56 protein-coding genes and 1 tRNA gene (1 of these 57 cut by a window edge) are annotated in these 56293 nt (G+C 58.3%); 29 read left to right on the top strand and 28 right to left on the bottom strand.

Annotated elements, in window-relative coordinates:
• Positions 1–471, top strand: a 471-nt coding sequence (locus tag E2L05_RS10580; protein WP_279512636.1) for an exodeoxyribonuclease VII large subunit, incomplete at its 5' end; no start/stop codon positions are given.
• Between the two features lie 4 nt (positions 472–475).
• On the opposite strand, the gene E2L05_RS10585 is transcribed toward E2L05_RS10580, so the two are convergent.
• On the bottom strand, positions 476–877 hold the full coding sequence (locus E2L05_RS10585; protein ID WP_133342883.1) for a hypothetical protein: 402 nt from the start codon (positions 875–877) through the stop codon (positions 476–478).
• Positions 874–2190 (bottom strand): guanine deaminase, encoded by a 1317-nt coding sequence (gene guaD / locus E2L05_RS10590; RefSeq protein WP_133342884.1) that lies wholly within the window; start codon positions 2188–2190, stop codon positions 874–876. Before guaD ends, E2L05_RS10585 begins: the two co-directional genes overlap by 4 nt.
• A 167-nt stretch (positions 2191–2357) precedes the next feature.
• Here guaD and mgtE point away from each other — a divergent pair, with 167 nt between their 5' ends.
• From mgtE to E2L05_RS10610, 4 genes are all read left to right on the top strand, one after another.
• On the top strand, positions 2358–3734 hold the full coding sequence (gene mgtE, locus E2L05_RS10595; protein ID WP_133342885.1) for a magnesium transporter: 1377 nt from the start codon (positions 2358–2360) through the stop codon (positions 3732–3734).
• Positions 3731–4303, top strand: a complete 573-nt coding sequence (locus tag E2L05_RS10600) for a 5-formyltetrahydrofolate cyclo-ligase (protein ID WP_133342886.1) — start codon at positions 3731–3733, stop codon at positions 4301–4303. The genes mgtE and E2L05_RS10600 overlap by 4 nt, the downstream gene beginning before the upstream one ends.
• A 43-nt stretch (positions 4304–4346) precedes the next feature.
• The gene (locus E2L05_RS10605; RefSeq protein ID WP_133342887.1) at positions 4347–5159 is read left to right on the top strand and encodes a TIGR00282 family metallophosphoesterase; all 813 of its coding nucleotides are present in this window, start codon (positions 4347–4349) and stop codon (positions 5157–5159) included.
• A 74-nt stretch (positions 5160–5233) separates the two neighbouring features.
• Positions 5234–7027 (top strand): SLC13 family permease, encoded by a 1794-nt coding sequence (locus tag E2L05_RS10610; RefSeq protein ID WP_133342888.1) that lies wholly within the window; start codon positions 5234–5236, stop codon positions 7025–7027.
• A 96-nt stretch (positions 7028–7123) separates the two neighbouring features.
• Here E2L05_RS10610 and E2L05_RS10615 read toward each other — a convergent pair whose 3' ends face one another.
• Positions 7124–7675, bottom strand: a complete 552-nt coding sequence (locus tag E2L05_RS10615) for a VPLPA-CTERM sorting domain-containing protein (protein ID WP_133342889.1) — start codon at positions 7673–7675, stop codon at positions 7124–7126.
• A 184-nt stretch (positions 7676–7859) separates the two neighbouring features.
• A complete protein-coding gene (locus E2L05_RS10620) occupies positions 7860–8402 on the bottom strand; it encodes a hypothetical protein (protein ID WP_133342890.1) in 543 nt (180 codons plus the stop codon).
• Between the two features lie 448 nt (positions 8403–8850).
• On the opposite strand from E2L05_RS10620, the gene E2L05_RS10625 reads away from it, so the two are divergent.
• The 3 genes from E2L05_RS10625 to E2L05_RS10635 all read left to right on the top strand — a co-directional run bounded on the left by E2L05_RS10625 (position 8851) and on the right by E2L05_RS10635 (position 10882).
• Positions 8851–9591 carry a YebC/PmpR family DNA-binding transcriptional regulator gene (locus tag E2L05_RS10625; protein ID WP_133342891.1) on the top strand — a complete coding sequence of 247 codons (741 nt, stop codon included), beginning with the start codon at positions 8851–8853 and terminating at the stop codon, positions 9589–9591.
• A 52-nt stretch (positions 9592–9643) separates the two neighbouring features.
• A complete protein-coding gene (locus E2L05_RS10630; RefSeq protein ID WP_243721939.1) occupies positions 9644–10534 on the top strand; it encodes a DMT family transporter in 891 nt (296 codons plus the stop codon).
• Between the two features lie 96 nt (positions 10535–10630).
• A complete protein-coding gene (locus E2L05_RS10635; protein WP_133342892.1) occupies positions 10631–10882 on the top strand; it encodes a YdcH family protein in 252 nt (83 codons plus the stop codon).
• Between the two features lies 1 nt (position 10883).
• Here the strand turns inward: E2L05_RS10635 and E2L05_RS10640 are convergent, their stop codons facing one another.
• On the bottom strand, positions 10884–12287 hold the full coding sequence (locus E2L05_RS10640) for a helix-turn-helix domain-containing protein (RefSeq protein ID WP_133342893.1): 1404 nt from the start codon (positions 12285–12287) through the stop codon (positions 10884–10886).
• A gap of 59 nt (positions 12288–12346) precedes the next feature.
• The gene (locus E2L05_RS10645) at positions 12347–13573 is read right to left on the bottom strand and encodes a multidrug effflux MFS transporter (protein ID WP_133342894.1); all 1227 of its coding nucleotides are present in this window, start codon (positions 13571–13573) and stop codon (positions 12347–12349) included.
• A gap of 189 nt (positions 13574–13762) precedes the next feature.
• Here E2L05_RS10645 and E2L05_RS10650 point away from each other — a divergent pair, with 189 nt between their 5' ends.
• The 5 genes from E2L05_RS10650 (at position 13763) to E2L05_RS10670 (ending at position 18931) form a co-directional block, all read left to right on the top strand.
• Positions 13763–15295, top strand: a complete 1533-nt coding sequence (locus E2L05_RS10650) for an acyl-CoA carboxylase subunit beta (RefSeq protein ID WP_133342895.1) — start codon at positions 13763–13765, stop codon at positions 15293–15295.
• A 106-nt stretch (positions 15296–15401) separates the two neighbouring features.
• Positions 15402–15791 (top strand): RidA family protein, encoded by a 390-nt coding sequence (locus E2L05_RS10655; protein WP_133342896.1) that lies wholly within the window; start codon positions 15402–15404, stop codon positions 15789–15791.
• Entirely contained in the window at positions 15788–16129 is a 342-nt protein-coding gene (locus tag E2L05_RS10660; RefSeq protein WP_243721940.1) for a hypothetical protein, read from the top strand. Before E2L05_RS10655 ends, E2L05_RS10660 begins: the two co-directional genes overlap by 4 nt.
• On the top strand, positions 16126–16491 hold the full coding sequence (locus E2L05_RS10665) for a hypothetical protein (protein WP_133342897.1): 366 nt from the start codon (positions 16126–16128) through the stop codon (positions 16489–16491). The genes E2L05_RS10660 and E2L05_RS10665 overlap by 4 nt, the downstream gene beginning before the upstream one ends.
• 439 nt (positions 16492–16930) lie before the next feature.
• Entirely contained in the window at positions 16931–18931 is a 2001-nt protein-coding gene (locus E2L05_RS10670; RefSeq protein ID WP_133342898.1) for an acetyl-CoA carboxylase biotin carboxylase subunit, read from the top strand.
• Between the two features lie 69 nt (positions 18932–19000).
• Here E2L05_RS10670 and E2L05_RS10675 read toward each other — a convergent pair whose 3' ends face one another.
• Complete coding sequence (locus E2L05_RS10675; protein ID WP_133342899.1) at positions 19001–19459, bottom strand: DUF4174 domain-containing protein; 459 nt, start codon at positions 19457–19459, stop codon at positions 19001–19003.
• A 131-nt stretch (positions 19460–19590) separates the two neighbouring features.
• Here E2L05_RS10675 and scpA point away from each other — a divergent pair, with 131 nt between their 5' ends.
• Together scpA and E2L05_RS10685 are read left to right on the top strand one after the other, a co-directional pair.
• The gene (scpA, locus tag E2L05_RS10680) at positions 19591–21735 is read left to right on the top strand and encodes a methylmalonyl-CoA mutase (RefSeq protein WP_133342900.1); all 2145 of its coding nucleotides are present in this window, start codon (positions 19591–19593) and stop codon (positions 21733–21735) included.
• A gap of 238 nt (positions 21736–21973) precedes the next feature.
• Entirely contained in the window at positions 21974–22657 is a 684-nt protein-coding gene (locus tag E2L05_RS10685) for a molecular chaperone DjiA (protein ID WP_133342901.1), read from the top strand.
• A gap of 4 nt (positions 22658–22661) precedes the next feature.
• On the opposite strand, the gene E2L05_RS10690 is transcribed toward E2L05_RS10685, so the two are convergent.
• The 4 genes from E2L05_RS10690 to E2L05_RS10705 are packed head-to-tail and all read right to left on the bottom strand — an operon-like array spanning position 22662 to position 28301.
• Positions 22662–24221, bottom strand: a complete 1560-nt coding sequence (locus tag E2L05_RS10690; protein ID WP_133342902.1) for a Ppx/GppA family phosphatase — start codon at positions 24219–24221, stop codon at positions 22662–22664.
• Positions 24222–24269: 48 nt separating this feature from the next.
• Positions 24270–26504, bottom strand: a complete 2235-nt coding sequence (locus E2L05_RS10695; protein ID WP_133342903.1) for an RNA degradosome polyphosphate kinase — start codon at positions 26502–26504, stop codon at positions 24270–24272.
• A gap of 7 nt (positions 26505–26511) precedes the next feature.
• Complete coding sequence (locus E2L05_RS10700) at positions 26512–27186, bottom strand: hypothetical protein (protein ID WP_133342904.1); 675 nt, start codon at positions 27184–27186, stop codon at positions 26512–26514.
• Complete coding sequence (locus E2L05_RS10705) at positions 27183–28301, bottom strand: AI-2E family transporter (protein ID WP_133342905.1); 1119 nt, start codon at positions 28299–28301, stop codon at positions 27183–27185. Before E2L05_RS10705 ends, E2L05_RS10700 begins: the two co-directional genes overlap by 4 nt.
• A 138-nt stretch (positions 28302–28439) precedes the next feature.
• On the opposite strand from E2L05_RS10705, the gene proS reads away from it, so the two are divergent.
• The 5 genes from proS to E2L05_RS10730 all read left to right on the top strand — a co-directional run bounded on the left by proS (position 28440) and on the right by E2L05_RS10730 (position 33263).
• Positions 28440–29777: a proline--tRNA ligase gene (proS, locus tag E2L05_RS10710; RefSeq protein ID WP_133342906.1), complete on the top strand. Its 1338-nt coding sequence runs from the start codon at positions 28440–28442 to the stop codon at positions 29775–29777.
• Between the two features lie 96 nt (positions 29778–29873).
• Positions 29874–30620: a VPLPA-CTERM sorting domain-containing protein gene (locus E2L05_RS10715; RefSeq protein ID WP_133342907.1), complete on the top strand. Its 747-nt coding sequence runs from the start codon at positions 29874–29876 to the stop codon at positions 30618–30620.
• Between the two features lie 191 nt (positions 30621–30811).
• Complete coding sequence (locus E2L05_RS10720) at positions 30812–32092, top strand: ABC transporter permease (RefSeq protein WP_133342908.1); 1281 nt, start codon at positions 30812–30814, stop codon at positions 32090–32092.
• Positions 32085–32768, top strand: coding sequence for an ABC transporter ATP-binding protein (locus E2L05_RS10725; protein ID WP_133342909.1), 684 nt, complete (start codon positions 32085–32087; stop codon positions 32766–32768). The genes E2L05_RS10720 and E2L05_RS10725 overlap by 8 nt, the downstream gene beginning before the upstream one ends.
• Positions 32769–32852: 84 nt before the next feature.
• Positions 32853–33263: a c-type cytochrome gene (locus E2L05_RS10730; protein ID WP_133342910.1), complete on the top strand. Its 411-nt coding sequence runs from the start codon at positions 32853–32855 to the stop codon at positions 33261–33263.
• Between the two features lie 18 nt (positions 33264–33281).
• On the opposite strand, the gene E2L05_RS10735 is transcribed toward E2L05_RS10730, so the two are convergent.
• From E2L05_RS10735 to E2L05_RS10765, 7 genes are all read right to left on the bottom strand, one after another.
• Positions 33282–33752 (bottom strand): DUF302 domain-containing protein, encoded by a 471-nt coding sequence (locus E2L05_RS10735; RefSeq protein WP_133342911.1) that lies wholly within the window; start codon positions 33750–33752, stop codon positions 33282–33284.
• Positions 33753–34050: 298 nt separating this feature from the next.
• Positions 34051–34124: transfer RNA gene (locus E2L05_RS10740), tRNA-Gly, on the bottom strand.
• A gap of 34 nt (positions 34125–34158) precedes the next feature.
• Positions 34159–36213: an ASKHA domain-containing protein gene (locus E2L05_RS10745; protein WP_133342912.1), complete on the bottom strand. Its 2055-nt coding sequence runs from the start codon at positions 36211–36213 to the stop codon at positions 34159–34161.
• 352 nt (positions 36214–36565) lie between these two features.
• Positions 36566–37525, bottom strand: a complete 960-nt coding sequence (locus E2L05_RS10750) for a methyltetrahydrofolate cobalamin methyltransferase (protein ID WP_133342913.1) — start codon at positions 37523–37525, stop codon at positions 36566–36568.
• A 5-nt stretch (positions 37526–37530) separates the two neighbouring features.
• Positions 37531–38199: an HAD family hydrolase gene (locus E2L05_RS10755; RefSeq protein ID WP_133342914.1), complete on the bottom strand. Its 669-nt coding sequence runs from the start codon at positions 38197–38199 to the stop codon at positions 37531–37533.
• A complete protein-coding gene (locus E2L05_RS10760; protein ID WP_133342915.1) occupies positions 38196–39110 on the bottom strand; it encodes a methylenetetrahydrofolate reductase in 915 nt (304 codons plus the stop codon). Before E2L05_RS10760 ends, E2L05_RS10755 begins: the two co-directional genes overlap by 4 nt.
• A gap of 24 nt (positions 39111–39134) precedes the next feature.
• Positions 39135–39422, bottom strand: a complete 288-nt coding sequence (locus E2L05_RS10765) for a virulence factor (protein WP_133342916.1) — start codon at positions 39420–39422, stop codon at positions 39135–39137.
• A gap of 220 nt (positions 39423–39642) precedes the next feature.
• Here E2L05_RS10765 and E2L05_RS10770 point away from each other — a divergent pair, with 220 nt between their 5' ends.
• Both E2L05_RS10770 and E2L05_RS10775 read left to right on the top strand, forming a co-directional pair.
• Positions 39643–40776, top strand: coding sequence for a Ppx/GppA phosphatase family protein (locus tag E2L05_RS10770; RefSeq protein ID WP_243721941.1), 1134 nt, complete (start codon positions 39643–39645; stop codon positions 40774–40776).
• A 1-nt stretch (position 40777) separates the two neighbouring features.
• Positions 40778–41521: an RlmE family RNA methyltransferase gene (locus E2L05_RS10775; protein WP_133342918.1), complete on the top strand. Its 744-nt coding sequence runs from the start codon at positions 40778–40780 to the stop codon at positions 41519–41521.
• Positions 41522–41526: 5 nt separating this feature from the next.
• Here E2L05_RS10775 and E2L05_RS10780 read toward each other — a convergent pair whose 3' ends face one another.
• Positions 41527–42657, bottom strand: coding sequence for a HupE/UreJ family protein (locus tag E2L05_RS10780; RefSeq protein WP_133342919.1), 1131 nt, complete (start codon positions 42655–42657; stop codon positions 41527–41529).
• A gap of 104 nt (positions 42658–42761) precedes the next feature.
• Here E2L05_RS10780 and E2L05_RS10785 point away from each other — a divergent pair, with 104 nt between their 5' ends.
• The gene (locus tag E2L05_RS10785) at positions 42762–43568 is read left to right on the top strand and encodes a DUF4198 domain-containing protein (RefSeq protein ID WP_133342920.1); all 807 of its coding nucleotides are present in this window, start codon (positions 42762–42764) and stop codon (positions 43566–43568) included.
• Here the strand turns inward: E2L05_RS10785 and E2L05_RS10790 are convergent.
• The 6 genes from E2L05_RS10790 to E2L05_RS10815 form a co-directional block, all read right to left on the bottom strand.
• The gene (locus tag E2L05_RS10790) at positions 43565–44248 is read right to left on the bottom strand and encodes a class I SAM-dependent methyltransferase (protein WP_133342921.1); all 684 of its coding nucleotides are present in this window, start codon (positions 44246–44248) and stop codon (positions 43565–43567) included. The genes E2L05_RS10785 and E2L05_RS10790 overlap by 4 nt on opposite strands.
• Positions 44249–44251: 3 nt before the next feature.
• Entirely contained in the window at positions 44252–45478 is a 1227-nt protein-coding gene (locus tag E2L05_RS10795) for a DUF3419 family protein (protein ID WP_133342922.1), read from the bottom strand.
• Positions 45479–45500: 22 nt separating this feature from the next.
• Positions 45501–46358: a UDP-2,3-diacylglucosamine diphosphatase gene (locus E2L05_RS10800; RefSeq protein WP_133342943.1), complete on the bottom strand. Its 858-nt coding sequence runs from the start codon at positions 46356–46358 to the stop codon at positions 45501–45503.
• 75 nt (positions 46359–46433) lie between these two features.
• Positions 46434–48047, bottom strand: a complete 1614-nt coding sequence (locus E2L05_RS10805) for an ATP-binding protein (RefSeq protein ID WP_133342923.1) — start codon at positions 48045–48047, stop codon at positions 46434–46436.
• Positions 48048–48171: 124 nt separating this feature from the next.
• Positions 48172–49890 carry a methionine--tRNA ligase gene (gene metG / locus E2L05_RS10810; protein ID WP_133342924.1) on the bottom strand — a complete coding sequence of 573 codons (1719 nt, stop codon included), beginning with the start codon at positions 49888–49890 and terminating at the stop codon, positions 48172–48174.
• A 67-nt stretch (positions 49891–49957) separates the two neighbouring features.
• Positions 49958–50527 carry a YceI family protein gene (locus E2L05_RS10815; protein ID WP_133342925.1) on the bottom strand — a complete coding sequence of 190 codons (570 nt, stop codon included), beginning with the start codon at positions 50525–50527 and terminating at the stop codon, positions 49958–49960.
• A gap of 210 nt (positions 50528–50737) precedes the next feature.
• Between E2L05_RS10815 and E2L05_RS10820 the strand changes: the two genes are divergently transcribed.
• Positions 50738–51388 carry a VPLPA-CTERM sorting domain-containing protein gene (locus tag E2L05_RS10820; RefSeq protein WP_165971736.1) on the top strand — a complete coding sequence of 217 codons (651 nt, stop codon included), beginning with the start codon at positions 50738–50740 and terminating at the stop codon, positions 51386–51388.
• Between the two features lie 67 nt (positions 51389–51455).
• Here E2L05_RS10820 and E2L05_RS10825 read toward each other — a convergent pair whose 3' ends face one another.
• Positions 51456–52070, bottom strand: coding sequence for an ImuA family protein (locus E2L05_RS10825; RefSeq protein WP_133342927.1), 615 nt, complete (start codon positions 52068–52070; stop codon positions 51456–51458).
• Positions 52071–52176: 106 nt separating this feature from the next.
• Here E2L05_RS10825 and E2L05_RS10830 point away from each other — a divergent pair, with 106 nt between their 5' ends.
• A complete protein-coding gene (locus tag E2L05_RS10830) occupies positions 52177–53220 on the top strand; it encodes an aldo/keto reductase (protein ID WP_133342928.1) in 1044 nt (347 codons plus the stop codon).
• Between the two features lie 20 nt (positions 53221–53240).
• On the opposite strand, the gene E2L05_RS10835 is transcribed toward E2L05_RS10830, so the two are convergent.
• Both E2L05_RS10835 and E2L05_RS10840 read right to left on the bottom strand, forming a co-directional pair.
• On the bottom strand, positions 53241–53954 hold the full coding sequence (locus E2L05_RS10835) for an NUDIX domain-containing protein (protein ID WP_133342929.1): 714 nt from the start codon (positions 53952–53954) through the stop codon (positions 53241–53243).
• A gap of 5 nt (positions 53955–53959) precedes the next feature.
• Positions 53960–54349, bottom strand: coding sequence for a DUF983 domain-containing protein (locus tag E2L05_RS10840; protein ID WP_133342930.1), 390 nt, complete (start codon positions 54347–54349; stop codon positions 53960–53962).
• Between the two features lie 184 nt (positions 54350–54533).
• Between E2L05_RS10840 and E2L05_RS10845 the strand changes: the two genes are divergently transcribed.
• From E2L05_RS10845 to E2L05_RS10860, 4 genes are all read left to right on the top strand, one after another.
• Positions 54534–55004, top strand: a complete 471-nt coding sequence (locus E2L05_RS10845) for an EF-hand domain-containing protein (RefSeq protein WP_133342931.1) — start codon at positions 54534–54536, stop codon at positions 55002–55004.
• Between the two features lie 93 nt (positions 55005–55097).
• The gene (locus tag E2L05_RS10850) at positions 55098–55679 is read left to right on the top strand and encodes an RNA polymerase sigma factor (protein ID WP_133342932.1); all 582 of its coding nucleotides are present in this window, start codon (positions 55098–55100) and stop codon (positions 55677–55679) included.
• Positions 55669–56091, top strand: coding sequence for a hypothetical protein (locus tag E2L05_RS10855; protein WP_133342933.1), 423 nt, complete (start codon positions 55669–55671; stop codon positions 56089–56091). Before E2L05_RS10850 ends, E2L05_RS10855 begins: the two co-directional genes overlap by 11 nt.
• A 2-nt stretch (positions 56092–56093) precedes the next feature.
• Positions 56094–56293, top strand: the beginning of a protein-coding gene (locus E2L05_RS10860; protein WP_133342934.1) for a periplasmic heavy metal sensor. It continues 346 nt past the right edge of the window; only the first 200 of its 546 coding nucleotides appear in the window; the start codon lies at positions 56094–56096; its stop codon lies off the right edge, out of view.

Raw genomic sequence — 56293 nt, forward strand, 5'->3', positions numbered from 1 at the left:
GAACATCAGCGGCTTGATCGCACTGGCGGCGCGTTGGACACCGCTTTGTCCAAGGGCGTGGACAGACATCGTTTGCGCATGGCAACGCTTGCCGGTCGGCTTTCCTTGCGGCCAGCCCGGCAAACGATCGCGCGCGCGCCGAAAGATCTGGGCAAACTGACAGCTCGGTTGGTCGCGGCCAAGCGAAAGGGCCTTGCGCAGCGTCGCGAGGCGTTATCGTCTGCAGAGCGGTTGCTGGCCTCGCTCAGCTATACCGGCACATTGGCGCGTGGTTTTGCGGTGGTGCGCAGCGGCGGCGACGTTGTGACCAGCGCAGCCATGGCCCGCGATCACACCAGTCTGGAGCTTCAGTTCCATGACGGGCGGGTCACGGTGGGTGGAAGCGACGGTCCTTCAACTGCTCAGAAACCGCGCGGCAAAACGAAGGAACCGAAGCGGCCCCCAGAGCAAAAAAGCCTGTTCGGGGATTGACCTGCTAGACCCCGATCCGAGGGCCGAAACATTGCATGGGTCCATCGCTATCTTCGATGACGTAATGCGGCTGCGCGTCCGGTGCATCGATGGTGATGGCGGACAACTGGCCCCCCTCAAGGAAGAAGTGCCAACATTGCTCATCAAAGCGGCCGACATACGCAAAGCAAATCGCACCGTCTTGCGGGTACCAGATGCCTTCAATGCATTCTTCGTCCAGGAACGACCAACGAACCTGTCGCGATGACCCATATTCCTCAATGCCATAGGCGCCGGCAGCGGTGCCGTAAGTGAGTGTGCGGCCGGTGACGAATTGCTCAAACTCGTCGGCGGACATGGGCGTTTGGGCAAAGGTGGCGGACGTTTGCAACAGTGCCAGACCGAGAAAAGACACAAGGCGGGTCATTTTTGTGCTCGCACGCGTCCACCGACCCAGACGTCTCGCACCGCTCTGTCATCGCCCATCATGATCGTCGGAAAAACCGCCTCCCAGATGTCATTGGCCCGCGCACTGCGCTGCGCGATGGCCGGGGTGGAGCCAAGATCAAGCACGACCAGATCGGCCTCTGTTCCCGGTTGCAACGTCCCGATGTGATGGTCCATCCGCATCGCGCGGGCTGATCCTTCGGTTGCCAGCCAAAGAAGCTGCGCGGGATGCAATGGCGTGCCGCGCAACTGCCCCAACTCATACGCGGCAGCCATGGTGCGCAGCATTCCGAAATTTGACCCGCCGCCTGTATCGGTGGCCAATCCCACTCGTTGTCCCGCATGGCGTAAATCCATCACCGCCATGATGCCCGAGCCGATGAAACTGTTCGATGTGGGGCAATGGACAAGGCTTGAATCTGTCTCAAGCAATCGCGCCCGTTCCCGGTCTGTCAGATGGATCGCGTGACCGAACAACGCGCCTGGGCCGAGCAGGCCGTGCATTTCATAGGTATCAAGATAGTCGCGTGCTTGGGGGAAAAGCTCTGCCACCCAAGCCACTTCGTCTGTTTGCTCGGAAAGGTGCGTTTGCATCAAGCACTCTGGATGCTCTGCCCAAAGCGCCCCCATTGCGGACAGTTGTTCCGGGGTCGAGGTGGGGGAAAAGCGCGGCGTGATGGCATAAGATGCGCGCCCGCGCGCGTGCCATGCCTCAAGCAGGAGCTTGCTATCGTCATAGGCTGATTGCGGTGTGTCCCGAAGCCCGTCGGGCGCGTTGCGGTCCATGCAGGTCTTGCCGCCGGCCACGCGCATGCCGCGTGCCTCTGCTGCGGTAAAGAACGCGGTAACGCTTTCTGGGTGGATGGTACAGAAACTGCAAACTGTGGTGGTGCCGTGATCCAGAACAGTGTCGAGGTAGAGCGCCGCGATTTGCGCCGCATAGGCCGGATCACCGAATTTCATTTCTTCAGGGAAGGTATAACTGTTGAGCCAATCGATCAGACGCTTCCCCCAACTGGCGATAATCCCTGTTTGCGGATAGTGGGCATGGGCATCCACAAAGCCCGGCAAGATCAGGGCATCGCCATAATCGACCAGTTCAGCGCGAGGATAGGCCGCGCGCAAGGCATCTGCGCCGCCTGCTGCCAGAATCGTACCCCCTTTGATTGCGACGGCACCGCAACGTTCAAAGCTTGCTGCCGAACCTGGCCCGCTGCCCATGACGGCATCGGCGGCGAACGGATCGCCAGTGAATTGAAGAACCTGCCCTAGCAACAGCTTGGTTTCTGTCATCGTTCCCGCTATCCCCAATGCAAAACATAGTCGGCAATGTGGCGCAGCCGTTCGCCCGGCCCAAGCGGAAAGCGCAACGCGCGACCGCTTTTGCCGGAAAACGCGGTTTTGGTGTGGCATATCCGGAAAATTGAGCAAGAGCGCGCCATGCGCTGACAGGGGGCTTCATGCTCGACGAGATGGCGAATGAACTAGAGAACAATGATGTGCATCTCGACCCCAAGCGGGTCGGGCGGATTCTTGAGGCTGTCGAAAGTGGCGATGGGCAGCGGCTGGAAGATGTTCTGGACGGTCTTCACCCCGCCGACATTGCCGACTTTCTGGAGCAGATCGACGAGTCGGGTCGTGAAGCTTTCTTCTCGCTGTGGTCAGGCGATGCGGCGGGCGACGTTCTGTCCGAACTGGACGAAGGTCTGCGCGAAGAGGTTATCGGCTTTCTTGATCCCGCGCGACTTCACGCGGCGGTTCGCGACCTTGATACCGACGACGTTGTTGATCTGGTCGAAGATCTTGAAGGCGTTCAAAAAGAAGCGATTCTCGGCGCACTAGAGGATGTTGACCGCTTTGCCGTCGAAAAGGCGCTGACCTATCCCGAAGACACTGCTGGCCGTTTGATGCAGCGCCACGTGGTCACCGCCCCAGAAGACTGGTCCGTCGGGCAAATGATCGACTTCTTGCGGGATAATGAAGATCTGCCCGATCAGTTTTACCACGTTACTCTGGTTGATCCGCGCATGGCGCCGGTTGGTAACGTTACATTGGGCCGGATGCTGAGCGCGCGTCGGTCCGCCTTGCTGCGGGATTTAACAGAAGAAACGTTCATTCCGATTGAAGCGACAGAGACAGATGAAAACGTTGCCTATGCGTTCAACCAATACCACTTGATTTCGACCCCGGTCGTAGACGAGGGCGGGCGACTTGTTGGTGTGATTACGATTGATGACGCGATGATCGTGCTGAGCGACGAACACGAAGAAGATTTGTTGCGACTGGCCGGTGTGGGCGAAGGGTCCATGTCTGACAACGTGCTGGATACGGTCCGCGTGCGCCTGCCGTGGTTGGCGGTCAACCTCGGCACTGCGATCTTGGCCTCCATTGTCATTTCGCAATTCGCGGATGTTCTGGCCAGCGTTGTCGCGCTTGCGGTCTTGATGCCGATTGTAGCCTCCATGGGCGGCAATGCGGGCACCCAGGCTTTGACCGTTGCAGTGCGCGCTCTTGCGACGCGGGATTTGACGTCGTCGAACATGATGCGGGTTGTCCGCCGTGAAGTGCTTGTCGGGCTGGTCAACGGGGTCGCCTTTGCCATTGTAATGGGAGTGATCGGCTGGCTATGGTTTGGCAGCGCCGTGATCGGCGCCGTGCTTGGGGTCGCGATGATCGTGAACCTGCTGGTTGCTGGCCTTGCAGGTATTCTAATTCCCGTGGTTCTGGAGCGGCTCAAGTTCGACCCGGCGCTGGCATCGGGAACTTTTGTGACAACGGTCACGGACGTAATCGGGTTCTTTGCGTTCTTGGGCCTAGCAACCTATGTGCTGCTATGATCGAAAAATCTGAAGCCCGCAAACTTGCATTTGCGAGGCGCAAGGACGCATTCGGTTCGATTGATATGGCCCCTGCGCAAAATGCGCTGGCCGAGGTCTTGGATCACTATCCGGATGCGGTCGTTAGTGGCTATATGCCTATTCGGACAGAAATCGACCCGCTGCCGGTTATGCGAGACCGGGCAAAGCAAACCCGCGTCGGTGTTCCTGTGATTGACGGGCAAGATTTGCCGTTGCGGTTTCAAGACTGGACCCCGAAGACCGAGATGGTCACAGGGCCATTCGGGGCGCAAATTCCCAGATCCGGCGCGTTTCTTGTGCCAGAGGTTCTGATCGTCCCGCTCGTGGCGTTTGATGGCGCAGGGTCGCGCTTGGGGTATGGCGGTGGGTATTATGACCGCACGCTTGAAATTTTGCGCGGTCAGGGGCGGGCGATCGCAATCGGTTTTGCCTTCTCTGCGCAGCAGGCTGACCTGCTCCCGCGTGAAGCGACGGATCAAAGGCTGGATGCCATTGTGACTGAGGCAGGTGTGCAATGGTTCGGCACTGAGGGGCTTGGTATAGCATGAAAAACGCTTGCTCATGCGCGCGTTGCCCCATAGGCCCGGACACATGAAAATTCTATTCCTTGGCGATGTCATGGGGCGGAGCGGACGCACCGGCCTTACCGAAAACCTGAAATCCCTGCGCGAGAAACTGCGTGCAGATTTCGTCGTCGTGAACGGTGAGAATGCGACCTCTGGAGCTGGGCTGTCACCTGATCATGCAAAGCTGATCCTGGAGGCTGGCGCTGACTGCATCACGCTGGGCGATCACGCGTTCGATCAGCGTGATATGCTGAGTTATATTGAACGCGAGCCGCGTATCTTGCGCCCTTTGAACTTTGCCAAGGGCGCACCGGGTGTGGGGCACCGACTCTACTCTCTGCCAGACGGGCGCAAGGTTCTGGTCGCACAGGTGCTTGGGCAAGTGTTTATGAAGCGTCCCTTCGATGATCCGTTCGGCCATGTTGAGCGAGTCCTCAAGGCGCATCCTCTGGGGGGCTTGGCACAGGCGATTGTTCTGGATGTTCACGCGGAAGCCACGTCTGAAAAGATGGCGATGGGCCAGTTTTGTGCCGGGCGGGCATCACTTGTTGTTGGAACGCACACCCATGTGCCGACTGGGGATGCGCAAGTTCTTGACGGTGGCACCGGGTACTTGACTGATGCAGGCATGTGCGGGGATTACAATTCGGTCATTGGCATGGACCGTGTCGAACCCCTTCGCCGTTTTGTGACGGGCATGGGCAAAGGGCGGTTCCAGCCGGCCGGGGGCGAAGCCACGTTGTCAGGGGTGCTTGTCGAGACATCTGATCGTGATGGCAAAGCACAATCCGTGACGATGATCCGACAAGGTGGCCGTCTGCAAGCCAGCGCCCCTTGACAGTTGCGCGGCATCACAGCCCATTGGTGAGCAGACTACTCTGATCTGATGCGGACCAAAGCCCTTAAGAAAACATGACACAACTTAATCTCGCTGAATTGACTGGTCTGCCACAGGCGGATGCCATGGTGGCTCTGCTGATTGTTCTGCTGATGTTCGTTGGCTTCTTGCGCGAGTCCTTTCCAGCGGAAGTGGTCGCTCTTGGCGGTGTGTCCTGCATGTTGGTGCTTGGCGTGCTGCCCTATGATGCCGGATTGTCGGTGCTGTCCAATCCAGCGCCGTGGACCATAGCCGCGATGTTTGTTGTTATGGGGGCACTAGTGCGAACTGGGGCTTTGGATTGGTTTATCAGCCGTACAGAAGCCATGGCCATACGCCAACCGAAACGCGCAGTGGCCGTTCTGATCGGGTTCGTCGTGATTGCGTCAGCATTTGTCTCCAACACTCCGGTCGTTGTCGTTATGATCCCGGTTTTCACCCAGATCGCAAAGACGTTGGGTAAATCGCCGTCCAAGTTCCTCATACCGCTGTCCTATGCGGCGATTGTCGGGGGGACCCTGACTTTGATCGGGACATCGACCAACCTGCTGGTCGATGGCGTGGCGCGCGACAACGGATTGCGCGCCTTCACGATCTTTGAGGTGACGCCACTTGGCCTTGCTGTTGTGGCTTGGGGGATGCTGTATCTTGGCTTTATCGCGCCGCACTTGCTGCCGGATCGTGATAGCATGTCCAGCTTGCTTTCGGGTCGCAAGGGGATGAAGTTCTTTACAGAAGTCGCCGTTCCCGAAGATAGCCAACTGATCGGACAAAGTGTTGTCGAGGTTGATCTGTTCAAACGTGAAGGCGTGCGGCTGATCGATGTGTTGCGCGGCGACCAGTCCTTGCGCCGCGATATGGCCGCAGTTGAGTTGGAGGCAGGCGACCGCGTGGTTTTGCGTACGCAAATGGCCGAAGTGCTTGGCCTTCAGAAAAGCCGCGAAGTTCGTATGGTGGACAAATTGTCATCGGTCGAGACGACGACCGTTGAGGTGTTGATCACACCTGGATGCCGGATGGTAGGGCGGTCGCTTGGGTCTATGCGTTTGCGACGGCGCTATGGCGTCTATCCCATCGCCGCCCATAGATCGAACCAGAATATTGGTCGCAAGATGGACGAAATCGTTGTCCGGGTCGGCGACACCTTGCTGTTGGAGGGGGCGCCGGCAGATGTTCAGCGTCTGGCGGCTGACATGGATCTTGTGGATGTCGCGACGCCGTCTCAACGTGCCTTCCGACGTGACAAAGCACCGATTGCCATTGGGGCGTTGGCGTCAGTGGTGGTGTTGGCCGGGCTCGGTGCTGCGCCGATCCTGATGCTTGCCGTTATCGCCATCGCTGCGGTTCTTTTGACCCGCTGCATAGATGCCGAAGAGGCGTTTTCCTTCATAGACGGTCGATTGCTCGCGTTGATTTTCGGCATGCTTGCTATCGGTGCGGGGCTTGATGCGTCTGGTGCAGTCGAGCTTTTGGTAAAGGGGGTGGCGCCAGTTTTGGCAGAAGTCCCGCCGTTTCTGCTTATCTGGTCCATATACCTGCTGACGTCGGTCTTGACCGAAATGGTATCGAACAATGCGGTGGCGGTGGTTGTGACACCGATTGCCATAGGTTTGGCCGTGGCGCTTGGATTGGACCCGCGACCGCTTGTCATCGCAGTCATGATTGCCGCATCGGCCAGTTTCGCAACTCCCATAGGGTATCAGACAAATATGATGGTCTATGGTCCAGGCGGGTACCGGTTCAGCGACTATCTTAAGGTTGGTATTCCATTAAACCTCTCGACCGGGCTGTTGGTGTCGTTCCTCATTCCGATCATTTGGCCGCTCTGAACAGAGCTCTTCGGCATGATGTGTCAGCCCCGTCGCGTAAATGCAAACAGGGGTCCGAAGACCCCTGCTTAAGTTGATTGTCGAAAATAGAAACGGTTAGCTGCGCTTCTTGCGCGCAACTGCGCCAAGCAATGCAACGCCGCCGACGAGCAGCGGAAGAGCCGCGGGTACGGGAACAGCCGTTGTATTGAAGCTAGCTGTGATGCCAATCGGCGTACCTGCGGGCGCGACCAAATCCCAAAAGATTGTGAACGAGCTACCCAGATCGAGATTGAACGATGGAATGAAGCCACTTGCGCTTGCGGATTGTCCGTTGGGGACGATCAATGGGAACGGGGTGACCGGAGTGCCGTTCAGTGCGTAGCGGACTTTGGCAAGCTCTGTACCATTATTCGCGTCTGTTCCAGCCAGCGCGATTGTGCTGACGCGCAACCGTTCCAATGCTGTGAACGTAAATTCTGCGGTGTCGGTGCCCAACAACGTTTCGGTGACCGAGACGGCGTTACCGATAGAGATGTCGGCGGTCGAGACCTTGTTTGCGGAAACTGGGGTCGGCGTACCGGGCCCCACGATCACTGTTGACGCAGAGGCAGCAGAAGCAGCAATGAGCGCTGCCACAACCACGAAGGGTTTTATTAGATTTTTCATTACTTTGCACCTTTTAACTATACGGATGGTGAGTTGGTTCCATCTTTCTAGCTCAAAATGCGCGATTGTTGTGCAGCAAAGTGCAAAAACATGCCGACTTTTGAATAATATGATTAACGCGTTAATTTTGACAAAAAAAATGGGAGGCAAAGCCCCCCACTCAATTCTTACGACTTTAAGCGTTTCACGCTTTCTTGCGACGTGCCAATCCAAGCAATGCCAAGCCACCAGCCAGCATGGGCAGCGCCGCAGGCACTGGAACAGCTGTGGTGAAGAAGCTCGCGGTCAGACCAACAGGTGCGATGATGCCGTCTTCCCAGTAGATTGTGAACGAGTCGCCCGCGCCCAAAATGAAGCCGCCAAGCGTTGCAGATCCTGCTGCGGTGCCGCCGAAGTCGATGATCGTCGAGAACTGCTGCGTCGTTGCGGATGTGAAGCCGAATTCAACGTTTGCCAAGTCCGTGCCACCGTTGCTGCCGGTTCCGGACAGAGCGATGTTGCTAACTTTCAGCGCTTCCAGCGCAGTGAAAGTGAACTCTGCAGAGTCACCTGGAATCAGAACCTCGGTCACTGTGATGAAATCACCAGCGTTCATGTCCACGGTTGTGATCGATGTTGCAGGTGTCGGCGTGGTCGTGGTCGATGTGTAGACGACAACTGCTGCGGATGCAGCAGAGCCTGCTACCAATGTTGCAGCGACGAATGCTGCTTTGAGAATATTCTTCATAACGGTGCTACCCTTTGTTAACTCCTCCGACGTTTATCGCTTATCCATACCTTTGGGTCAAGCTCGCACTTCCTTTGAGCCAAAGGGCAGTAAAATGGGTAGTCGAGTGTTTCAAAATGGTCGCTCTGTGCTTAAGTAACGGAAATAAAAGCAAAAATGTACGGTTTATTAAGGGTCGTACGTGCGGAGTCTCTTGAGGGGTGGCGCGCTTTGTGTTTGTGCGGTGGGGTTCCACATCGGTTTTGGCGTCTGATTGCGCAATTTTTTTGCAGTAAGTGAAGTTCTTGCTGACCTTCGATTCCTCTTAAAGGATTGCGATTCGGTACATTTTGTTCGGATGAGACGAGATGTGCCGCCCCAAAGCGGCGCATGGCAGCTGACTTGCGGGACATGTCTGCACTCACTATTAGGTGGGCTCAGAAACGTAGAAAAAGAAGGACAGCAAAGCATGGCTGGTCACTCCAAATGGGCAAACATCCAGCACCGCAAAGGGCGCCAAGACGCCGCGCGTTCCAAGCTGTTTTCCAAACTTGCCAAGGAAATAACGGTTGCCGCCAAGATGGGCGACCCTGATCCGGAAAAAAACCCCCGCCTGCGCCTTTCGGTCAAAGAAGCCAAGTCGAACTCGGTTCCCAAGGATGTCATTGAACGCGCGATCAAAAAGGCCACCGGCGGTGATGCTGAAAACTATGACGAAATCCGGTATGAGGGATATGGCCCGGGCGGCGTGGCGGTGATGGTTGAGGCCATGACCGACAACCGAAATCGTACCGCGAGCAACGTTCGGTCAACATTTACGAAAAACGGCGGTAATCTGGGGGAAACCGGATCGGTGTCGTTCATGTTCGATCGGAAGGGCGAAATCATCTATCCGGCAAGCGTTGCGGACGTCGATACAATGATGGAAGCCGCGATCGAAGCGGGGGCCGAGGACGTTGAAAGTTCCGACGAAGGTCATGTAATCTATACTGCCGACACGGACCTGAACGAGGTGTCGACCGCGCTTGAGGCTGCGTTGGGTGAGAGCGAAAGCACCAAGTTAATCTGGCGCCCTCAGACCAGCACCGAGCTGGACCTTGAGACGGCGCAGAAGCTGTTCAAGTTGATCGACGCTTTGGAAGATGACGACGACGTTCAACATGTCACGGCCAATTTCGAAGTGAGCGACGAGGTGATGGCGGCGTTGTAGGCCCTTGACGCACAAAACTCCTCGTCGGGAAATTTCACCACAGGGCCCTGCGATGTCTGGGCCCTTGGTTGGGCTCGGTTGGATGATGTTGACGGGGCTTTGCTTCGTTGGGGTGCAAGCCACAGTCAAGGCTATCGGCGACGCGGTACCTCCGTCAGAGGCAGCGTTTTTGCGCTATGCGCTTGGGCTGATATTCGTACTGCCGATGCTTGGCAAACTGCGCGCTGCCTGTTTGACCCGGCGGGACTGGATGCTTTTTGGGGTGCGCGGGGCGATCCATGGGATCGGTGTGATATTCTGGTTCTATGCTATGACCCGCATCCCCATCGCAGAAGTGACGGCGATGAACTACCTTGCGCCGGTTGTTGTGACCGTCGGGGCCGCGCTGTTCCTTGGCGAAAGGTTGGCGTTCCGCCGTATTGCCGCCGTATTGGTTGCGTTGATCGGGGCTTTGATCATCCTGCGGCCGGGTGTTCGGCAGATTGATCCGGGGCATTTCGCGATGCTGGTGACAGCCGGATCTTTCGGGGCGTCGTATCTCATGGCAAAGTTCCTTTCCAACCGTTTCGGGGCAGAAGTCATCGTGGTGCTCTTGTCGCTTTTTGTGCCGATCGTCCTGTTGCCATTCGCCGTGTCGGTTTGGGTGACGCCCAGCCCAACAGCCTTGGCCGCGCTACTACTGGTTGCGGCGTTTGCCACTGCGGGACACTATACTATGACACTCGCGTTTCGCGCGGCACCGGTATCGGTAACCCAGCCAGCGGTGTTTTTGCAGCTTGTCTGGTCGGTTCTTGTCGGGGTTTTGCTGTTCGGCGAACCGGTCGATCCCTATGTTGTCACAGGCGGTGGGATCGTTGTCGCGGCGATCAGTTTCATCGCCTGGCGCGAAAGCCGATTGAAGCGTCGCACAATTACACCCAACCCACTTCAGACCAAGTCCTGATGTCTCTTCGCTGGATTTGATCCGGGTCAATGTTGCCAGCCGATGGACGCGGTAGCGTTTGTTTGAGAATAAAAAAGATATTCAGGAGAGAGCCAAATGTCTCATGTTCCCCACGAACTTTCCGAGGAATTCCCTCTGAACACCGCCGATCTACAAGAGTTGCGCCAGGGGAACGCCCATGCAGCGCGGCTGATGGATGAATACCATGAAGTGAACCGCACATTGCACCGGGTGGAAACAAACATCGAACCTATGTCCGACCAAGAAGCGTTGCGCTTGCGCAAAACACGCATCACCCTGAAGGACGAGTTGGCCCGCATTCTTCGCGAACACGCGGCGGCACACTAACCTATCTTTCGACTTCGTAGGGCAAAATCCCACGGCGGTTGGCGTCTATCGTCAGCCGCCTTGCGAGTGGGGGCACAGATCGCTGGTGGCAGTCTGGCCGCTCGCATATCCGGCAAGAGATGCCAATCGGTTCGAACGCGCGGGCATTGCTGGGGTCCATATCGTCGGCATAGACCAGCGCAGCGGCATGCCGCACTTCGCACCCAAGTCCGATGGCATAGCGGCGGACCGGGGCGTGAAAACTGCCCCCCGGTTTCGAGACGTCCCGCGCGAGGCACAAGTAGCGTACCCCGTCGGGTGTTTCCGCAAGTTGCCGCAGGAACCGACCGGGCGTTTCAAACGCCCGGTGCACGTTCCACAAGGGGCAGGCGCCGCCATATCGTGCGAATTGCAAAAGTGTTGCAGAGTGGCGTTTGGTGATAGTCCCGGCCTGATCCACCCTTACAAAAAAGAACGGGATACCCTTTGCGCCAGTGCGCTGGAGCGTGGAAAGACGGTGCGCGACCTGTTCTATGCTGGCCCCAAAATGATCGCTCATGCGTTCTAGGTCGTGACGCGTGTCTTGGGCGGCGGCCAGGAATTGCTCATAGGGGAGCAGCGCGGCGCCCGCGAAGTAGTTGGCCATTCCGATACGGGCGATGTCCCGGGCCTGCGCGGTTTGAAAGCGTGCCAGATCCAGCGTCGCTTCGATCAGATCGGTGTGGCACAGCAGGGCGACCTGATGAAGCAACTGGAAGGCCACTGTGGCTGGCGCGGCTCTGTTCGACAGTGTGAGTGTTCTACTCTCTGCGTCGTAGTGGCGAAGCCCTGCGCTTTCATCAAATCGCAAGCGCACACCGATCCTGTCCAGCGCTGCTTCGGCGCGTGCCCGCAAACTGATCGTGTCAGCGCCTGTGGAAAAGCGTTCCGCCGCGCGGTCGACGGCGTCAATGTAGTTGTTGCAGTAGTGAAAAAAATCCCTGACTTCTTCCCAAGGTGACGCAAGGCCGGGGCCTTGTCCGCCACGGCCCAATGCCTCGTCCAGCGATGCGAGCCGTTCATGCGTTTGCCGGTAGGCTCTGTGCAGTTCGAGAAACGCATGGGTCAGGGCAGGGGCGTTGGACGCGGCCAGCCGTAGATCTGCCAATGGCGGGGCTGCATCCCCGAACAACGGGTCGGCCAGAGCCTCCCGCATGTCGGAAACCAACCGCTCTGTTTCTCCAGTGGAAAGTTCGGTGACATCAATGCCGAATTCCTGGGCCAGACCAAGAACAACCCCGGCCGAAACAGGTCGGTTGTTATTTTCCATCTGGTTCAAGTATGGCAGGGAAACCCCTAATTTTGAAGCAAATTCCTTTTGAGAAAGGTCAAGTTTGCGGCGCATGTCGCGCAGCTTTGCACCGGCATAGAGTTTCTGTTTGGCCATCATCCGACTCCTGATGCGCGACTCTAGGCGCGCCGCATGCCCTGCTGCAAGGGGCCGCGTCAGTCGCCGTGACCAAGACCCAACTGGCGTTCACGCCAGAGCACGACGCATATGGCGCCTATGGCAAGGCAAGACGTGATGAACATCATCCACAGCAGTGGGAAAGCGCCTGCGCCCGGCACCAGCAATGCTGCGGCCAGGGCCGAAAGTGCCGCCCCGCCGCCGATCATCATCGCGCCGCCAAGCCCAGAGGCCGTGCCAGCCAGGCGCGGCCTGACCGACAGCATTCCGGCTGTCGCATTGGGAAGGACAAGCCCGTTCCCTAGGCCCACAAAGATCATAAACCCAAAGAAGACCCAGACAGTTTCAAGCCCGATAAGAAACAAGCTGAGCGACACAAGTAGCCCAAGACTGGAAAGACACGTCCCGGTCACAATCATCAGATTGATCCCGTACCGTACCGAGTAGGCTCCGGAAATGGCGTTGCCGACCATGTAACCCACCGCGGGCGCGCCAAAGAACAGGCCAAGCTGCGCGGGGGAGAGCCCGAACACCTCTGACCCGACATATGGGGCTCCACCGAGATAGGCGAAGAATGCGCCCGACGCGAAGGTGGCTGACATGTTGTAGCCCCAAAACCGCGGTGAAGTGAGCAGTTCGGGCGCTTCCCGCATCTGTTCGCCCAGTGTCTGATCCGGCGTGCGGGCGGTTTCCCCTAAATCGGTCCAAACCAGCCACATGACGGCACAGCCAAGCACGATCAAAAGAACGAAATTTGACTGCCATCCAAACGCTTCATCCAGAAGGCCCCCGATCACGGGCGAGATCATCGGCACAAGCGCCATTCCCATGGTCACGTAACCAATCATGGAGGCTGCTTGATCCTGCGGGACCATGTCGCGCACGATCGCCCGGCTTAGGACCATTCCCGCCACAACGGCCGATTGGCCCATCCGAAGAAGCAAGAAAATCTCTACGGTCGGGGCGAAAAGAATGCCGATTGTGAACAGAATGAACAGAGCAAAAGCGCCAAGCAAAACGGGGCGTCGCCCCAACCTGTCCGACAGGGGGCCGATAAAGATTTGCAAGATCGCGTTCACCGCCAGATACAAGGTCACAGACAATTGCAGGACCCTGTAGTCAGAGTCGAAATGCGTGGCCATGCTGGGCAGCGATGGCAGAAATATGTTCATGGTCGCTGCCGAAAGGCCTGCGAGCAGAACGAGTGTGACAATGTGTGGCGGGGTGGTCCGGTCGAGAAACCTGACAAGCGGCGGGTGTTGCATTCTCAATCGCTACGCCTCGGCCGCTGTTTTGTCTATGCACACAAGGTGTGCGGGCATCCATAAGGCGATTATTAGCAATTTTGCAATTTGCTAAAAGCACATGTCGGAGTTATTGCAAATATTCTCGAAAGCACTTCCCGTACGGGAATCCGGGCGCTAAGGTTCCGGCAAAACAAGGGAATCCAGCCAATGAAAGACATCCTCAACGAACTGGAAACGCGCCGCGCAGACGCGCATCTGGGGGGCGGTGAGCGCCGGATCGAAGCGCAGCATGCGAAGGGCAAGCTTACAGCACGAGAGCGGATCGACCTGTTGCTTGATGATGGGTCTTTCGAAGAATTCGACATGTACGTTGCCCACCGTTGTACTGATTTCGGCATGCAAGAGCAGCGCCCGCATGGTGATGGCGTGGTTACAGGCTGGGGCACGATCAACGGGCGCCAAGTATATGTGTTTTCGCAGGACTTCACGGTTCTTGGCGGGTCGGTTTCGGAAACGCATGCCAAGAAGATCTGCAAGATCATGGATATGGCGATGCAGAACGGTGCCCCAGTGATCGGGTTGAACGATTCAGGTGGTGCCCGCATTCAAGAAGGGGTGGATAGTCTTGCCGCTTATGGCGAGGTATTCCAGCGCAACATCATGGCCTCTGGCGTGATCCCGCAGATCAGTGTGATCATGGGGCCCTGCGCTGGTGGGGCTGTGTACAGCCCTGCAATGACGGATTTCATTTTCATGGTCCGGGACAGCTCCTATATGTTTGTGACGGGTCCTGACGTGGTCAAGACCGTGACAAACGAAGTGGTTACAGCCGAGGAGTTGGGGGGCGCGAGCACCCACACCCGTAAGTCATCTGTCGCGGATGGTGCTTTTGAAAACGACGTTGAAACACTGACAGAAGTGCGCCGTTTAGTTGATTTTCTGCCGCAGAACAACACATCCAAGCCTCCTGTGCGCCCGTTCTTTGATGAACCCGACCGGCTTGAAGCAAGCCTTGATACGCTGATCCCGGATAATCCGAATACGCCCTATGACATGAAAGAGCTGATCCTGAAGCTCGCGGATGAGGGGGACTTCTATGAAATCCAGCAGGATTTCGCGAAGAACATCATCACCGGGTTTGTTCGGATTGAAGGCCGCACCGTGGGTGTCGTTGCGAACCAGCCCATGGTTCTTGCAGGTTGTGTTGATATCGACAGTTCGCGTAAGGCGGCTCGCTTTGTGCGCTTTTGCGATTGCTTCGAAATCCCGATCCTGACGCTCGTGGATGTTCCGGGCTTCTTGCCCGGTACGGGGCAGGAATACGGCGGCGTTATCAAGCATGGCGCGAAACTCCTTTTTGCCTATGGCGAGGCAACTGTGCCCAAAGTCACCGTGATCACCCGCAAGGCGTATGGCGGGGCCTATGACGTGATGTCGTCCAAGCACCTGCGCGGCGACTTCAACTATGCCTGGCCCACTGCCGAAATTGCGGTGATGGGGGCGAAAGGCGCGACCGAAATCCTTTATCGTTCTGAACTGGGGGATCCCGAAAAGATCGCTGCACGCACCAAAGACTATGAACAGCGGTTCGCCAATCCGTTCGTCGCGGCCGAGCGCGGCTTTATTGATGAAGTGATCATGCCACATTCAACGCGCAAACGGGTCGCGCGTGCGTTTGCCAGCCTGCGCAACAAGTCGCTCAAGAACCCTTGGAAAAAGCACGACAACATTCCGCTGTAATCGGAAAATTTGCAGTCGCATTGCGGCTGGATCGTGTATGGCAGGCAGCGGCGTAGGACAAAGTCCACTGCGCCGTTGCCCCATATTTCCGAAGAGTTGAGGTCCGATGCCCGAGTTTCACTTTGTTCCCACTGCGCCCACGCCTGTTGGCCCCTTCTGTCACGCGGCTGAAGCGGACGGTTGGGTGACGCTGACTGGTCAGATGCCAACCTTTCCCGGCGCACCCGATGCGCCGTTGCCCGAAGGCGTCGAAGCGCAGGCAGAACGCGTGATGGAAAACCTGAAACTGGTTCTTGAAGGCTTGGGTTTGACCTTGGCGGATGTCGTTCAGTGCCGGTGCTATCTTTCCGAATTCAAACGCGACTTCGATGCGTTTAACGCTGTTTACATGCGGTATTTTCCCAAAGGCGCACGACCCGCGCGGACAACGATTGGCGTCACGGCTTTGGCCGTAGATGCCTTGGTCGAGGTTGATATGCTGGCGGTGCGACCATGAAAAAGAACGCATGGCACATCGTTCATGACAACAGCGTCATGACCTTGTCACGCAGATTGCCCGCACGGTTTGATCTGTGCGCTGAAACCACTCTGCCGCTGTTGCGCCGCAGGGCATTGGCGCATGAGGTCCGCAAGGATGTTTGGCGTCTACTCAAAGATTTGCGCGGCTTTGCACCGGCGGTTGAAGTTGCCCAAACAGCAGATGGTTTGCGCGTGCGGGCAGGCGGTGCAGTTGATGGGCCTGTCCCCTGCGTGGCGCGGACCCGTTTAACTGATCTGCTCGACAGTACGGCGCACCGGGCGCGCTGGTGTCGTCATGCGAGGGTCGCGTCATGATAAAACATCGGGGTTTTCCAGGCCGACTTCCGGGTACGGACTATCAGTTCACAATCCGCCGCGACAACAAAGGCGGCGTCACACCTTTGACGCGGCGCGAACGCTATGCGGATCGTAAGCCAGCGGATCGGCGCGCTGATACCGGTTTCATCGCGGCCCTTTGGATGTATTTCGGGGACCAACCGTTTGAGCGCGGCAATCTTGATGCTGGACGGCTCAGTTGGGTGTTTGGCCGCGAAGTGGTTCCGGCGGAAGACCCGTTTGACCCGGCAAGCTATGAGGCCTTGCTGCGGGTTGACGAAGCCGAGGCGCGCGCAAGTTTTCCAGCGGCCTTTGATAACCCGGACTGGGAGCAACGTTGATGAACGCGGCCCCAACACATGACTTGCGAACCGTACACGCCGATATATTGGCGGGTCAGGCTTGTATGGGGCATTTAGCCAACCTGAGTGCGAGCAATTGTGTTCGGAGTGAGCGGATTTTTGCCTATTTTATAGGCGCGCCAAGCCTAAGACTTGCGCCACGCCCGGATTCGGCCCCTATTGCGGCTGTGAACTTTCACACCTCGCGTGCGAAGGCAGTAACGAGTTTCGGAGTTCCCCGCTCCTGTTCGGGGACCATTTTCCGAAACAGCCTTTTGCCGCAGCAAGGCTTAACTCCTCTCAAAAGATACCGCTACCGACCGCGCAGTGCACGCCGTGCGCCTGCGTGTGCGTGCGGACATTTCCACAGCTCATATACACAGGCCGGAGCCGGGCACGTTGCCCGAATACCGTGCCGCGACCACGAAAGGGACAGGCCGTGTTCAAGAAGATTCTGATCGCCAACCGAGGTGAGATCGCTTGCCGAGTTATCAAATCGGCACGCAAGATGGGTATCAAGACCGTGGCGATCTATTCCGACGCGGATCGCAATGCGCTGCACGTTCGGATGGCTGACGAAGCGGTTCATATCGGTCCGGCGCCCGCGAACCAGTCCTATATCGTGATCGACAAGGTTATGGCGGCGATCAAGGAAACCGGCGCAGAGGCGGTGCATCCGGGTTACGGTTTTTTGTCGGAAAACAGTAAGTTCGCGGAAGCACTTGAAGCGGCCGGTGTTGCCTTTATCGGCCCGCCTGTGAAAGCCATCGAAGCGATGGGCGACAAGATCACGTCCAAAAAGCTGGCTCAGGAAGCCGGCGTCAGCACGGTTCCCGGCTATATGGGTCTGATTGCCGATGGCGACGAGGCGGTCAAAATCTCGGGCGAGATCGGCTATCCGGTGATGATTAAAGCCAGCGCAGGCGGCGGCGGCAAAGGGATGCGTATCGCCTGGAAAGAAGACGAGGTCCGCGAGGGCTTTGAAAGCTCCAAGAACGAAGCGGCCAACAGCTTCGGCGATGACCGCATCTTCATCGAAAAATTCGTGACCCAGCCGCGCCATATCGAAATTCAGGTGCTTGCTGATAGCCATGGCAACACGATCTATCTGGGCGAGCGGGAATGTTCGATCCAACGCCGGAACCAGAAGGTCATCGAAGAGGCGCCAAGCCCATTCCTTGATGAAGCGACCCGCAAGGCGATGGGCGAGCAAGCCTGTGCTCTGGCGGCTGCGGTTGGCTATACCAGCGCCGGAACTGTTGAGTTCATCGTCGATGGGGAACGAAATTTCTATTTCCTTGAGATGAACACCCGGCTTCAGGTGGAACATCCCGTGACCGAATTGATCACCGGTGTCGACCTGGTAGAACAGATGATCCGCGTTGCCTATGGCGAGAAGCTGGCGATGTCGCAAGATGACATCAAGCTGACTGGCTGGGCCATGGAAAGCCGCCTTTACGCCGAAGACCCGTATCGCAATTTCCTGCCGTCTATCGGGCGTCTCAGCCGCTATCGTCCGCCTGAAGAAACGGCAACTGCCGACGCGGCGGTGCGGAATGATACCGGCGTTTTCGAAGGCGGCGAAATAAGCATGTATTACGATCCGATGATCGCCAAGCTGTGTACTTGGGGTCCGGATCGCGCAACCGCCATCGAAGAGATGCGCGTTGCGCTAGATAGCTTCGAAGTTGAAGGGATCGGGCACAACCTGCCGTTTCTGTCAGCCGTCTATGATCACCCCAAGTTCATTTCCGGTGAGATGACAACCGCTTTCATCGCGGAAGAATACCCCGACGGATTCGAAGGCGTAACGTTGGAACAGGGCGACCTGCGCAAAGTCGCTGCTGCGGCCGCGGCGATGTACCGGCTCGCTGAAATCCGCCGTACCCGCGTGTCAGGCCGGATGGACAACCACGAACGCAAGGTCGGGGACGATTGGGTCGTGTCTGTTCAGGGCGACTCCTATCCCGTGACGCTGAAGGCTGATCGCGACGGGACAACGGTGGTGTTCGGTGACGGTGCCGAGATGCGGGTTTCCTCTGACTGGACGCCCGGAGACAGCCTTGCCCTGCTTCAGATAGACGGTGCGCCACTGGTCCTGAAGGTCAACAAGATCACTGGTGGGTTCCGTCTTCGAACACGCGGTGCAGACCTTGCCGTCAAGATCCGCACACCGCGTGGCGCGGAACTGGCCGCTTTGATGCCCGAAAAGTTGCCGCCTGACACATCCAAACTGCTTTTGTGCCCGATGCCGGGCCTGATCGTGAAAGTGAATGTCGCCGTCGGGGACGAAGTTCAGGAAGGCCAAGCCTTGTGCACGGTTGAAGCCATGAAAATGGAAAACATCCTTCGCGCAGAACGCAGCGGCAAGGTGTCCAAAGTCAATGCGGATGCTGGTGACAGTCTGGCTGTGGATGATGTCATCATGGAGTTTGAATAACCCCATGAAAGCCTGCGTCGGGACATATCAGGGGCAGGGCGGGACGAACCCGCCCTCTACTGTGTCGGGTCAGCCCGACCCGGCGCGGTTCTCGTCGCGGATTTCCTGCATGCGCAGCGGCATTTTATCGATGGCGCGGGTCAGTTCGCGCACATCCCAAGGGGCAGGTTTGCGCAATTCGATCTGCCCATCCTTTCCAACCAAAACAAGGCTGAACCCGCGCGGGCGCAACTGGCGACGCAGCTCTGATGGGTTCTTGGGGTCGGTATCGGCAATGACCACCACGTCGCGTTCGAACAACGCGTCTTTGCGAGCGTCGAGCAGATTGATTTGCTCGATAAAACGCGGATCATTGGTCGAGTCGGCAAAGACGATCACAGGGCGTGCCACCCATCTGAACGCATCAAGATTGTCCGCTTCCGTCAGGAGCGGTTGGTTTTCGGCGCTGAACGCGGCGTCTTGCGCTGCACCGGCGAATGGCGTTGCGGCGAGTACGATCACGGTAGCTAGTCGATTTAAGAATTTCATCGGGCCTCCTGTACAGGTCCATATAGGGGGCGGCGCGTCCGTGGCGAAGGCCATGTTACAGCTTTATCCTGCGCGGCCCGCCCCGGCCAGACACAATGGCGTGGATGCGCCAAATACGAAAGGCTGATCCCATGAGCGATAAGACCGACACCTGGAAAGAGATTGCCAAGGCCGAAATGAAGGGCCGTGATCCAGACACCCTGACGTGGGACACGCTCGAAGGCATCAAGGTCAAGCCGCTTTACACGGAAGAAGACCTGCAGGATCTGACGCATATTGGGTCGATCCCAGGCAAGGCCCCCTTCACGCGCGGCGTCAAGGCGACCATGTATGCCGGGCGGCCCTGGACGATCCGGCAGTATGCGGGCTTTTCCACCGCCGAGGAATCAAACAACTTTTACCGCAAGGCGCTTGCAGCCGGTCAGCAGGGCGTTTCGGTTGCTTTCGATTTGGCAACGCATCGTGGCTATGACAGCGATCATCCGCGCGTTGAAGGCGATGTTGGCAAGGCTGGCGTTGCGATTGACAGCGTTGAGGACATGAAGATCCTGTTCGACGGTATTCCGCTCGACAAGGTCAGTGTGTCGATGACCATGAATGGCGCTGTGATACCGATCCTTGCGAACTTCATCGTGACGGGCGAAGAGCAGGGGCATGACAAGGCCGTTTTGTCTGGCACAATTCAGAACGACATTCTGAAAGAGTTCATGGTCCGAAATACCTATATCTATCCGCCAGAACCTTCGATGCGGATGATCGCCGATATTATCGAATATACATCGAACCAGATGCCAAAGTTCAATTCCATTTCGATCTCTGGCTATCACATGCAAGAGGCCGGTGCGAACCTGGTGCAGGAACTTGCCTTCACGCTGGCGGATGGGCGCGAATATGTGCGTACGGCCATCGCGGCTGGCATGGACGTGGATAAATTCGCAGGCCGTTTGTCGTTCTTCTTTGCCATTGGAACGAACTTCTTCATGGAAGCGGCAAAGCTGCGGGCGGCCCGTCTGCTGTGGCATCGCATTATGGAAGAATTCGAACCGAAGAACCCCAAATCGATGATGCTGCGCACCCATTGCCAGACCAGCGGCGTGAGCCTTGCCGAGCAGGATCCGTACAACAACGTCATTCGCACCGCTTACGAGGCAATGTCAGCGGTTCTGGGGGGCACGCAAAGCCTGCATACCAATGCTTTGGACGAAGCTATCGCACTGCCAACAGAGTTTTCCGCCCGCATCGCGCGAAACACGCAGTTGATCTTGCAGGAAGAAACGGGTGTGACCAACGTGGTCGATCCGTTGGCAGGGTCTTACTACGTTGAAGCGCTGACCGCAGAAATGGCGGAAAAAGCTTGGGCGTTAATCGAAGAAGTCGAAGAAATGGGCGGCATGACCAAAGCGGTTGCCAGCGGGATGCCCAAACTGCGCATCGAAGAAACCGCGGCACGGCGCCAGGCCAATATTGACCGCGGGATCGAGGTCATCGTCGGCGTCAACAAGTATCGCAAGGACAAAGAAGATCCGATCGATATTCTTGATATCGACAATGACAAAGTGCGCGAAAGCCAAGTCGCGCGTTTGGAAACGATGCGCGCCAGCCGCGATCAAGCCGCCTGCGACGCAGCGCTGGCTGAACTGGAGCGTCGCTGCTCTGAGGGGGGCAACCTTTTGGACGCAGCGGTGGACGCCGCCCGCGCCCGCGCAAGTGTTGGGGAAATCAGCATGGCTATGGAAAAGGTATTCGGTCGTCACCGCGCCGAGGTAAAGACCCTCGCCGGTGTGTATGGCGCAGCCTATGAAGGCGATGATGGCTTTGCGGCGATCCAGAAGGACATTGAGCTCTTTGCCGAAGAAGAGGGCCGTCGCCCACGTATGCTTGTGGTCAAGATGGGGCAGGACGGGCACGATCGCGGTGCCAAGGTGATTGCAACAGCCTTTGCCGATATCGGGTTCGATGTCGATGTTGGCCCGCTGTTCCAAACCCCCGCGGAAGCCGCACAGGATGCCATCGACAACGACGTGCATGTCGTCGGGATTTCCAGCCAGGCAGCCGGGCACAAGACGCTCGCACCGAAATTGATCGAAGAGTTGCGCGCGCAAGGCGCGGGCGACATCCTTGTGATTTGCGGCGGGGTCATTCCGCAGCAGGATTACGAGTTTCTGAAAAAGGCGGGTGTCAAAGCAATATTTGGACCCGGCACCAACATTCCTGATGCGGCTAAGAACATCCTTGATCTGATCCGGGTGGCCCGCAGTTCACAAGCGGCCGAGTAAACCCGCTTTCGAGATGGCCAATGCGGTTGAGGGGCCGCGTTGACCTGCCCGAACGCGCCTGTCCGAGAGGGGGGCAAGCGCGTTCGGGACCCAAGGTGACGATCAGCGCTGGACGACAGTCATGCAGGCACCGCCGGGTCGTCGCTCACCGTTCAGTGTCCATTCACGTGTCGGCATCTGGCGTGCAAAGGGCGGTTTCACTCTGTCGCTCTGTCGATCCGATTGATAGTCTGCGCCTATGTCGATTTGGACCCGTATATCCCAAGCAATCAGTGCGCTGCGCGAAGGGCAGCCGCTGTCCGCCGTATTTGACCGGCTGCGCACGCCGCCCGAACGGTCGGTGGCATTTACCATTGCGATCATCGCGCTTGGGGCGAAAATGGCCAAGGCAGACGGTCAGGTAACCCGCTCGGAAGTGGCCGCATTTCGTGAAGTTTTCAGTATTCCTGCCAGCGAAGAGGAAAACGCAGCCCGCGTTTTCAATCTTGCGCGGCAGGATGTGGCGGGCTTCGATGCATATGCGCGGCGGATTGCGGGTATGTTCGGGGTTGGAAATGCTGCCTTGGCGGATCTGCTGGAGGGCCTTTTTTACATTGCCGTGGCCGATGGGTCTTACCACGATGATGAAGATGCGTTCTTGCGGGATGTCGCGGACATCTTCGGTGTGGACGAAATGTGTTTTCGCCGTATTCGGACGCGGTTCGTCAAAGACGCGCGCCCAGATCCATTTGCCGTTCTAGGTGTGTCAGCAGATGCTTCGGTGGACAAAGTGCGCGCGGCTTGGAAAGCACAGGTGCGTGAATGCCACCCCGACAGACTTGCCGCGCGCGGCGTACCAAGCGAGGCGGTAAAACTGGCCGAGCAACGGCTCGTGGCAATCAACCAAGCGTGGGAAGAAATTCAGGCCTTGCGCCCATCGTGACAGTTTATTCGGTGACCGCTCTACGCAGCGCGACCACTTCGGTTTCTGCACCGAGGGCTTTGGCCAACGATGCAAACCGCGACTGCGCAACCTCCCCGTAAAGGGCCATGGCCTGTGGTCCAATCGACAGAACAAGTCGTTTCTTATTGGGATGCCAGCGCAAGGTGCCCATATTGTCGGCCTTTTGCGCGGTGAACATCGCCCCAAATCGCAAAGCGCGGCCAAGGATCTGCGCCTGCTGAACATCTTCGGGGTCCATCAGGTCGATCAAAGCGTCAAACCTGCCTCGGCTACGGTTGCTTTTGTATCGATGCATCATCGACAGGCCAAGAAACAGACGTTCCTGATGGCTCAGCCCGCCGAAATTGGCGCGGGTCGCGTAGTCAAAGCACACATCGCCGCGATAATCGGGATGGCTCCGCCAGCTCACGTCATGCAACAGGCATGCGGCTTGGACCAATCTGAGGCGATTTTCACCAGCCCGCGAATAGATCGGACGGATGAATCGATAAAGAACCTTACCGAAACCGGGCACGCGCGCGTCTTTGATCTCGGCGAAACGGCACGCTTCGATAAGCGGATCACGGTCGCGCAACATCTGGGGCATCTGCTCGTACAAAAGACCTTCGCGCAGGCCGTAGCTTGAAATCGCGATCTCGCGAGGCTTCAGTGTTTTAAGCACGCCGGACAGTACTTCGGCAGCATAGGGCACCAAAGACAAACGGGTTCCCGACACGCCACTCATGGCCTTTATGGCGGACAGGTCGGTGTCGCCGATCCACTTGAGCGTTGTGCGCAGTTCTGCAGGTCGCATCAGATATTCGTGCAGTACCTTCAGCGGGTAATTGCGTCGCGCCATATCAATTTTTGCGATGGCGCGCCACGAACCGCCCACCAGAAACAATCGGTCGGGCATGTCGCCCATTCGATCCTTGAGGGTCGTCAATTCGGCATCGATATAGGCGCGCATGGCTTTGCGGCCGCCCTTCACATCGCGCAGTTTCAGCGGCCCGAGTGCAGATGTTTCACGCCGACCCACTTTGCCTTCGGACAGAACGGCCAACTCCATGGAAGATCCGCCAATATCGCAAACCAGACCATCCGCCTTGGGCCAGCCCAGCAACACCCCTTGGGCGGAAAGGCGGGCCTCTTCCGGGCCATCAATTACGAAAAGGCGCAGGCCCGTTTCGCGCATGACCTCGTCTTGGAACTCTTGCCCGTCTTCGGCCTCGCGCATCGCGGCCGTCGCCACTGCGCTGAGCGGGGCAAGTCCCATACCATTTGCCAAGGTCTGAAACCGTCGGATCGCATCCAGTGCCCTGACTTTGCCTTCGGGATTGAGGCGACCGGTTTCGGACATGCCTTCGCCCAAGCAGCACATCACTTTTTCGTTGTAGAAATACGCAGGACTGCGCGCCGCGCCGTCGAAAATCACAAGACGAACAGAGTTGGATCCAACATCAACAACCCCTATTCGAGACAATCGACGGACGGCTGGATCGTCGAACAGGGGGCGGCCAAAAGGGCCCCAGTCGTCTGTCGAGCTTTGTGCGGCGACGTTCATGGAACCTCCGTCTCGTGGGCCGAGGATTGCCCAAACGATTGATTGGCGTCAACCTTCACGTTGAGACCGTTGTTTAGCCAGTCGTGGCACATCATCGGCCCCAGCAGATCCGCGCCCGGAAAGCGACGGATTTTTCATGAAGAACTGGTGGCAATTGAAGCCCGTTTCTGACGCGGCCTTGTCGCGCCGGAATTGGCCATTTGGGTCAAGCACCCAGCTTTGCGCTTCGTCGCACAAGTTCGCAGCCATGATCTGGCTCACAATCTGCTCTTTGACGGTGGCGTTGTGGCATTCAACCAGCGTTTCAACACGGCGGTTCAGGTTGCGGCCCATCCAATCTGCGGAGGAAAAGAACACACGGGCTTCTGCCGATGGCAGCCCGTGCCCGTTCCCGAAGCACACGATCCGCGAATGTTCTAAGAACCGCCCGACAATGGATTTGACCCGGATATTTTCGCTTAGCCCCTTGATGCCGGGGCGCAAACCGCAAATGCCCCGGATCACGCACATGATCTGCACACCCGCATTGCTGGCGGCGTAAAGCGCGTCTATCACGTTTGGTTCGATCAAGGCGTTCATCTTGATCCAGACATGGGCTGGGCGGCCGGCACGGGCATGCTCGGCTTCGCGTTCCAACATCCTGATGATGTCAGCCTTCATGTCGCTGGGACTGATTGAGAGGTTTTCCAATTCCTTGGGCGGAGCATAGCCAGACAAGTAGTTGAAAACCTTGGTCGCATCGCGCCCCAAAGAGTCATCGCAGGTGAAGAAGCTCAGGTCGGTATAAATCCGCGCCGTGATCGGGTGATAGTTCCCGGTGCCATAGTGGGAATACGTGACCAATTTGTCGCCTTCACGGCGGACCACGCTGCTGATTTTTGCGTGTGTTTTGTAATTCACGAACCCATAGACCACATGCGCGCCAGAGCGCTCAAGCGTCCGCGACTGACGAATGTTCGCGGCCTCGTCAAAGCGGGCTTTCAACTCAACGAGCGCCGTCACTGATTTTCCGTCTTCCGCAGCTTCGCACAGGGCGGCAACAATCGGGCTGTTATAAGATGTGCGGTACAGCGTTTGTTTTATCGCCAGCACGTTGGGATCACGGGCGGCTTGCTGCAAGAAACGCACGACCATGTCGAACGTTTCATAGGGGTGGTGTAGCAACATGTCCTTTTGTGCGATCGACGAGAACATATCGCCGTCATGGTCCTGAACCCGTTCTGGCACGCGCGGTGTGTAGGACGGCCATAAAAGGTCTGGCCGTTCGTCCAAAACCAACTCTTTCAGATCAACAATGCCGATCATCCCGCGGATTTCGATGATCTCGTCTTCTGCCACGCGCAGCTCACGGCTGATGACAGCCCGCAGGTCTTCTGGTGCGCCGCCGGAAATCTTCAGACGGACGACTTCGCCGCGCCGTCGCCGTTTCAGCGCGGTTTCGAATTCACGCACGAGGTCTTCGGCCTCTTCTTCGACCTCAAGATCACTGTCACGCAGAACGCGGAACTGGCAGTCACCGGTCAGTTTGTAACCCGGAAACAGGCTGCCGATATGCAGCAGCAAGACGTCTTCCAGCGGCAAGAATCGCTGCTCGCCAGATTTGGACGGCAGACGGACAAAGCGGTTGATCTGCTGCGGGATTGGCAGCAGCGCGCGAAGCTCTTTGCCGTCTGACTTGCGTTCCAGCTTGAGAGCCTGAACCAGACCCGTATTTGGAATGAAGGGAAACGGGTGCGCCGGATCGATCGCAAGCGGCGAGAGAACTGGAAAAACCTGGGTCAGGAACACCTGTTCCAGGTATTTCTTGTCTGCACGGTTCAGCTTGCGCGGCCCCACGATATGGATACCGGCCGCGTCAAGTTCGTGCTTGAGCGCCGCGAAGGCACGCTGCTGGGATTGCATCAGCGCGCGGGCATCCTTGTCGATCAACACAAGCTGCTGTGCCGGGGTCAGACCATCGGAAGCTGGAGTAAGATTTCCTTCGCGCGCCAACTCGCGCAGGCCGGCAACCCGCACGGTATAGAATTCATCCAGATTGTTGGCCGAAATTGACACGAACCGCAGCCTTTCTAGCAGCGGCACGGCCGGGTTTTCGGCCTCTTCCAGAACCCGCCAATTAAACGCCAGCCAAGACAGTTCTCGGTTGAAGAAGCGATACGGGCTATCGGGCGTCACCCCGTCGATGGACACGGGTTTCGGGCGCGAACTCGCCAGAAAGTTCACGTCACTGGCAGAGGCCGGAAGTGTCTCATCGGTCGGTAAAGGAATCGGGATCAGCGGCATAATGAGGTCACCGATGTTGTTGAAGGTTGGCCAGTACCTCTGCGGCCATGGTCCGGGACACACGTTTCTGACGAGAATACGCTTCATAGTCAAGCGCGTCCACGATCCGGTGCGCGAAGCTGACGGACCTGTCCATACGGGCCACGAGATAGTCAACGGTGCCGGGGTCCAGCATCAGTTGACGCTCTTCGCCGAGTTTGACCAACGACATGCACAGCAGTGTGTCGTCAGGGCGGTCCAGATGCGTAACGGCACAGGCCAGAAGGCGACTTTGCAGGTCGGGCAGGGCCATGCCCCATGTGCCCGGTGTATCGCGTGCCGTCATCAAGACGGGCGCCCCTTCGGCACGTGCCCGGTTCAGAAGATGAAACAGCGCCTCTTCGCGCCGGGGCTCGCCCGCCACGGCATCCGCATCGTCGATCGCATAAGCGGCGGCTTGTTCGGGCAGCTTCAAAGTCAGCCCAGACAGCGCGGCAGCGCGCGTTTCGGTTTGCCAGATAGCGGCCAAGTGACTGCGTCCTGACCCGCTAGGTCCGGCAAGGATCATCCGGCGTTCTGGCCAGTCCGGCCAAGAGTCCACGGCCTGAAGCGCTGCGGCGTTGCCTTCGGTCTGCATGAAATCTTCGCGCCCCATACGTGGGGCCGCACCAAGATCCAGCACAAGCTGTCGTCCGCCGTTCATGGCTTGGCCGGGTCATCCCCGCCCTGCACGTCATCTCCCTGCAGGGCCGGATCGCGCTCCAGCGCCTTAATCCCCAAGTAAAGACGCCCGCTTCGGTATTCCGAAATCAAGAAGCGGACAATCACACCGATTGAGGCAGAGACGGGTACAGCGACCAGCATGCCGACAAACCCGAACAGAGAGCCAAAGATGGACAGGGCAAGCAGTAACCAGACCGGGTGAAGACCAACAGAGCCGCCAACCAGTTTGGGTGTGAGAATATTCCCTTCGACCAATTGGCCAAACAGGAAGATACCCCCCACAAGGGCGATCATCACCGGATCATTCCAGAACTGGAAAATCGCAAGCCCGATAGCCAGGGCGCCGCCCACAAGTGCGCCCACATAAGGAATAAACGAAATCAGTCCGGCGACAGCGCCGACAACAAGGCCAAAGTTCAAGCCCGCCAGCATCAGCGCCACGGAATAGAATGTACCTTGTATCAAGCACACCAACCCTTGGCCGCGGATGAAAGACGCCAACGTTTTGTCGATCTGCGAGGCGAGCTTTCGCACCACTGGCGCGTGGTCCAGCGGGATCAGGTCGTCCACCCGGGCAACCATATTATCCCAGTCGATCAGCATGTAAAATGAAACGACCGGCACGATGAAAATTAGAACAACGATATTTACGAGGCTCATGGCCGAGGTCAGAACGCTGTTCAGAACTGCCACGCCTTTTTCGCGAATGGTGTCCCCGAGACCTGGAATCGTTTCGCTGAGCGTTGCGCTGTGCTCCATCAACCTTGGGAACCTGGCCTGAAAGAACGCCAACAGGTTCCGTGCCAATTCTGGTGCGGTTTCCGCCAGATCTATGGCTTGGCGGATCAACGTCGGGACGACCAACAGAAGCAGAAGTATGCCCACAAGCAGAATGAATACCGTAATGACCACCGTGGATAGTACGCGCGACAGTCCTGCCCGCTCAAGCCGATCTGCAAGGGGATCCAGCAAGTATGCGATTGCACTTCCAAGAATGAAAGGCAAAAGAACATCGCCCAGCAGCCAAAGGGTGACGAGCAGTAGTCCTGCCGCCAATCCCCAGAATTTCGCCTGTTGCCGCGCGGGAAGTGCCATTTCGCCCCTTTCAAATGATACCCCACACATCGCCCATGCGGGACTTTCTTGCAAGTCGCGAAGCGCGCGGGTGTCTTGTGCGGCGGGTTCATTTGGCCTAGTGGCAAGCCAAGTTTAACTTGCTCCAAAGGGGTCCTCATGCGCTTGTCTCGTTATTTCCTGCCCGTGCTCAAGGAAACGCCGTCCGAGGCCCAGATTGTAAGCCACCGGCTGATGCTGCGGGCTGGCATGATCAAACAGTCCAGCGCGGGGATCTATTCGTGGTTGCCCATGGGGTACAAAGTCCTCAAGCGGATCGAACAGATCGTCCACGAGGAACAGCAACGTGCGGGTCACATCCCCATGCTGATGCCAACGTTGCAACCCGCCGATCTTTGGCGCGAAAGTGGCCGATATGACGCGTATGGTCCCGAAATGCTTCGTATTCGGGACCGTCACGAACGTGACATGCTCTATGGTCCAACCAACGAAGAAATGATCACCGACATCTTCCGGGCGCATGTCAACAGCTACAAAGACCTGCCTTTGACGCTGTATCATATTCAGTGGAAATTCCGCGACGAGGTACGCCCCCGGTTCGGCGTCATGCGGGGCCGCGAATTCTACATGAAAGACGGATACAATTTCGATCTGACCAAAGAAGCAGCGCTGCATGCGTACAACCGGCATCTTGTGACCTATTTGCGGACCTATGAACGGATGGGGCTTCAGGCAATACCCATGCGCGCGGATAGTGGCCCGATTGGCGGCGACAACACGCATGAATTTCTGGTTCTGGCCGACACGGGCGAATCCGAAGTTTTCTATGACAGCGAGATTACGGACCTGAAATTTGGCGATCGCGACATTGATTATGACAGCGTCGAAGAATGTCAGGGCGTTTTGGAAGAGTTCACTTCGCGCTATGCCCGCACAGACGAAACTCATGACGAGGCAGAGTTCGCCGCAATCCCCGAAGAGCGCCGCCGCACCGCACGCGGGATCGAGGTTGGGCAGATCTTCTATTTCGGAACGAAATACTCCGATGCCTTGGGCGCGAAAGTCGTCAACGACAATCAAGAACAGGTGCCGGTCCATATGGGCAGCCACGGGATTGGTGTCAGCCGTCTTGTTGGCGCGATCATCGAAGCCAGCCATGATGACAAGGGCATCATCTGGCCCGAAGGTGTGACCCCGTTCCATTGTGGTATCGTGAATCTCAAGCAGGGCGACGATGAAGCAGACGCAGCGTGCGAGCAGTTGTATTCGGCACTGACTGCGCGGGGTCTCGACCCGCTTTACGATGACCGCAAAGAGCGGGCAGGCGGGAAGTTCGCCACCATGGATCTAATCGGCCTGCCTTGGCGCATAACCGTGGGGCCGCGCGGATTGAAAAACGGTGTTGTCGAACTCACGTCCCGCAAGTCGGGCGAAAGCGTTGAATTGACACCAGAAGCAGCCGTGGCCCGTATCGCCGAAATTTACGCATTAACCTAAAGAGTCGTTTGCGGGGGAAGTCGGGCGGTCCAGCATTGCCTGTATGTCAATCTTTTGGCACTTAGATGACATAATTTTTATCGATAGGTGTGTCACATGCGTAAAATCAAAACAGCCGTTCTTGCTGCAATTGTGGGCGCAGTCGCCGCACCTGCGTTCGCAGTCAACGTAAACTGGACCGACTGGCAAAGCGGATCAACCGGAGCGGGCATTCTCGCCGAGGGCGTGATGACTGTGGATGGGACTAATATCGACGTTGAGTATTCGAATAGCGCAGGCAGCATTTTTGGTCTGCAGACCTCCGGCGGCACCGACTATTGGCAAAATGGCAGATCGGGCCGTAACGCAGCCACATCCGGGTATACCAGCACTGGCACGAACGGAAATGACAACATCCCCACAGGGGTCGACATCATCCAAGCCGGTGCTCAGGCTACGCACACATTCAGGTTTCTGACCGAAGTTCAGGACATTTACCTCAGCTTTGTCAGTATCAACAGGAACAGCCTCACCTTTGACACTCCGTTTGAACTGCTGAGCATCACGGGCGGCAATCTGGACGGCAACGGCACAGACTCAAACGGATACTGGGGCAATGGCGGCGCAACGCTGACATCGACGCCATCCACCTATTCGCTGACAGCCAGCGGCGAAACGCACGGCACGCTTTTCATCGCGGGGGCATTCACCGAGCTGAGTTTCACCACAAGCGTTAGTGAAAATTGGCACGGCTTCACAGTTGGCGCTGCAAGCACACCATCTGAGGTCCCGCTGCCCGCGGCTGGACTGATGCTGATGGCAGGGCTTGGTGCAGTAGCAGGGCTTCGCCGCACGCGCCGCTAAATCACTTGCGGACAGTTCTTTCGATTTGTCGACGACGAGATCAGGGGGCGCTTTGCAGCCCCCTGTTTCTATTTGGGCGTCCGATCTTACGAAAATGTGCAGTGCGGTAACCCGGCGTTCACGCGTCGCCAGCGCTTGACCATCCGGCCTATGCACGAAACAAGCGGAGCACATCAAATTGGATCAGCGACATGTCTTCCCGACCCTTTGCCGCCTATGAATGGATGATCGCGTGGCGATACCTGCGCGCCACCCGCGCCGAGGGCGGCGTAAGTGCAATGACGTGGATTTCGTTGATCGGAATCGCCCTGGCTGTCTTTGCGCTGATCGCGACATTGGCGGTCAGATCCGGGTTTCGGACCGAATTTGTGGACACGATCCTTGGCGCCAATGCGCATGCAACCTATTACACCTTTACCCGGTTGGACGAGAACGGTGTCAGCAGCAACACCATCGCTGACTACGCAGACAAAGCAGAGGCGCTGCGCGCAGTCCCCGGCGTGACCCATGTGGCGCCCGTTGTGCGCGGTCAGGTTCTGGCGGGATTTGGCGGGCGCAATGTGGGCGCACAGATCGTCGGCATGGCGGCTGATGACGTGCGCGCATTGCCCCGGATTGTCGACCCGTCGGTCGGTGTCGGCGATTTTGCCAGATACGGCGAAGGCATCGCCGTGGGGGCCGGGATTGCACGGCAGCTTGGGCTTGGCGTCGGTGATAGCCTGCGGCTGATCTCACCCGACGGCGCGCAAACACCATTTGGCACATCGCCGCGAGTGGGTGTCTATGACGTTGTCTACGTCTTCTCGGCCGGCCGGTATGATATCGATGGGACACGGATCTACATGCCCTTTGCCGAAGCCCAAGCCTATTTCAACCGAGACGGCGTTGCTGACGACATCGAGTTGTTGTTGGAAGACCCGGAATCTCTTGAACGTATAATGCCGAGCCTTTGGCAGGCAGCCGGGCAGGGCGGTGCATTTCAGACTTGGAAAGACCGCTCTGGGGCGTTTTTGCGGGCACTTGAAGTCGAAGATAATGTGATGTTTGTGATCCTGTCTGTTCTGGTGCTGATTGCGACGATGAATATCGTGTCCGGGCTGATCATGCTGGTGAAAAACAAACAGGCGGACATCGGTATTCTGCGCACAATCGGGCTGAGCCAAGGGGCCGTGATGCGGGTGTTTTTCATCTGCGGCACATCCGTTGGTGTGATTGGCACTGTGGCAGGTGTCGTTTTGGGCTGCCTCTTTGCCCTAAACATTGATGCGATCTTTGCGCTGGTGAATGGCGTGTCCGGCGGCGGTGTGTGGGACCCTGCGGTTCGCGGTATCTATTACTTGCCTGCGCAGCTTAAGGCGGGCGATGTGGTCACCGCTGTGGCGTTGTCCTTGTTCCTGTCCTGTGTCGTGACCATTTTCCCGGCCCGTCGTGCTGCGCGGCTCAATCCGGTGGAGGCGCTGCGTGATGGCTGAAACGGTTCTGAAGCTGGATGGTGTGCAGCGACGGTATAATGCAGGCTCTCGGGCCGAGGTTGCGGTATTGCGAGGGGTAAGCCTGACGTTGGTGCCTGGCGAGTTGATTGCCTTGGTGGCCCCGTCCGGGGCTGGAAAATCGACCTTGTTGCACATTGCGGGGCTGTTGGACCGCCCAGATGACGGAACTGTGCACATTGCTGGTCAGAACGTGGCCGGACTGTCAGAGGCAGCGCGAACAACCCTGCGTCGTGACACGGTCGGCTTCGTCTATCAGTTTCACCATTTGCTGCCAGAGTTCTCGGCACTGGAAAACGTGATGCTGCCGCAACGTGCAAAGGGAACGTCTGTTGCTGCGGCCACAGACCGTGCCGTTGGGCTGTTGGATCGCGTTGGCCTGTCGGCGCGTGCAAGTCATCGCCCGGCCGCGCTATCGGGCGGGGAGCAGCAGCGCGTTGCCTTTTGCCGCGCGCTGGCGAACGGACCAAAGTTGCTGCTGGCGGACGAACCCACCGGCAACCTTGACCCGGATACCGCTGAGCAGGTTTTTAGTGCCTTGGTGGACGTTGCGCGCGAAACCGGGCTTGCTGGGCTTGTGGCGACACATAACCCGGCGTTGGCAGCGCGAATGGACCGGCAGGTGCGCCTTGAAGGTGGGTATCTTGTGCCCGCGTAACCAGCCCGGCAACCAAGTGATTGTGCCCGATACGCGGCGTGCTAAGCTGGACGTAACGAGCAAAATAACAGTCGGGAGGCAGCAATGCGGGTGAGTAAGTTCGGTGTAGTCAGCGGCGCATGTGCGTGCGCAATTTTGGCTTTGGCTGCGTGCCAGACACCGATTATTGAGTCGCCTGTCCCAAAACAGGATTTTGCCGACTATTGCGCCAGTTGCCATGGCGTGGACGCGAAGGGGAACGGGCCAGCTGCGGCAAACCTGGCTGTTGCGCCACCGGACCTGACCACGTTGTCTGCCCGCAATGGCGGAGAATACCCGTTGGTCATGGTTATGAGCCAAATTGATGGCTATGGGCGCGACGGCTCCATGCCCGAGTTTGGGTCATACTTGCTGGAAGATCGCAAAGTGCTGGTGGAAACGTCGCCGGGGGTTGAGACCCCGGCGCCGGAACGTCTTGTACTGATGGCGCGCTATTTGGAAAGCCTGCAACGCTAGGAAAAGCAGAGCCCTGCGTTATTGCACGGCTGCCTTTGCGACCGCATCGAATTTTGCATCAAGTTCTGCCGCAGCTGCCGCCAGATCGTCGCCGCCTTCGTCCATGTAAGGGGAGAAGACGTGGCTAGGTGTCTTGTAAGACAGGGTTGCACTGCCATCGGGGTTTTCGGTGACATACATGCGGATCGGCGCTTCGATCATCGCGGCGGAGCTTAGGCCAAGAATGCGCACTGCATAGACGTTGTTAAAGAGGCCGATCACTTGGTTCCCCGGAATGGTCACTCCGCGAGAGGCCGCTGCAGCCGTGGGGCCCGCCTGAGTCACCACGCCCAACTGCTGCGTGCCAGCCGCGCTTTTCACAGCATCGACCAAGGTCTGATAGTCTTTTTCCGTCGGGTGCACGCTCCATCCTTCGCGGGGGGCAGGGGATTGTGCCTGCGCAGTGGCAGTGGCGGCAAGAAGGGCAAGGGCGGCGAAAGTCGGTCGCATAAAAACTCTCCGTCTACGAATGTGCTGCCTACATAGCGCAGTCCGCGTTCACGGTGCGTCACGCCTAGGTGATGTTGACGCGTCGCGGCCCTTTTTCCCGTTGTCTGCAGAGTGAAGCAAGCCGGATGCCGTGAGCCCGCGCGCGATGTTGCAGGCCATCAAGCGTTGCGATGTGAACAACGGCCCGGTGAAACCCAACTGATGGGCCAATAGCGTATCAAAGAGAATGAGTGTTTGGGTCGGCCCAAGCGCCAGTCTAAAGTGCTGTGGATCAACACTGTTCGCTCTATGGCGTCACTGGAGCGGGTGAAGGGAATCGAACCCTCGTCGTCAGCTTGGGAAGCTGCTGCTCTACCATTGAGCTACACCCGCGTTCGACGCTGGTTAGCCGTGCTGTGCGTGCCGGTCAAGTCTGTTCCGTCTTTGGGGATACGCGCCGCTGTCCGCGCCGCCGACCGGGTGTTACTCCCGCGCCAAAGCGGGCGTCGGGCAAGGGCGTGTGCGCCCGGAGCAGCGGAAAAGGATCGCTGGCATGTGGCAGGGCGCTGGCAGCGACGAAATGCTCTTGAAAGCGCGGGGCGATCGCGGTTTCGATCTTGTCGATCTGGCGGCTCAGTAATTCAACTTGCCGCCGCGCCGCGCGGCTGCACAGCGCCATCCTTGCGCCGGTTCCGGCCGCATTGCCAGCGCCGTGGACGTTTTCCAGCGCGCAGTCAGGGATCATTCCAAGCACCAACGCGTGCAAAGGTGAGATATGCGCGCCAAACGCCCCGGCCAGCACAACGCGGTCAACGGTGTCTGTTCCAAACTCGTCCATAAGCAGGCGCGCCCCGGCATACAGCGCCGATTTGGCAAGCTGAATGGCGCGGATGTCATTCTGTGTCACGGCGATCAAAGGTCCACCGGTTTCCCTGGCGTCATGCAGAACATATGAAAAGGTGCGTCCCTCTGCGATGATCCGGTCGCCTCCGCCAGCCTGCGGCGGACCAATCAGACCGGAGGCATCCAGTAGTCCGGCCATACGCAATTCCGCGACGGCTTCAATAATACCTGATCCGCAAATGCCAGTGATGTTGGCCGTCGGCAAGCTGTCGGTGAACCCCGGATCGTCCGACCAAAGATCGCTGCCGATCACCTGAAAGCGCGGCGTCCCGGTTTCGGCGTCGATCCGGACCCTTTCGATTGCGCCGGGTGCGGCCCGCTGGCCTGCACTGATCTGTGCACCTTCAAATGCAGGTCCGGTAGGCGAAGAACAGGCCAGCACGCGGCTGCGGTTTCCAAGAAGCAATTCGGCATTCGTGCCAACATCCACGACCAGCACCAGATCCTCGGACTGGTCCGGCGCTTCGGCCAGCGCCACTGCTGCCGCGTCTGCGCCCACATGCCCCGCAATGCAGGGAAGGACATAGGCACGGGCGGTCGATGAAAGTGCGTCGAGGTTCAGATCACGCGCAGCCATTCTCAAGGCGCCGGATTGTGCCAAAGCAAATGGCGCTTGGCCAAGCTCGACCGGATCAATCCCAAGCAGCAAGTGATGCATGACCGGATTGCAAACCACTGTTATTTCAACAATCAAGGATGGATCAATTTGGGCCTCCGCCATGAGATCACTCATGAGAGCATTGAGACGATCGCGAACAGCTTTGGTCATCTCTTCTGCGCCGCCGGGGTTCATCATCCCGTAAGACACGCGGCTCATCAAATCCTCGCCGAACCGGATCTGCGGGTTCATGACACCGCCAGAGGCAACTACAGTGCCAGTTGCAAGATCGCAAAGATGGGCAGCTATGGTTGTGGAGCCGAGGTCGATGGCCATACCGTGCAAGTTTGAGGTCGGCAATTCGGGCCACAATCCGATGAGAAGCGGCGCGTCTGTTCCGTCATCAAACACAGCCGCTGCAACCTGCCAAGCCCCTTTGCGGAGGGCGGTTTGCAGCTTTGGCAACAAAAGTGGATCGCATTTAAGCGTGCCGAAAACACCCCATTGTGCGGTAAGTGCTGCGGAGAGACGCTCAAAATCGCCAGTCGGATCATGCATGTCCGGCTGTTCAACATCAACAAGATAGATCCGGGTGGCAGGGTCCATTTTGATTGGGCGATCACTCGCAGCCTTGCGGACAATTTGCTTATGGACCTGACTTTCTGGCGGCACGTCAATTACGACGTCACTTTGAATAAGGGCCTGACATCCGAGCCGTCTTCCGTCTATCAAACCTCGCTTGGCGCGGTATCTTTCTTCGACTTGATTCCAAGGAGACAACGCAGTTTCCGTAACGCTGACACCATGTTTGGCAAATTCGCCGGAGCCGGGCGTGATTTGGCACCGTGAGCAAATTCCGCGGCCGCCGCACACTGAATCGAGATCGACACCAAGCTGCCGGGCTGCTGTCAGGACAGGCGTGCCAACAGCGAAACGGCCCCGCTTGCCCGAAGGTGTAAAAACAACAAGTGGATCGGTCATAGAGCTGACCTTTGTATTGAAAACTTTGTTGAAGAACTCTTGGCACTCAGAAAACGACCAATTTTTCTGCCAAGCAGATGCCCGTTAGTCCGCCGCGATGGCGCGGGCTTGGAAACGGGCCGCAGACTTCGATCACGTGGAACCCGCGCCTGTCCGCCGGCCATTCCAACCGGTGACGTCCAACGACGCGGTCCACACAGCGGGCTTTTCGTCTGACCATACCGCTGGTTTACTCTGCATGAGCACAGAAAATCAGGTTGGGCCACTGCTGACACGCAACTTATTGGGCGCACCAGTTCTGAACATTCATACTCGAAAGCTCGCGATATCATGGTTTGCGCTTCCCTAATTCTCAGCCGCGGCGACGACGCCGTCCGCTTCGGCCCGAACCGGTTTGTTGCGCAACACTGCTGGCTTCTGCGAAGGATGTGCCTTCGGCCACTGCATCAAGCACGCGGGAAAAGCCGATCCAATTGCCGCCATTTGCATCATGATTCATCAGAAAATTCGCCGCCCGGATGGCTTCCATTTCGACGGGGCGGACCGGGTTCATGATGGCACTTGTCATGCCTGCGCCGATGGCCATGGGAAGAAACGCCGCGTTGATGCCGTGGCGATGCGGCAAGCCGAAGCTGATGTTCGACGCGCCGCACGTTGTGTTGACACCCAACTCTTCCCGCAATCGGCGCACCAGTGTGAACACCTGTCTGCCGGCGCTCGGCATTGCGCCCACTGGCATAACCAAGGGATCGACCACGATGTCGTGTGCGGGGATACCGAAATCTGCTGCCCGCTGAACGATTTTCTTGGCAACCTCAAAGCGGATATCGGGATCTTCTGAAATGCCTGTGTCATCGTTTGAAATGGCGACCACGGGAACATTGTATTTCTTCACCAGCGGCAGGATCAATTCCAGTCGCTCTTCTTCGCCTGTGACGGAATTCAGCAAGGGGCGGCCTTTGGCCAACTCAAGCCCTTTCTCAAGAGCAGCGGGAACAGAACTGTCGATGCACAGCGGCACGTCGACCAACCTTTGAACCAAGTCAATCATTTGCCCCATCAGCGGCGGCTCGGTCTCGTTCGGGTTCGGGTTCGAATTATACACAACGCCTGCATTCACATCGAGGATCATCGCCCCGCACGCCACCTGCTCAATGGCGTCCCGTTCCACGGTGCTGAAATCGCCGGCTTCCAATTCGGCGGCAAGTTTCTTGCGGCCTGTCGGGTTGATCCGCTCGCCTATCACACAGAACGGTTCGTCAAAGCCGATGGTCACGGTGCGGGTTGCGGATTCGACGGTTGTTCTGGTCATTGGGCTTATCCTTTCAGCCGGGCGAGAAGCGCGGGAAGTTCGGGGTCGGAAAAGTCGTTTACGGTTGCCTGCGCCCCGCTTGCGCGGAGAGCCGCATCGTTCAACGAGGATCGGACGCCAACGGTGAAGGCCCCTGAAGCGCGGGCCGCGCGAAGGCCAGATGGGCTGTCTTCAAAGGCAATGCACCGGGTTGGAGCAACGCCGAGGCTGTCCATCGCCGCCAGATACGGGTCCGGGTAAGGCTTCGCGCGGGCGCATTCCTCGCCGATTACAACGGTTTCGAATGTCGTTTCCAACCCGATCGCCGACAGCATCGTCAGCGCGTTCAATCGCGGGGCGTTGGTCACAACGGCCAGTCCCCACCCTTGACGTCGGGCGAAGTCCAGCAGTTCTACCACTCCTGGCATTGGGGGCGCGTGTGCGCCCAGAAGGTCGCGGAACCGGGCCTCTTTGTCATCTGACATCGCTTGGGCATTTTGCTTTGGGAAATGCTTTTCGAAAATGTCGCCGTTATGGTGGCCGTGAATTTCGCGGAAATAGAACGCCTCATCAATCGTGTGCCCGTGCTCTGCAAACAGATCACGGAAGACTTTGAAATGCAGTGTGTCGGAATTGATAAGTGTTCCGTCCAAGTCGAAAAGAAGGGCAGCGGTTGGGGAGGGGAGTGATGTCACGACGGCTCCTGTGGCTTGGAATGGGCCTGTGCCCAGTCTGTTGCCGCAGTAATGCCGCCAAGCGGGAAAAAGTGAACCCGGTCAATTGCGAAGTCCGGATTGGAGGATTTGTGCACAGCGAGCGCGCGAAGCATCTCCAGTGGCTCGAAGGGTCGAACAAGTCGGGTGACGTCCCGTGCCCGGCGTTGCAGGACCCGCAAAGATGGGCCAACACCGCACGCCACAGAAAAGCGGATCAGCGTTTGCAGTTTGGCGGGGCCTGCCACACCAATATGGATCGGCATGTCAATCCCTTCGGCGCCAAGACGGTCCGCCCATGCAATCACCGGCTCGGGCTCAAAGCAGAATTGCGTCACAAGCGCGACGGCAGCGTCTGTTCTCGACTTGAAATCCTGCTTCCAGCGCAGGGCATCCATCACGGCGCGGTCAGATCCATCGGGATCGATGTCGCGGTTGCCTTCGGGGTGGCCTGCGACATGCAAGCGTGTGAACCCGGCGCGGTCAAACTCGCCGGAATCCAGAAGTTGCATGGAATTGTCGAATGCACCGGTGGGCGCACTGACGCCGCCCGCCAGAACCAGTGCCTGGTGAACGCCGGCTTCCCCTTGATATCTTGCGATCCAATCGGCAAGCGTCGCCGCGTCGGGTATCAGACGCGCGGGGAAATGTGGCATGGGGTTGAACCCTGCGTGCGCAAGGCGCGCGGCGGTTGCCACCATGTCCTCAATCGGGGTGCCGTCTATGTGCGCGATGTAGACGCGGGTCCCGGCTGGAAGCAGCGTAGAAAAGTCATCGATCTTTGCGGCCGTCCTTGGCATGACTTCGACCGAGAAATCGTTCAGAAGGTTGCTTAGGGCGGATTGCGCCGATGGCGACGCGTCTGGGCGACGTCGGAAATCGATAAGAGCCATGCGCAGTTTCCTTTGTCGCCGGGATCACGCCCAGCCGTTATTTTCGATGAGCTTTTTGAGATGATCGTTGTCGTAGTCTCGTTCGATCCGGGCGGCGACCTGCGCAGCATCTGTATCGCTGTCGTCTTTGGCTGGTGCCTTGCGCCATTGGGCAAGATAGTCATCGGTTCCCGCAGCGCCACTGCGCATTGCGGCCCGGTCTATTGCCTGCTCAAACCTTTCAGTCAGAGTGACTTTTTTAGCGTTGCGCCCCCGGCCAGCAAGAACCTGGGCAGGAATATCACGCCAATAGACAATTTTGATGCCGGACATTTCTCGCCCCTGAATTCTTGCCGTACCCAAATTGCTAACAGCCCTGTTTCTCGGGTCATGGCCTGATTTCGACCCTGCGGGGTCTGTCCGCGACCCAAAGCCGCGAATGCAGGGACGCGCGGCGCAATCGTGAAGCGCCAAGTCGCACAAGACCTGTAGCGCGGCTTGCGTCATTGCCTTGTGGTGTTTACATTTAACACAACTGAAAATGGAGGGCGTAATGGCGCCCAAGCGTCTCGGCCCCGCGGCTGTGATCCCGGCAACGGTTGATCGCGCGCGGCGTATCGCACCCAGAATAGAGCCGTATGCGGCGCTTGATCTGGGAACTAATAGCTGCCGCATGCTGATTGCCCGTCCTGACGGGCATCAGGTGAGGATCATCGACAGCTTTTCCAAAGCTGTTCAACTTGGCGCCGGTCTTGAGTCGTCGGGGAATTTGTCGCGCATGTCCATTCGCCGGACTGTGCAGGCCCTGCGCGTGTGCCAGCGCAAGTTGGAACAGCATAACGTGAGCAAAATGCGACTTGTCGCAACCGAAGCCTGTCGGCGTGCCCGCAATGGCAATGCGTTCATTTCGCAAGTTCTGCGCGAAACTGGTCTGCGGCTGGACGTCATCACCCCTGAAGAAGAAGCGCGGCTTGCCGTGGTCAGTTGCGGGCCGCTTGTCCATGCTGAAGCAGAACAATTGCTGGTGGTGGATATTGGCGGCGGGTCAACCGAGCTTGTTTGGATTGATCTCTCACAGGTCGCACCGGAACACCGTTCCGCTGCGGTTCTTTCGCTTCACGATTGCTCTTTCGCCAATGCGGGATTCGGAGCGCGGGTTGTGGACTGGATTTCTGTGCCTCTGGGCGTTGCGACCCTGCGGGACCGGTTTTCCGATGTGCAGGACGATGCCGGGGCCTTCGCCTTGATGAGTTGGTACTTCGAAGAGAATTTGGCAGATTTCATCCCATATGCGGGAACGCACCGCAAAGCCGGGTTCCAGATTGTGGGCACTTCCGGCACCGTGACCACAGTTGCTGCGTCGCATCTGGGGTTGCGCCGGTATGACCGTGCCTTGGTGGATGGGCTGGTTTTGACCTCTGATGAAATTGACGCCGTGATCCGAGACTACTTGCGTCTTGGCCCGGAAGGGCGCAAGAGCGACGGCCGCATTGGGCGTGACCGGCATATGCTGATCATGCCCGGCGCGGCGATCCTGCAAGCCCTCTTGCGGCTATGGCCCACAGACCGTCTTTCGGTGGCGGATCGGGGTCTGCGCGAAGGTTTGCTTTATGCACAGATGAGCCGCGACGGGGTGTTCCCGACGGCAGACAGACCGGCTGGAATGTCGGGCGGAAAGGGCGCCTGAAATGGCCAAGAAAACCAGCGGCCGGGGGCAGCGAGATCTGTTTGTGAAGGTCAAGACAGCGCGCGGGCGCAAGATGTCATCGACCAAATGGTTGCAGCGTCAACTCAACGACCCGTACGTGGCGCGCGCGCGGGCCGAAGGGTATCGCGGGCGTGCAGCGTTCAAGATTATGGATCTGGACGACCAGTTCCGCTTTTTGGTGCCGGGGGCCCGCGTGGTCGATCTGGGCTGCGCTCCGGGCGGCTGGTTGCAGGTGGCTGTACCGCGGATCAATGCAGATGGCGAGAAGTCAGGTAAGGCGCGGGGGCGGATCATCGGGATTGACCTTCAAGAGGTAGACCCGATCCCCGGCGCGGAAATCCATGTTCTCGATTTCATGGAAGAAGGGGCGGATATTCAGGTCAAGGAATGGCTTGGCGGCCCAGCGGATGTGGTCATGTCCGATATGGCCGCGTCCAGTTCGGGGCATAAACAGACCGATCACCTGCGCATTGTTGCCTTGTGCGAAGCCGCTGCTGAACTGGCCTTTGACGTGCTGGACGAAGGCGGCACGTTTGTGGCCAAAGTCCTTGCCGGCGGCGCAGAAGGGCAATTGCAGGCCCTTTTGAAAAAGCGGTTTGAAAAAGTGTCCAACGTCAAACCGCCATCAAGCCGGTCTGACAGTTCTGAAAAGTTCGTCGTGGCACGGGGGTATCGCGGACGCCCTGAGGCGGATGATGACGCAGAGGGCGCCGAGGCTGTATAAGGGCCTCAGGCCAACGCCATGACCAGCCAGTACACGCCGCCAAGCCCGATCAGCACAGAAGCGGGTCGCGCGATGGCCGCCGTGTACCACGGCTTGTTCCGGAACCAGTACCCGACCGTTGCAAAGGCAATCGCGATAACCGCAAGTTGTCCGATCTCCACCCCGACGTTGAAGGCAGCCAACGAGGCGAGCCTCGCCCCCTCGGGCAAGCCGATTTCGGCCAGCATTGCCGCAAAACCCATCCCGTGAAGCAGGCCAAATCCTGCGACAATCGCAAGCCGGTTTCGCGCCTGCGCAGGGGTCGGCGCAGCCCCGGCTTTCCAAATATTTTCTACTGCGATCCATATGATCGAAGCGGCAATGATCGGCTCAACCAATCCGCGCGGCAAAGTCACAATGTCGAAGGTCGCCAAGCCCAAGGTCACACTGTGGGCGAGGGTAAAGGCGGTCACTTGCAAAAGCAGGGGACGCATCCGCGTTGAATAAAAGAACAGCCCGAGCACAAAGGCGATGTGATCCGCGCCTAGCGGGATGATATGGCGATATCCCGCGACGAGATAGCTGACCAAACCGCCTGAAAGACTTGTCCCCGCAGCTTGCAGTGGCGGGCTGGAAATCCCACCGGTCAGAAACCCGGTATATCCGTCTTCGCCTGTCTGCCGCAGGATCAGTGGACCCATCATCGTTGACCATGAGAATGACACAGATGCGGAGTCGCTTGGCAGATCAGCGATGACCGTCAATGTCCCGTCGCGGGCCAAATCGGTCGATATGCCGTCGGGAACGGACACGCTTTGCAGCAAGACGGGCAGCACAGCGCCGTCAGACACAAGCCGGAAATTATTCGACAAACGCGGCCAAGCGGCGCGCACCCGTTTTTCAAGATCATCACCGGGCAAGCTTCGCAAGGCGTCGTGCTGGGCTGACAGAGGGCTATCGTTGGTGTTCTCAATGGCAGCCAAGTTCATTCCGACCAGAACAGGCTCCAGCGGCATCATAATGCGCATCGTCACGTTTTGCGCATCTATGGTGATGTCCGCAACCGCAGGGCGGGTTTCGTGCGCCTGTGCCGTGGGAACGGGGTCCAACAGAAAAAGGCATGTCAAAACGATCGTAAGGAAGCGCAAAAAATACATGGCGATCTCGTCTTGGGTGTGGTGTTGTTCCTGACCTAGCAGATGTGACCTGTTTTGCCAGACGCGGCGCTCTATCAGGTCGCGCGGATCAAAGGAGTGATGGCATGCGTTCCTTGCTAAAGGTTTTGTCGGCTCTTGTTGCGTTTGCCGCGGGTCCGGTGGCGGGTCATGAGTTCTGGATCGAACCGGTCAACTTCTCGGTTGCCCCCGGCGCTTTGGTAACGGCTGACCTGCGCGTCGGCGAGATGTTTGAAGGAACGACCTATTCGTACTTTCCGGATAATTTTCTGCGGTTTGACGCAGGTCCGGTTCAGGAGCCAAAGCCTGTTGCAGGGCGCATGGGCGACCGTCCCGCCATGGCGATGCAGACAGGCAAGCCGGGTCTTTGGGTCATTGTGCACGAGACGACGCCACTTTGGCTGACATATGATGGGTTTGAGCGCTTTGTAAGGTTCACCGATTTGCATGACCTCTCTGACGCGCAGCAATTACACACGGCGCGCGGTCTTCCCAGCGTGGGCTTTCGCGAGATGTATTATCGTCATGCCAAGGCGCTTGTTGCGGTTGGTGATGCGCGGCGCGGTGCGGATCGCAGGGTTGGCCTGCTGGTCGAGATTGTGGCCGAGACAAATCCGTACGCAGTGATCGGCGGTGGCGAGGTGACCTTGCGGATGTATGAAACCGGGACGCCCCGCGCCAACGCCCAGATCGAGATTTACGTTCGCACGGTTGACGGGGTCGAACAGCGCATGCTGCGCAGCGATGGCGAGGGGCGTGTGACCACGGCCTTGCCGTCAGGGGCGCAGGTCATGGCCAATTTCACTACCATCGCGCCGCTTGATGGTGATCCCGACGCGCGGGAGGCTGTTTGGATGTCACGCTGGGCCTCACTCACCTTCGCGATGCCCTAGGGCGCTGTTTGACCTGCATTGGGCAGGGGCGGCCGAATACGCCCAAGAACGGCATAGTCACGGTAAAGATGATCAACGTCTGCCGTGCCACGATTCTTTGCTGCAAGTGTCTGGATCTGGGCGGTCAGTTCTGCGCGCGGGGCGACATGAAACAGCGCCAGCCAGGCCAACAACCCTTTTGAGAACCATCTTGGCAGTTGCTTTTGCTGACTGAAATCCACCAGCGCGAGTTGACCGCCCGGCGCTGTCTGACCGAGGCTACGGGCCAGCGCTGTTTGCCAATCTGGGATCATGGACAGGCTATAGGAAATGAACACACGGTCAAAATTTGGCAGGCCAAACAACCCTTGTGCCGTGAAGTCGGTCGCGTCCGCCTGAACCAATGTCGTGCGATCCGAAAGCCCGGCCCGTTTCAGATTGGAACGGGCCGTCGTTAGCATTTCAGTCGAAATATCAAAGCCGAAAAGTTGCGCGTTCGGGTATCTTTGCCCGACCTTGATCAGGTTTCGACCGGTTCCGCAGGCGACCTCCAGCACGGTGCCGCCGGGTGGTACATCGAGCCCTTCAATCAGCCGGTCGCGCCCCAGCAAATAGTATTTGCGGGTAAAGTCATAAATGAACCGCTGGTTGCGATAGACCGCGTTCATCAATTGGTCGTGGCCGGTTGAATGATCGCTCATCTGTCAGCCTCTGAATTTATAGACGTGCACGCCGCCATAAATTGCCGAACGGTCCTCGGCCCAGAGTTGGCCGCAGCCGGGTTGATACCTCCAGCGGGCAAGAAGTGCGTCAGGCACCCGGCCCGGCAGGATGTCAGGCCCGCCGCCGGTACGATACAAAACGCGGGCACCGGACGCAGCGGTGCGGGTGATCTGGGTCCAAAGGGCGGTAAGCTGTGCGTCGCTCATCCAGTCTTGTGCGTCGAGCAGAACAAAGGCTTGGGTGCTGTCCTCATCCCGATCGGCAAGCATGTCGGTCAGGTTGCGATTGACGATGCTTGCAAGCGGGGCATAGGCGCGCACCGCGTCATAATTTGCGGGATCAAGATAGGGCGGCACGGGTCCGGTGCCGTCGTCGCGATACCCGCGGTTGAACGCGGCCCATGCGAAGTAGTTGTCAGAAATTGGAAAGTCGCACATCAGCTTGCGTGTGCGTTCGCGCAGCACCGGAACGATGTCACCGCCACCATCAAGAGCCAGTTTTTCGAATTGTGCCGGTGGAATGCCGAGACCGAAAAGCGATGCGCGGCGGCGCGCGAGAACACGTATCAGGCGATTTTCAAACAGGGGCGCCATTTGGGCATCGAAGAAGGCCCGCTGATCTTCCATGGTTCGCGAAGCCAAAAAGGGGCGGTAGTCCACACCCGCCATCCGCGAGATATGATGCATTGCGGTGATGAAGCGACCAAGAGCGCCAAAGCGATAAAAGCCGCGCGCGAACATTTCGATCCGCCGGGGCAGGGTGCCTTGACGGGCTTCCCACCATGTGCGGCTGACCGGGTCCAGAACCGGGGCGATGTAGCGATCATACAGTGCCGGATTGCCCGGGCGATCTGCATGCCCAAAAAAGTCGTAAAACGCGGCCTGATCGGGCAACGCCGTGGCTGATGCAATCTTGAGACGGTTCAACGCCACATGGGCTGGCGACAAATCCACTGCCGTCACTGATCCCGGGGCGGCGGTAAGATAGCTCATCATGTTGCACCCGCCCGAGGCGATGCAGACGATATTGTCACCCGGCTGAAGCGCTAAGCCCTTCATATCGACAACTGGGTCTTCCCAGATTTGCGCGTAGACAAGGCCCTGAAATAGTCGCGAAAAGGCGCGTTCTTGTAAGCCTGTTCTGCTTAGGGCGCGGTTTTGATGGACGGCACCGGAAAGCTGCTTTCGTGCAAGGTTGGTCTGCGGCATGTGCGATTGTCCTTTGGGGTCGTCAGACCGCCGTTTCGGTGACGTGCTCTGTATCGAAATCCACCTTGGGTGCTTGCGCCTGGGCACGTGCGCGTACTTTCTTGCGGTGTTCTGATCGACGGACCGTTCTGGCCCAATCGATCAATTGCAGTTTCCCGTGATGGTGTTCGACAATCGCAGTGCAACTTTCGACCCAATCGCCACAGTTGACATACAGCACGTCATCGACACGGCACAGTTCTGCTTTGTGGATGTGGCCGCACACGATCCCGTCAAAACCGCCACGTCGGGCTTCATCGGCCAAAACGCCTTCGTATTCCCCGATGAAATTTACTGCGCGCTTGACCTGTTGTTTGGCCCAATTGGACAACGACCAGAATTGGCCTCCCCAAAGCCTTCGTACCCGGTTCACCCATGTGTTCAGCAAAAGTACAGTGTTGTAGGCCCGGTCGCCCACATGGGCGAGCCATTTTGCATTCATGACCACAACATCGAACTGGTCGCCGTGGGTGATCAGCAGACGTTCACCGCAAGCGGTGACATGCTCGTCCTTTGCCTTGACTTCGATCCCGCCAAAGTGAGTGCCAAGGTAGCTGCGCATCACCTCGTCATGGTTGCCCGGAATATAGGTAATCGGCGTGCCAGCATGCGCTTTGGCCATCAACGCTTCGACGACGTTGTTATGAGCCTGCGGCCAATGCCAACCGCGCCGCAATCGCCAGCCGTCAAAAATATCGCCCACCAGAAAAATTTTATCGGCGTCGTGATGATCTAGAAAATCCAGAAGCATATCGGCTTGACAGCCGCGCGTGCCGAGATGGATATCTGACAGGAACAGGGTTCGGACGTGTTTTTTTGGCGGCGATGACTGTTCGTTCATACCGGGAAGATACGCCAAAAATCATGACATCGCCATGACAGGCTTTGGCCCCCAATCATCCCGTGAGTGATCTGATCAGTGTGGATCATGGGCACCGCTGCCCTGTTCAGCCCGCCCAGCCGACGAAAAGCGTGAAATCAGATTACGCAGCGCGTCGCGATCCACGGGCTTTGGCAGAAACGCATCCATACCAGCGGCGTGGTAGCGGGCTGGATCGTTCAAATGTGCCGAACAGCCGATGATAGGGGTGCTTTGGCAAGGTTTGGGCGCGTTGCGGATGCGCTTCGTCGCACCGATTCCGTCAAGTCGCGGCATCGCAACATCCATGAACACCAGATCATAGGGCCGCGCCTCAATCTCGTTCACTGCAGCGAGTCCATCCGGGGTCGTGGTCACACGGTGGCCAAGCTCGGTCAGCATTTCGTGCATCATGGCGCGGCTCATCGGATTGTCTTCGGCGACCAGAATATCCAGACCGCTGGTTTGCAGGGCGCCAGATTCTGAGAGCGGCGCGGTCGTCGTGTTGTCCACTTCTTCGGCGGATATCTCTTCGGGTGTTCCGACATTGAGCTCAAAGAAAAAAGTAGACCCATAGCCTGGCTGTGATGTGACCCCGACACGCCCGCCCATGGCGGTCGCAATCTCGTTGCTGATGGACAGGCCAAGCCCCCATCCACCGCGATCATTGCAACACTCAGCGCCCACTTGCACGAACGGTTTGAAAAGCTGTGAAATCTGCGCATCGGTCATGCCCGGCCCGGTATCGGTCACTTCGAATCGGATGCGACGCTGATCCCCCGCTTGACCCGCTTCCTCAATGGCGAGGGTGACCCGGCCTTCGTCTGTGAATTTTACCGCGTTGCCCAAAAAGTTATTTAAGACCTGCTGGATGCGGCCCTCGTCTGCGATGATCTGGCTTGGAAGGCCTTGATCTTTGGCGATGCGCAATCGCAACCCTTTGTCATTGGCCGCAGTTTGCCACCAATCAGCAAGTTTTCTAATAAATTCATTTAAATCAAATATTTCTGCATCTATCTTTAACTGTCCGGCTTCAATTTGGCTGAGATCTAACAAGTCGGTCAGCAAATTCATTAGTGTGCCGCCCGCGCTTTGGATCGCGTCCACATGGGTGCGACGCTTGTCATCAAGATCGGACAGTTTCAACAGTTGCGTAAAGCCAAGGATCGCGTTCATCGGCGTCCTGATTTCGTGGCTCATTGCCGCCAGAAACCGAGATTTTGCGGCATTCGCCTCTTTCACGTCGGCGATTGCGGCTCCCAATGCGGCTTGCATGGCGCGTGCTTCGCTATTGTCAAACATCGATACCAAGACGCGCACGATGCGCCCGGTGTCGTCGATTTGGGTACGGGCGGACAGAACGACCGGCAACACGGTGCCATCAGCGCGTAAAAAGTCGAACTGAGCCCCTTGGATGACGCGTGTTTCCGTGAAGCGGGGGAGGGTTTCTGTGTCGGCCCTTTGGCGGCTTTCGGGGGTCAAGAAATCCAGCGCACAGATGCCATGCAGGGCTGTCATATCGTACCCGGTTGCCTCGCACCACGCGCGGCTGGCTCGCATGATTTTCCAGTCTGCACTGGCCGCAAACATATAGACCGGCGCATGGTCAAAGAAGGCATCAATTGCATCGTCGGGAGCACTGAGCCAGCTATCGAGATCCGACCGTTTCATTTTGATCACTCATCTTGCTTCCGCAGCGAGCTTTATGAATCAACCCTAAGGTTTCCCCCGCTGCGACAGATTATTGCGTCAAGTGATCTGCATGTCGAGTCTTCTTTACGTTGCAAGGACTTGCCTAGTTTCGAGTCCCTGAAAAGCGGGCTTGCCAATCTTCGCGGGCTTCATCGGTGATTTTGGCAAACAGGACGCCGGGTACGCGGAAGGCATGGCCTGGCGCAAAGCGATACAGCGCTTCGTCGCAGTCATCGGGCCATGACAGATCTTCGGTTCCCATGGCATCGGCCATTTCTGCGCTCGCATCAGGAATGAAGGGGTGCGACAGGGCCGCATAGACCCCGATGAGGTTCAGCGCAAATCGTGTTACAGCGGCAGCGGCGTCTGGGTCCGTCTTAAACAGAGACCACGGCGCGGCTTCCTGAAGATATTCGTTGCCCAGAACCCAAATAGCGCGAAGTTCAGCGGCCGCTTTGCGGATTTCGATGGCTTCCAAATGAGCGTTATAGTTGGCAATTCGGGCGCGCAACGCGTTGATCACATCGTCTTCGCGGCGACCATAGGTGCCGCCTTCTGGCACGACCTCGCCAAATTTGGACCGACAGAATTTCGTGATCCGGCTGACGAAATTGCCGAGTACGTCCGCCAGATCCTTGTTCACGCTGGCTTGGAAATTCTCCCATGTGAATTCGCTGTCCGAACTTTCCGGGGCGTGTGACAGCAGCCACCAGCGCCAGTAATCCGATGGTAACAGGTCAAGCGCTTGATCCATGAACACGCCGCGCCCCTGAGACGTCGAGAATTGGCCGCCGTCATAGTTCAGATAGTTGAACGATTTGATGTAATCGACCAGCTTCCACGGTTCTCCAGACCCCATGATCGTGGCCGGGAAGCTCAGGGTGTGGAACGGGACGTTGTCTTTGCCCATGAACTGAACATAGCGCACGTCGTCGGCGCCTTTGTCTGTCCGCCACCAGCGTTCCCAATCTGCGTCAGACTTGTTGTTCGCCTCAGCCCATTCGGCAGCGGCGGCGATGTATTCAATCGGCGCGTCGAACCAGACGTAAAAAACTTTGCCCTCCATGCCCGGCCAGTCGGCTTCGCCCTTTTTTACCGGGATCCCCCAGTCAAGGTCGCGTGTGATGCCCCGGTCGCGCAACCCGTCACCATCGTTCAGCCATTTGCGTGCAATCGACGTGGTCAGGATTGGCCAGTCAGATTTACTGTCGATCCAGTCGTTCAGAGTTTGCCGCATGGAGGATTGGCGCAGGTAAAGGTGTTTGGTCTCGCGCACCTCTAGGTCGGTCGAGCCGCTGATCGCGCTGCGGGCATCGATCAAGTCGGTTGGGTCAAGCTGCTTGGTGCAATTTTCGCACTGGTCGCCGCGCGCTTTGTCATAGCCGCAGTTGGGACAAGTGCCTTCGATGTAGCGGTCTGGCAAGAAGCGCCCGTCGGCGTTGGAAAAAACCTGCCGTTCACTGACTTCTTCGATCAAACCGGCGTCGGCCAACCGCCCGGCCAAGTGTTGTGTCAGGCGGTGGTTTTGCGGGCTGGAGGACCGGCCGAAATGGTCGAATGACAGGCGAAAGCCGCGGGCAAGCTCGGCCTGAACGGCGTGCATTTCGGCGCAATACTCTGACACGGGCTTTCCGGCCTTGGCGGCGGCAAGCTCTGCCGGGGTGCCATGTTCGTCGGTGGCGCACAGAAACATTACCTCGTTGCCGCGTGCGCGATTGTACCGTGCAAACAGATCTGCGGGCAGTTGGCTGCCGACAAGGTTACCCAAGTGCTTGATCCCGTTGATATAGGGGATCGCCGAAGTGATGAGAATCCGTGCCATGTCGTGCCGTTCCTTGCGCCGCTTGTTGGAGCAGGTGCTAGCGCACTCAGGGGCGAAGTTCCAGCGGTCAGTCGCTTAGGCGTAACCTTGCGCGAATGTCGAGGGTCACGGTTTCTTCGACCAAGTCGGGATAGCCTGATGCGCCAAAGTCATGACGGTTGATTGCGCCGGTCAGGCGCACGGTCAGCTTGCTGCGGTCGCCCGGCGCGCTGCCTTCGGGCCTATAAATCGTTGCCTCTAACGTGAGCGGGCGGGTGACGCCGCGCACAGTTACATCGCCAGTGACCACGGCGCCGCCGGGTTTGGCGGTCACGGATCGGCTTATGAACACGATCTCGGGGTACTGAGCTGTGTTTAAAACATCCTGACTTTTCAGGGTGCTGGTGATCAACCCTGTGCTCGTCTCGGCCTTGTTCGGGTTGAGTGTCACCGCAGTTCGAGAGGCTGCAGCATTGTCGAAATCCAGCACAATATCCGCCGTGCTGACCGGCATGGTCCCAGCCCCGTCCACGCCGCCCAAAGTGTAGGTGAAGCGCACTTCGGACCCCTGCGCGTCAAGCGCATACCGTGCGGGAGCAGCCCAGGCGACGCTGGTGCAGGTGAAATACAAAATACAAAGGAGGGCGCGGTTCCACATGCCATGAGCATAGATCAGTTTTATAAGGCGCGGGATAAATTCAGCGTCATCTGTGAAGAATTCTGAGATACGCCCAGCGTATGAAGTTTGTATTCCGCCTGTTTGCCTCGCTCGGGACGCATAATTTGTCCTGTCAAGGTAAGGAGAGCATCCTTGACGTAAGGTTGATGTAGTGCTCGAATGTGTCGCGTATCGAAAACTGGAGTCATTATGCGTGCTTTAACAATCTCCGCCATAGCAACGCTGCTTGCAGCGCAATCGGCACAGGCCGTTTCCCTTTTTGACAGCAGCGTTGCATTCAATGCAGCTTTGCCTGTTGGCAGTGCGACAACAACCGAGACATTTGGCTCAAGCGCCACTGGGAATGTCCTGACCTTTTCCGGAATCACATCAACTTTTGCGCCCAATGGAAACACGTTTGGGAAACATGCTATCAGCGGTGGCGTATTGGACCTGTTCATCGAAGGGGATGCGCCCATCTTGATGACTTGGGATCTTCCCAGCGATGTTGTTGGCCTTGGGTTTGATGTGTTTGGTGTAAACTCGGCCAATTTTGACGGTGTTTTCATCACCATTGATGATGGGAGCGGCGCGCAAAACTATAATCTGTACGAGACGGCGGGCGGAAGCAGCTCCGGCAATATCGATGGGTTTGTTGGATTCATTTTTGCGGGTCCAGTCGCCTCGGTTAGCTTTAGCGGGCCGGGCGGTTTTGGGTTCAGCGGAGATGATTTTGATATAGACAATCTTCAGATCGTTACTCAATCTGGCACTTCGGTGGTTCCGCTGCCGGCGTCATTGCCTTTGGCGTTGGCAGGCTTGGGGGCCTTTGCGGCCATTCGCGGACGCCGCAAATCCTGATTTTCGTTCCTATGTGTTATGGCCGGTCGCCTGAAAGGGCGGCCGGGCGTAAGGCGGGATCACACATTCAGCCGATAACCTGAGGCGCCGCGAGCGGATGGGTCTGACCATCGGCAGTTATGTGCCATGTGGCGGGCGGGTCGCTGCGGGCGCGGCGCCGTTCCAGCCGCCAGCCGTCTTTTTCGTTCAGGCCATGGGCAAAGGTCATGTACCAGCGGCTTTCCACCCCCGGCACGCCGCCGCGCGCTTGCGCCAGCAAAAGGCCCAGTGGGGTGATCCCCATCATTTCGGCCCCGGCTTGGGCGGCCAGATGCAAGCGGCGCACCGGGGTCAGGCCCGGCAGGCTGGGCAATTCGCACACCACCAGAGAGACCGCGCCGCAGCGCAGGGATTCTTCGGCGCACCACAGGATGTCTTCGGCCCGGCGCGGATCGGCAAAAATCAGGCGGCCGGGGTCCACGCCCAATGGCAGCACCCCTTCGGGGTTGAGCCGCTCTGCCTGCCATCCGGGGCGAATCCAGATCACCGGCCCCTCAAGCCGGGCCGCCACGCGCAGCGCGAGCGTGCGCCGGGCAGGGCCGCAAAACTCATGAACCCGGCCCAGTCGCAAGCGCATGTCGCCCAAGACGGACAGGTCCGGCGCGGCCGGTTTCGAAGCAAGATCATGGCGCAGGTTTCCCATGCAGCCAAGATACAATGTTCACTTTATGTTCTCAAGCGATTCTGCCTTTGCTTGCACCTGCTGCGCGGTGTGAGTACCCATGCCTGAAACTGACAGGGGACGACACATGCAGCAAAAACCGCTTGGCCGGACCGACATCATGGTGTCCGACATTTGCCTTGGATCGATGACATGGGGCAGCCAGAACACCGAGGCAGAGGGCCATGCCCAGATCGACCGCGCATTAGAAGCCGGTGTCAACTTCATCGACACCGCCGAGATGTACCCGGTCACGCCGATCAAGGCGGAAACCGTCGGCAACACCGAGGCGATCATCGGCACATGGTTGGAGAAGACGGGGCGGCGCAGTGATGTAGTGCTGGCCACAAAGATCACCGGCGCAAATGGCGGGTTTTGCCGCGGTGGCGAGCCAATCAGCGCCGATGCGATCCGCCGTGCGCTTGATGGGTCGTTGCAGCGTTTGCGCACGGATTACGTGGATCTGTACCAATTGCATTGGCCCAATCGGGGGTCATACTGTTTCCGGCAAAACTGGGATTATGACCCGTCGCATCAGGATCGCGGCGAGACTGTGCAGCACATGGAAGAGGTACTGGGCGAATTGCAGCGCCAGGTTGAGGCGGGCAAGATCCGTCATGTGGGTCTGAGCAACGAAACCGCTTGGGGCACATCCATGTGGTTGCGTCTGGCCGACGAAAATGGCTGGCCTCGCATGCAGTCGATCCAGAACGAATACTCCCTGCTGCACCGCCTGTTCGATACCGACCTTGCCGAGATGACGGCAAATGAACAGGTCGGCTGTTTGGCCTATTCACCGCTGGCGACCGGTTTGCTCACAGGAAAATATGCGGGCGGTGCCATTCCCGAAGGGTCGCGCCGGACGATCAACGCGGATCTGGGCGGTCGCATGACGCCGCGTGTGGACGATGCGGTGGCAGCCTATGCAGAGATCGCGAAACGGCATGATCTTGACTTGGTACAGATGGCCATCGCGTTCTGCCGCTCGCGGCCTTTCATGACCTCGACCATCATCGGGGCGACGTCGCTGGACCAACTTGATTTGGTGCTGGGCGCGGCGGATGTGACTTTGTCCGAGGATGTTCTTGCCGAGATTGGGCAGGCGCACCGGGCACACCCGCTGCCATACTGAACGACCAGCTGGAAGCCGCGTCAGTCCTGCGCCTGTGGGGCTGTCCCGCGCAGGCGCAGGAACAGGCTTTCTTCGTCATCGTTTCGGAAAAAAGGCACGGTCGCGGGGGGCGCGTCGGTACCGATCAATGCCGCGACTTCGGCCAGTACCACCTGCGTTATGAAGGGCAGGTCGTGGCGGCGCATTTCAGCGAGCGGGACCCATTGCAGCGCGCTCAGCTCGTCACTGGCGCGCGAAAAATCACTGGCATCCCCCTGCACCGCGCCGACATCGGCCAAAAAGAACCGGGCATCGAACCGGCGTGGCCGCCCAGGCGGCGTGATGGCCCGAAACACAAAGCGAAGCCCGGCGCCGGTTGGGCGGTGGCCGGTAGCAGCGAAGTCTTCCCAATCTGCGGGCGGGTCTTGCCACGTGTCGGGCGTTCCAAGGATCAGGCCGGTTTCTTCCCAAACTTCCCGGATCGCGGCGGCGATGGCGGCGCGGGGGATATGCGGCGCGCTATCTTCGGCGAGCCGTGTCATGCAAGGCTCAGCGGGGAGAGCGGACAAAGGCACATTGCCATCGCCGACATCAACAGCGCCGCCAGGAAAGACCATCTTGTTGGGCATGAAGGCCGCACCCGCGCCGCGCCGCCCCATCAGGATTTCGGGCCGGTCCGGATTGCGGGCAAGGATCACGGTCGCCGCGTCGCGAATGCGGGTCTGGTCCTGTGCGCGCGTCGTGGGAGCGGCCATCGCGCTTAGGCTTCCTGTGGCTGGTCACCGAAGCCGTGCATGCGGCGAGCCCATTGAAAGCCGATGATCAGCCCCTTCATACGCGGCAGCAGGAACAGCGAGAGCGCAACACAGGCGGTCGATAAGCTGAACGCCATGACCAGTGGCTCGGGGCGCCAGACGGCAAAGGCGAAATGGATCACGAACGCCATCAGGTGGCCAACGACAAGGATGGTCAGATAGGCTGGCCCATCGTCGGCGCGAGCATGGGTCAGATCCTCGTTGCAGGCTGGGCAATGATCGTGCGGCTTGAGGTAGGTCCGCATCAGGTGCCCTTTGCCGCAAGACGGGCAACGCAGCGCAAGGCCGCGGCGGATTGAACGGCCGAGTGGGCGATCTGTATCTGTCTGTGTCATCGTGATCTCCGCGTTTGTGACTGACATACACGCGCCTGCGAAAATTGGAACCACGTGCGCGGCCATGTCGCCGGCTGAAAGTTTTTTCGCAAAAGAGCGACGGAAACCCGGTGGCGCTGCGTTTGAGCTATGAACCGGGGGCGAGACGCCGCTGGTTACTGACACAAACGAAGGATGAAAGAACATGACACAGCGGACCTATATTAAAGCAGGTATGGCCTTGATGGTTGCACTGATGATGACCGGCCCTGCAATGGCGCGCGGCGACGGACCTCAGCGGCCCGATTTTACCGAGTTGGACACGAACAGCGATGGGCAGATCACGCAAATCGAGATGGACGCGCATCGCACCGCACGCTTCGCCGCCGTGGATGCTGATGGCGACGGCGCTGTTTCCGCAGCTGAACTCGCGGCTGCCTCGGAACGCAAGAACGAAGCGCGTCTGGAACGTATGATCGAGCGGTTCGATACGGACGGGGATGGGAAGTTGACCCAAGCCGAAATGCCGACCCGCGAGCGTGGCAACATGATGGAGCGTATGGACAGCAACAACGATGGAGTGCTTGATGCCGAAGAATACGCAGCGGCCCATGATCGTGGTCACGGCAAAGGCCACGGTAAGGGCAAGGGCAAGATGAAGCCTGTTCAAGAGTGAGCATGCGGGCCAGTGATGGTCCTGCAAGATCGGGAGCCGTGCCGAGCTTCGGCCGGCTTCCTTATGTGACGACGGGAGAACGGAACCGCAGTGATGGCGCTGGACTCACAAAGCCCTTCTGGCGATGCCGAGTTGTTGGCACGCTATGCGTCGGGGGATCGCACGGCCGCGTCTGTTTTGACGGCCCGTCTGGTTCCGCCCGCGCTGGCCGTGGCCCAGCGGTTGCTGGGGGATCGGGCCGAAGCAGAAGACGTTGTTCAAGAAGCCATGTTGCGGCTTTGGCGTGCTGCGCCGACGTGGGAGGTGGGTCAGGCACGGGTGTCGACCTGGCTGTACCGGGTTGTCGTAAATCTGTGCACCGACCGGTTTCGTCGTCGCGTTCCGCAGCCGCGCGATGATCTGCCGGACCGACCGGACACGGCGCCCGGCCAAGAGGCCAGGTTGCAGGCGCAGGCGCGGGCAGAGGCGTTGCAATCCGCACTGGAGACGTTGCCGGAACGGCAGCATCAGGCGGTCGTTCTGCGCGATATCGAAGGATTGCCGAACCCGCAAATCGCCGAGATTTTGGGCGTGAGCGTGGAGGCGGTGGAAAGTCTCGCGGCACGTGGGCGGCGGGGATTGAAACAAGCACTGTCCGGTCGACAGGCAGAACTGGGGTTCAAAGATGATGCATGATGGAAAGGACTCTGACGGCCGGCGCGGCGAGTTGGGCGCGCTTGAAGCCGACTCTATGCTGGAACAACTTTTTGCCGAGGCACGGGCGACACCTGCGGACCCGCGGCCTGAGTTCCTGGAACGGATCATGGCGGATGCGGCGGCGATGCAACCGCAAGCGGATGTGGTGGAACCTGTGCGCGACCGTCCGGCGAAAAATCTGCTGCGCCAGGTTGGGGCCGCTGCGGCGCGTCGTTGGGAAGCGCTTGTTTGGCCTGTCGGACTGGCCGCTACCGCGCTCAGCGGCGTGTGGTTGGGCGGTTGGGCAGATCTTAATGGATTTGTCAGCGGCAGCGGCTTTGCAGGCAGTGATTTGGCCATGTCGCTGGCATATGGTTTTCCGCAAGCGGCCGGCCTGATCGGAGGATACTGACGATGGCATGGGTTAAACGAAATTTGGGACTAAAACTTGGTCTGGCGCTATCGCTGGGTATCAATTTGCTTATCGTTGGTGTTGTGGCCGGTGTTATCATGAACCGCGATGATGCCCGGACTGGTGTGTCGGGAATGCGGGATGCTGGGCTGTTTGGCTATGTGGCAATGCTGCCCCGCGACGCGCGCGATGCAATGCGCAA

It is taken from the genome of Meridianimarinicoccus aquatilis (assembly GCF_004358675.1).
GTDB classification, from domain to species: domain Bacteria; phylum Pseudomonadota; class Alphaproteobacteria; order Rhodobacterales; family Rhodobacteraceae; genus Meridianimarinicoccus; species Meridianimarinicoccus aquatilis.

Coding starts and splice junctions, on each gene's coding strand:
- E2L05_RS10585 (WP_133342883.1), bottom strand. CDS start 877: ATGACCCGCCTTGTGTCTTTTCTCGGTCTGGCACTGTTGCAAACGTCC.
- guaD (WP_133342884.1), bottom strand. CDS start 2,190: ATGACAGAAACCAAGCTGTTGCTAGGGCAGGTTCTTCAATTCACTGGC.
- mgtE (WP_133342885.1), top strand. CDS start 2,358: ATGCTCGACGAGATGGCGAATGAACTAGAGAACAATGATGTGCATCTC.
- E2L05_RS10600 (WP_133342886.1), top strand. CDS start 3,731: ATGATCGAAAAATCTGAAGCCCGCAAACTTGCATTTGCGAGGCGCAAG.
- E2L05_RS10605 (WP_133342887.1), top strand. CDS start 4,347: ATGAAAATTCTATTCCTTGGCGATGTCATGGGGCGGAGCGGACGCACC.
- E2L05_RS10610 (WP_133342888.1), top strand. CDS start 5,234: ATGACACAACTTAATCTCGCTGAATTGACTGGTCTGCCACAGGCGGAT.
- E2L05_RS10615 (WP_133342889.1), bottom strand. CDS start 7,675: ATGAAAAATCTAATAAAACCCTTCGTGGTTGTGGCAGCGCTCATTGCT.
- E2L05_RS10620 (WP_133342890.1), bottom strand. CDS start 8,402: ATGAAGAATATTCTCAAAGCAGCATTCGTCGCTGCAACATTGGTAGCA.
- E2L05_RS10625 (WP_133342891.1), top strand. CDS start 8,851: ATGGCTGGTCACTCCAAATGGGCAAACATCCAGCACCGCAAAGGGCGC.
- E2L05_RS10630 (WP_243721939.1), top strand. CDS start 9,644: ATGTCTGGGCCCTTGGTTGGGCTCGGTTGGATGATGTTGACGGGGCTT.
- E2L05_RS10635 (WP_133342892.1), top strand. CDS start 10,631: ATGTCTCATGTTCCCCACGAACTTTCCGAGGAATTCCCTCTGAACACC.
- E2L05_RS10640 (WP_133342893.1), bottom strand. CDS start 12,287: ATGGCCAAACAGAAACTCTATGCCGGTGCAAAGCTGCGCGACATGCGC.
- E2L05_RS10645 (WP_133342894.1), bottom strand. CDS start 13,573: ATGCAACACCCGCCGCTTGTCAGGTTTCTCGACCGGACCACCCCGCCA.
- E2L05_RS10650 (WP_133342895.1), top strand. CDS start 13,763: ATGAAAGACATCCTCAACGAACTGGAAACGCGCCGCGCAGACGCGCAT.
- E2L05_RS10655 (WP_133342896.1), top strand. CDS start 15,402: ATGCCCGAGTTTCACTTTGTTCCCACTGCGCCCACGCCTGTTGGCCCC.
- E2L05_RS10660 (WP_243721940.1), top strand. CDS start 15,788: ATGAAAAAGAACGCATGGCACATCGTTCATGACAACAGCGTCATGACC.
- E2L05_RS10665 (WP_133342897.1), top strand. CDS start 16,126: ATGATAAAACATCGGGGTTTTCCAGGCCGACTTCCGGGTACGGACTAT.
- E2L05_RS10675 (WP_133342899.1), bottom strand. CDS start 19,459: ATGAAATTCTTAAATCGACTAGCTACCGTGATCGTACTCGCCGCAACG.
- scpA (WP_133342900.1), top strand. CDS start 19,591: ATGAGCGATAAGACCGACACCTGGAAAGAGATTGCCAAGGCCGAAATG.
- E2L05_RS10685 (WP_133342901.1), top strand. CDS start 21,974: ATGTCGATTTGGACCCGTATATCCCAAGCAATCAGTGCGCTGCGCGAA.
- E2L05_RS10690 (WP_133342902.1), bottom strand. CDS start 24,221: ATGAACGTCGCCGCACAAAGCTCGACAGACGACTGGGGCCCTTTTGGC.
- E2L05_RS10695 (WP_133342903.1), bottom strand. CDS start 26,504: ATGCCGCTGATCCCGATTCCTTTACCGACCGATGAGACACTTCCGGCC.
- E2L05_RS10700 (WP_133342904.1), bottom strand. CDS start 27,186: ATGAACGGCGGACGACAGCTTGTGCTGGATCTTGGTGCGGCCCCACGT.
- E2L05_RS10705 (WP_133342905.1), bottom strand. CDS start 28,301: ATGGCACTTCCCGCGCGGCAACAGGCGAAATTCTGGGGATTGGCGGCA.
- proS (WP_133342906.1), top strand. CDS start 28,440: ATGCGCTTGTCTCGTTATTTCCTGCCCGTGCTCAAGGAAACGCCGTCC.
- E2L05_RS10715 (WP_133342907.1), top strand. CDS start 29,874: ATGCGTAAAATCAAAACAGCCGTTCTTGCTGCAATTGTGGGCGCAGTC.
- E2L05_RS10720 (WP_133342908.1), top strand. CDS start 30,812: ATGTCTTCCCGACCCTTTGCCGCCTATGAATGGATGATCGCGTGGCGA.
- E2L05_RS10725 (WP_133342909.1), top strand. CDS start 32,085: ATGGCTGAAACGGTTCTGAAGCTGGATGGTGTGCAGCGACGGTATAAT.
- E2L05_RS10730 (WP_133342910.1), top strand. CDS start 32,853: ATGCGGGTGAGTAAGTTCGGTGTAGTCAGCGGCGCATGTGCGTGCGCA.
- E2L05_RS10735 (WP_133342911.1), bottom strand. CDS start 33,752: ATGCGACCGACTTTCGCCGCCCTTGCCCTTCTTGCCGCCACTGCCACT.
- E2L05_RS10745 (WP_133342912.1), bottom strand. CDS start 36,213: ATGACCGATCCACTTGTTGTTTTTACACCTTCGGGCAAGCGGGGCCGT.
- E2L05_RS10750 (WP_133342913.1), bottom strand. CDS start 37,525: ATGACCAGAACAACCGTCGAATCCGCAACCCGCACCGTGACCATCGGC.
- E2L05_RS10760 (WP_133342915.1), bottom strand. CDS start 39,110: ATGGCTCTTATCGATTTCCGACGTCGCCCAGACGCGTCGCCATCGGCG.
- E2L05_RS10765 (WP_133342916.1), bottom strand. CDS start 39,422: ATGTCCGGCATCAAAATTGTCTATTGGCGTGATATTCCTGCCCAGGTT.
- E2L05_RS10770 (WP_243721941.1), top strand. CDS start 39,643: ATGGCGCCCAAGCGTCTCGGCCCCGCGGCTGTGATCCCGGCAACGGTT.
- E2L05_RS10775 (WP_133342918.1), top strand. CDS start 40,778: ATGGCCAAGAAAACCAGCGGCCGGGGGCAGCGAGATCTGTTTGTGAAG.
- E2L05_RS10780 (WP_133342919.1), bottom strand. CDS start 42,657: ATGTATTTTTTGCGCTTCCTTACGATCGTTTTGACATGCCTTTTTCTG.
- E2L05_RS10785 (WP_133342920.1), top strand. CDS start 42,762: ATGCGTTCCTTGCTAAAGGTTTTGTCGGCTCTTGTTGCGTTTGCCGCG.
- E2L05_RS10790 (WP_133342921.1), bottom strand. CDS start 44,248: ATGAGCGATCATTCAACCGGCCACGACCAATTGATGAACGCGGTCTAT.
- E2L05_RS10795 (WP_133342922.1), bottom strand. CDS start 45,478: ATGCCGCAGACCAACCTTGCACGAAAGCAGCTTTCCGGTGCCGTCCAT.
- E2L05_RS10800 (WP_133342943.1), bottom strand. CDS start 46,358: ATGAACGAACAGTCATCGCCGCCAAAAAAACACGTCCGAACCCTGTTC.
- E2L05_RS10805 (WP_133342923.1), bottom strand. CDS start 48,047: ATGAAACGGTCGGATCTCGATAGCTGGCTCAGTGCTCCCGACGATGCA.
- metG (WP_133342924.1), bottom strand. CDS start 49,890: ATGGCACGGATTCTCATCACTTCGGCGATCCCCTATATCAACGGGATC.
- E2L05_RS10815 (WP_133342925.1), bottom strand. CDS start 50,527: ATGTGGAACCGCGCCCTCCTTTGTATTTTGTATTTCACCTGCACCAGC.
- E2L05_RS10820 (WP_165971736.1), top strand. CDS start 50,738: ATGCGTGCTTTAACAATCTCCGCCATAGCAACGCTGCTTGCAGCGCAA.
- E2L05_RS10825 (WP_133342927.1), bottom strand. CDS start 52,070: ATGGGAAACCTGCGCCATGATCTTGCTTCGAAACCGGCCGCGCCGGAC.
- E2L05_RS10830 (WP_133342928.1), top strand. CDS start 52,177: ATGCAGCAAAAACCGCTTGGCCGGACCGACATCATGGTGTCCGACATT.
- E2L05_RS10835 (WP_133342929.1), bottom strand. CDS start 53,954: ATGGCCGCTCCCACGACGCGCGCACAGGACCAGACCCGCATTCGCGAC.
- E2L05_RS10840 (WP_133342930.1), bottom strand. CDS start 54,349: ATGACACAGACAGATACAGATCGCCCACTCGGCCGTTCAATCCGCCGC.
- E2L05_RS10845 (WP_133342931.1), top strand. CDS start 54,534: ATGACACAGCGGACCTATATTAAAGCAGGTATGGCCTTGATGGTTGCA.
- E2L05_RS10850 (WP_133342932.1), top strand. CDS start 55,098: ATGGCGCTGGACTCACAAAGCCCTTCTGGCGATGCCGAGTTGTTGGCA.
- E2L05_RS10855 (WP_133342933.1), top strand. CDS start 55,669: ATGATGCATGATGGAAAGGACTCTGACGGCCGGCGCGGCGAGTTGGGC.